Source organism: Alishewanella maricola (assembly GCF_016343785.1).
Lineage (GTDB): Bacteria > Pseudomonadota > Gammaproteobacteria > Enterobacterales > Alteromonadaceae > Alishewanella > Alishewanella maricola.
In genome coordinates this window covers 57,672-114,958 of record NZ_JAEINI020000001.1, presented here as the reverse complement: position 1 = coordinate 114,958, position 57,287 = coordinate 57,672, and the positions used below count along the sequence as shown (strand labels likewise).

Here is a 57,287-nt window from a genome sequence, read left to right as displayed (position 1 = left end):
TTCAGCGCTAAAAACGTACATCATCGCGCGCATTCGCACAGTTTGGCGCAGTTACAGCCCCAATTAACTCTCTTATTCAGCGCACTAGCCGACTGCGCTGGGCCAGAGCAAGCCGAGCCCGCGTGGCATGCCGCTTGGCAGCAACTGGCTTTGCCCAAGGTGCCGGCAAAACCCGTTACCGACTACCAAGCACTAACAGCTGCTTTACCTATGCTAATCAACGCTGCTCCCAAAGTTAAACAACAACTGTGGCAAGCCGTACTTGTTACTATCGCTGCTGATAAACATTTCAGTGACGCAGAACAAGCGATGACTAACTTATTGGCAATGCTCTTAGAAATGCCCGTCCCCTTAACAGCAGATTTTAGTTAGGTGTTGATTTTCAGACAGGGCTTTAGCACAAGCGCAGGCTAAGGTACAATGTGCGCTTTGTTGAATTGCCTGGAAGGTGCCATGTCTGATAATCGCTTATTCTTGTTGTACGATGCCTCGTTCGACGAAATGGATGCAGAAGGCTGCCCAGGATTTGGTTATGTTTTATTATTTTCTGCCGACGATGTAGAACAATTTCAACCGGGTGAAAACCCCGAGTGTGCTGCAGTGTCTATGCTATTTACGGATCATGCTGATGGCAGTATCAGCGGCGATTTATTAGGTTGGGCACATGTTGATGCCGCTATTTTTCAAGAATACCCGTTAGGTCAATTCTTAGTATTAATGGAACAAGCGGCTCAAGTAGCGATTAATGCTTATCGTCAGGTCGGTCAGGTACCCGATAAACTGGTTGCAGTGAATTTACCGGATGACGAATTATTGCAATTTGATGTGCAGTTTAATGATTTGCAACTCACAGAGCAGCAAACTGAACAACAACTGGCACAGCAATTGATGCTTGGTCGTCCTTACCTCGATTCATAACAGCAACATTAAACCGTTTTAACAAGCACGCGGAGTAGCGGCATGGTACAAGCAATCAATATGGGCTTAATTGAGCAAGCCTTACAAGGTTTCACCATTCCACCGCAGCCGCAAATTTTGCAGCATATTCAAAAACAACTTAGCAGTCAGGATCCTGATCTGAATCGTATTGCAGCCCTAATCGCACTGGATATCGGTACTGCGGGTTTTACTTTAAAAGTAGTCAACTCTGCCTTTTTTGGGCTGAAAAATAAAATCACCTCTATAGAGCAAGCCTGCCGCTACCTGGGCTTAAACCGTGTGATTATGTTGGCGCGCAGTGTGTTATTACGCTTTACTTTGGAAGAAGGGCGCCAAGATGCTTTTAATCAAAGGCTCTGGAATAACGCCTTGCACACTGCCAATATTGCCATGACACTCGCCAAACAATTGAATTTTAGCCAACAGGTCCAAGATGATTGCTATTCTCTGGGCCTGTTTCGCAATGCCGGCATGGCCTTAATTAGCCAACAGCGCAATGACTATGCCGCAATCATGCAGCAAGGCCTGCAACAGCAACAACATTATAGTGAAATTGAAGAGCCACGTTTTCACACCAGCCATGAAGTATTAGGTTATTTGATTGCCGAATCTTGGGGGCTGTCAGACATGTTGTGCAATGTAATTGCTTATCACCATAGCACGCCTCTAATCCTAGCAACTGAAAACCCAGCCGAACAGCAACGTTTTGCGCTGTTAAAGATTGCAGAGTATTTTAGTGGTGAAAGCCGACAATTGTTCTCTGTTCATCAAGATCCTGAGTGGCAAAGCCAGCAAAGCGCCATCCTCGATGTATTGGAGCTAGAGCCGCTGCAATTACCTGAACTGGCGGAACTGCTGCATCGCCAAGATTTACATACCATTTATAGCGTTTAAAATGGCGCATAAGAAATGTCATTTACCTGAAAAAATCTGCCCCGTCTGCCAACGCAGTTTTAGTTGGCGGAAAAAATGGCAGCAGCACTGGGACGAAGTGCGTTATTGCTCAGAGCGCTGCCGACGTCAACGAAACAACGATAAAGTAACCCCCTAATATGCGAATTATCTTGGCACCGATGGAAGGTGTTGTCGATCACTTGATGCGCGAAATGCTCACTGCCATTGGTGGTTATGATTTATGCGTTACCGAGTTTGTTCGTGTTGTCGATCAAAAACTGCCTGCCCGGGTCTTTACGCGGCTTTGCCCAGAATTATTACAAGGCGGTAAAACCCTTGCCGGCACACCTGTACGCGTTCAGTTGTTAGGCCAAGAGCCCGACTGGTTAGCCGAAAACGCCGTGCGTGCCGTCGAGTTAGGTTCGCCAGGTGTCGATTTAAACTTTGGTTGCCCTGCAAAAACCGTTAATAAAAGCCGTGGCGGTGCTGTTCTGCTGCGTGATACCGAGCAGTTGTATCGTATTGTCAAAGCCGTACGTGCTGCGGTACCGGCTGAATTTCCAGTGACAGCTAAAATTCGATTAGGTTATGAAGATACCCGTTTAGCCATTGCTAATGCCTGCGCCATCGCCGAGGCGGGTGCTAGTAGTTTAGCCATTCATGCTCGCACTAAATCAGATGGCTATCGCCCACCCGCTTATTGGCCTTGGATCGCGAAAATTAAACAACAGGTCGCTATCCCATTAGTCGCCAATGGTGAGATCTGGAATGCCGAACAGGCTTTGTTATGCCAAGAGCAAAGCCAATGCCAAGATATTATGCTCGGCCGTGGTGCCTTAGCGATGCCGAATTTAGCTCAACATATTCGACTAAAACAGCCACCATTACCCTGGCCTGAGGTACTCGCGCTATTAATGCGCTATTCGGAATTTGAGATGTCGGGCGAGAAAGGTAAGTATTACGCCAACCGCGTAAAACAGTGGTTTAGCTATTTAAAACTGCAATATCCACAAGCCAGTGAGTTGTTTCAGCAATTACGTGTGCTGACTCGAAGCGCCGATATTTTAGCGCTATTGCAACAGCAGCGAGAAATAACAGAGCGAGCCGAAGCTCGCTCTGTGTAATGCAGTTGGCTGTGTTTTTTAGTACACAGCAAAAGCCTTAAGACCAGTTTAAGATCACTTTGCCCGATTGGCCTGAGCACATAATCTCAAAGCCTTCTTGGTAGTTTTCCATCGGCATTTCATGAGTGATAATCGGGCTTAAATCTAAGCCTGATTGAATTAAGCTGGCCATTTTGTACCAGGTCTCAAACATCTCACGGCCATAAACGCCTTTAATCACTAAACCTTTAAAAATAACTTTATTCCAGTCAATCGCCATTGAGCTGGGTGGAATACCCAGCATGGCAATTTTACCGCCGTGGTTCATGGTATCAAGCATGCTGCTAAATGCAGACGGCACACCTGACATTTCTAAACCGACGTCAAAGCCTTCGGTCATGCCCAGTTCGCGCATCACATCTTTCAAGTTTTCTTTACTGACATCAACGGCACGGGTTGCGCCCATTTTTTTAGCGAGTTCTAAGCGATAAGGGTTTACATCGGTCACCACCACATGGCGTGCACCGACGTGCCGAGCTACGGCAGCCGCCATAATACCAATAGGACCAGCACCGGTGATTAGCACATCCTCACCCACTAAATCGAATGACAATGCGGTATGCACCGCATTACCGAACGGATCGAAGATTGCCGCGATGTTGTCTGGAATATTGTCGGCGAGTTTAAAGGCGTTATAAGCAGGGATCACTAAATACTCGGCAAAAGAGCCGGTACGGTTAACGCCCACACCTATGGTATTTCGGCATAAATGCACGCGACCAGCACGACAGTTACGACAATAACCGCAAGTGATATGGCCTTCGCCCGATACGCGATCGCCTATGCTAAAGCCACGAACTTCTGAGCCCATGCCTTCAATCACACCCACATACTCATGACCAACAACCATACCATGCGGAATGGTATTTTGCGCCCACTCATCCCATTTGAAGATATGCACATCGGTGCCGCAAATAGCGGTTTTCTTGATGCGAATTAACACATCGTTCGGGCCCACTTCTGGTTTTTCAACTTCCGTTTGCCAAATACCCGGTTCTGCTTTTAACTTTGCTAATGCTTTCATTACTACGCCCCGCCTTATGCGATCACGCCCATGTCTTTACCAATTCGGATAAAGGCCGAAATGGCTTTATCTAATTGCGCTTTTGTGTGTGCTGCTGAAATTTGTGTGCGGATCCGCGCTTGGCCTTTTGGCACCACGGGAAAGGAGAAACCCACCACATAGATCCCCTCTGCCAACATGCGTTTTGCCATTTCGGCGGCGACCTTGGCATCCCCTAACATCACCGGAATAATGGCATGATCTTTACCGGCCAGCGTAAAACCTGCCGCCGTCATTTGCTCACGGAAATAATTAGCGTTTTGCCATAGCTGCGCGCGCAATTCATCACCTTGCGCCAGCATGTCTAATACTTTAATTGACGCGGTAACAATAGAGGGCGCTAAAGAGTTCGAGAACAAATAAGGCCTTGAACGTTGCCGTAACCAATCAATAATGGCTTTTTTACCCGAGGTATAGCCACCTGAGGCGCCGCCTAAGGCCTTACCTAAAGTGCCGGTAATAATGTCGACACGATCCATTACTTCACAATATTCGTGAGTGCCGCGACCGTTTTTACCAACAAAACCGACCGCATGACTGTCATCTACCATGACCATGGCATTATATTTATCGGCCAGATCACACACTGACTTCAGATCGGCAATGACGCCATCCATCGAAAAGACACCATCAGTAGCAATGAGTTTAAAGCGCGCACCGTCGGCGTCGGCTTGTTTTAATTGCGCTTCTAATTCGGCCATATTGTTATTGGCATAACGATAGCGTTTCGCTTTACACAACCTCACGCCATCAATAATAGAAGCATGATTCAGTGCGTCAGAAATGATCGCATCTTCAGCACCTAAAATCGTTTCAAATAAACCTGCGTTAGCATCAAAGCAAGAAGAATACAAAATGGTATCTTCGGTACCAAGAAACTCGCTCACTTTGGCTTCCAAGGTTTTATGAATATCTTGCGTACCACAGATAAAGCGCACCGATGCCACACCAAAACCATGGCTTTGCAAACCGGCCGCGGCGGCAGCAATCAGATCAGGATGATTGGCCAACCCTAAATAGTTATTCGCACAGAAATTGAGTACCTGTTGCGAGCCAACCGTCACATCGGCTTGCTGTTGCGATGTGATGATACGTTCTGCTTTGTACAGACCTTCTGCTTTCACCTCTTCGAGTTGTTGTTCTAGATGGTGCAGAAAAGCGCCATTGCGCATAAAGCCTCCTCTGGCAATATTGGGCAGGAATTAAGCTGTTGAACTCGCTATTGTAAAGATTTAGTGCGGTGACTGCAGCGTTCAACGTGAAGCAGCTCGACGGCAGCGCCGCCAAGCTGTAAAGAAAAGCCTACAAATCGGCAGCAAATTCATCGCTACCGGCTAAATCGGTATAATGCTGCTGTAGCTTCCGAAAATCGGGTAATGCTTCTGCCGTGGCATAAGGCTTAAACAACAAGAGAACTTTTAGTACGCCGCGATATAAATTAGCCTTATTGACTGCCGCTAACGGTGCTTGGGTTTTTAAATAGCTGATCCAAAAACTCACCAGCAACTTGATATTATGCGCTACGTCGCGGATATCATTGGGCTCGATAGCAATCACCTTAGCGTCATTTAAGCCCTTAATCACCGCCATGACCCGTGCTAACACGTTTTGTTGTACGTGCAAGTAATCTTGCTGTAACGCAGGATCGCGCGCCAAAATATCCGGCAAATTGGCATAAAAAAACTGGAAACGCCACATTAACTCAAACACCGCATCAAGATAGTCGGTCAGTAAATCCAGTGCCTGTTCAGGCTGCGCAGGAGGTTTGATCCGTGTATCGAGTAATTTGGCATATTCGCGAAAGATCTGCCGCACAATATCTTCTTTATTTCTGAAGTGATAATACAAATTACCCGGGCTTATGCCCAAGTGTGCAGCGATATGGTTAGTGGTAACTTGACGTTCACCTACTTCGTTAAATAAAGCAATACTGGCCTGTAAAATGCGGTCTTTGGTTCTTAACTTCTTTTCCATTACGTCGTGCGAGCTTCTGTTAATCAGCAGTTATTTTGTTATAGTAACGCCAAACTGAATGTAATTACCAGCCACGCTTTTGCGTACGCTGGCCGAGGACCACCCATAGATGAAAATCCGCGCTATTTATCCTGGCACTTTTGACCCTCTGACCAATGGCCATGCTGATTTGGTTTTGCGTGCTGCCCGCCTCTTTGATAGCGTCGTCGTGGCAGTGGCGTCTAACCCAAGTAAACAACCGTTATTCACTTTAGAAGAGCGCGTAGAACTGGCTAGAGCGGCATTTAAAGATTGCTCTAATGTCAGTGTCATTGGCTTTTCCGGCTTGCTCGCCAAGTTTGGCCAAGAACAACAAGCGCAAGTATTGATCCGTGGTGTGCGTGCGGTCGCTGATTTTGAATACGAGTTTCAGTTAGCCAGTATGAATCGTTCGTTAAACCCGGAATTAGACAGCATCTTTATGACACCCTCTGAAAAAAATACCTTTATCTCATCCACCTTGGTCAAAGAAGTCTGTCGTCATGGCGGTGATGTTTCGAGCTTTGTCCCCGAGCATGTCAGAATTGCGCTGCAAGCACGTTTAGCCCAAGTAGCTGCAATAGCTAAGCCCATTGGCTGAATGACTTAAATACCGCTCAAAAAAAGGGGCTCAGTAAAACTGCGCCCCTTTTTATTGCACTGGCGGTTACTGCAACAGTAACCGCTTAGCTTTGGCATTATTCTGTTTTTGCAGCAGCGGCGGCATCACGTGCGGCTAACTTTTGCACTAATTTTTGCGTATGCTGAAGTGACATCAGGTGAGCATAAATCGCAGTTAAGTAACCTAACTTACGTAATTCAAGGAAGGTTTCATCGCTTAATTCATTCAACGCTTTATCATCAATCATGTTAATACCGTTGATATTACGCTTTTCTTCATTGATGGTAACAGTAAGCACTTGCTCTTTAATTAGGCCTAACTCTTGCATTTTTAGCGTGAAGTTATGAGTAATTTGGCTAAAATCAACAAAATCTGCCATTTGCTGTTTACGAGCAACTAAGTAGTCGCTTTCAGTGCCGTCTTCATTAAACAAGGCAAAACCTTCAGTGTCGTTCACACGCTCAGACGATTCGTCGATAGCCACGATTAAACGATCACTACCTGGCTGATCTTGTACTAGCACTAGAGGATAATTACGAGCAACACGAGGAACGTACATACCGTCCCACTTGCCATCTTTGATCACCAGGTTTTGCTGCGCTGATAAACCTAATAACACCACGGGTTGGAAATTTTCACCCGATTGATCTTTAACAAAAACGATAGGGAATTCAGCACCCGCAACCACAAACTCATGTACTACAACCGGTAACATATGCTCATTAGCAATGTGTTGAAAAAGATTTTGCGTATTGATCTTGGTTTTGGCGTGACCTTCTTTGTGTAACGCCACTACTTTATTTTCTGCCATATACTACTCTGCTCTCTAAATTTTAAATTAAGTATGTTGTGTTGGTTCGCTGCAGCATCTCACTCATTAACCTGGCTATGGAACGGTCGGCCCGCAGTAAGGCGGAACAAGCCAGACGTTATACAGACTGCTGCTTCGCTGCCTGAGCCATGTTATATCACAGCTTTCAAGCAGCGGTAAGCCTGATCACCAATTACTGTGTGAATTCGTAATAGGTCGGGGCATTTGGCCCCACGGGCATCCCTAATAAGAACACCCATGTATAAAATAACAGGACCCAACCCACAAAAAATACCATGGTGTAAGGCAGCATAGTGGCAATCAGCGTACCGATCCCCATGTTCTTTTTATAACGAGAGGCCACCGCCAAAATAAGCCCAAAATAGCTCATCATTGGCGTAATAAGGTTAGTGACTGAATCACCAATACGGTAAGCCGCCTGAATCACCTCTGGTGAGTAACCGACAATCATCAGCATCGGCACAAAAATGGGTGCGAAAATCGCCCACTGTGCAGAGGCAGAGCCCAAAGACAAATTGACAAAAGCACACATCGCGATAAAAAACACGAAGAGTTCTGGCCCGGTTAAACCAATATTTTGTAACAAGGTGGCGCCTTTTACCGCAAATATCGCCCCTAAATTTGACCAGCCAAAAAACGCGACAAACTGCGCCGCAAAAAACACCAGCACAATATAAAGACCCATCGAGCTCATGCTTTTAGCCATGGCATCAATCACATCACGATCGCTTTTCATGGTGCCAACAATGCGACCATAAACGTAACCCGGAATACCAAAAGTAATAAAGATAAAAACAACGATGCCTTTAAGAAACGGGGAGTTATCTACCAAGCCGGTTTCGGGATGCCGTAACACACCATTTTCTGGCACGATACTGAGCGCCAGCAAAATGCCTAAGAATAAAAACGTTAAACCCGCCGCTTTTAAACCGCGTTTTTCTTGAGGCGTCAGTGCATCGAGTTTTTGCTCACCCAAATCAACCGAGGCTTCATTCGGGTTGTATTTGCCCAGTTTTGGCTCAACGATTTTTTCTGTGACTAAAGCACCGAGCGCAGCAATTACAAAGGTACTGACAATCATAAACCACCAGTTAGCTTCGGGGCCAACGACATAGTTTGGATCAATTAAATTCGCCGCTGAAGTGGTAAAGCCTGCCAGTAAGGGGTCGACCGTACCAATAAATAAGTTGGCACTGTAACCGCCTGAAACACCAGCAAAAGCGGCAGCTAAACCGGCTAATGGATGACGGCCTAACGAGTAAAAAATTAAGGCAGCCATCGGAATGAGCACCACATAACCCAGCTCTGAGGCGGTATTAGAGATGATACCGGCAAACACAACCGTGACCGTGACCATGCGTTTTGATGCATTCATCACTAAGCCACGCATCGCCGCAGAAATTAAGCCGGAGTGCTCCGCCACACTGACACCCAGCAAGGCCACTAACACCACGCCTAAAGGCGCGAAACTGGTAAAGTTAGTGACTAAATTTGAAATAATCCGCTGTAAGCCATCAACCGTCATCAGGCTTACCACCTGAATGGTGCCGTCGGCTGCGCGGCCAGAGGTACCCTCAGGTCTTGGATCAATCGCACTAAAATCAAAGTAAGCGGCGATACCACTGCCAAAAACCACGGCAATAGCAAAACAAGCAAATAAAGTTACAGGGTGTGGGAGCAGATTACCTAAAAATTCTACAGTATCGAGAAATCGGGTAAACCAGCCACGTTTTTCCGCAACGCCGTTTGGCGTTTTGCTGGAATTCGTCATCAATCGGATCCTCTTGGTCAAAGGTGGCGCAATAAGACAGCGTTATTGCAAACCAGACGGTTTTTATTTTAATAAGCGCCAAGGTTGGTTTGCCTTACTGGCTGCTCAAGTACCGTTCTGGTGAATTGTAAAAGCGCTAAATCTATCACAGGAAATCAGTAGCGCAAAGCTGCAAACCTTTTACCGCTTTACTTTCATCGTTAAAAGCCACTCACTGGCGAACCTTTATTGTGGTCATTTCGCTGCAGATTGTCGCTTTGGTTAAGCCCAATAAAAAGCATTTTAATGCCCTAAACTGTATTGGTTAACCACACGCATGACACACATAGCACTAAAGTACCGTTGAAGTAAGACGCCAGCTTTCTTAGCATGTTAAGTATTATTTATAGGAGAGTTACTATGCGCGTAGTCGTTACTGGAGCCACCGGCGGCATTGGTTTTGCCGTTGCCGAAGCCTTTGCTAAAGCAGGTCATGCTGTGGTGTTGGCCGATTTAAATGCTGAATTACTGAAGAGCAAAACGGCAGAGCTCACCGCTGCCGGATATATCGCCGACGCCTTTGTATTAGATGTCACCAATGCCGAGCAAATTGCCGCATGTGCCGCACAATTTCCAGCAGATATTTTAATTAATAATGCAGGTATTCAGCATGTTGCTCGCTTAGAAGACTTTCCACCAGAGAAATGGGCATTATTATTGGATGTGATGCTAACCGGCCCCGCCATGTTAACGCGGGCCATGTTGCCGCATATGCAGCAACAAAACTTTGGTCGGGTGATCAACATTGGTTCTATCCATGCGTTAGTGGCATCGCCGTTTAAATCGGCCTATGTAGCAGCCAAGCATGGTTTACTGGGCTTTAGTAAAGTGATCGCACTGGAAAACGCAGATAAGAACTTTACCATCAACACCATTTGCCCAGCTTATGTTAAAACGCCATTGGTAGAAAAACAAATTAGTGCCCAAGCTAAAGAGCATAACTTAACCGAGCAGCAGGTCATTGAACAAATTATGCTAGCGCCGATGCCACAAAAGGCTTTTATTGATGTCAGTGAAATTGCTGAAACCGCCTTATTTTTGTGCCAACCGGCCGCCAAACACATTACGGCGCAAACCCTAGTATTGGATGGTGGCTGGACAGCACGCTAGCTGAACCCGTAAAACTCAGGCACAATCAGAGTATTATGTATTGACGAGCTCTGCCTCTGCAATGATTCAAAATGGTAGCGGTATCGGTTTAGCCACCCTTGCCGCCATATCACTGCTGTATTTGTTGGTGCTATATTGCGTTGGCCTGTTCGGCCGACGAATTACCGCACAGCATCCGCTTGCGCCCTGGGTGTTTAGTTTAGCCTTATCCATATATTGCACATCCTGGGCTTTTTATGGCGTTACGGCTCAAGCCGTGGTAAATGGCTGGTGGCTGCCCCCCACCTATATTGGCTCTTTTATCCTGTTTTGGTTTGGCTTTAAATTGCTCGCCCGCGTCGCTGTTGCCTGCCGGCGCTATCGCATCACCTCTATTGCAGACTTTATTGCCACCCGTTTTGGCCATTCGCGGCTGTTAGCGGTGATGATCACGTTAATTTTATTGATGACGGTGATCCCCTATATCACGCTGCAACTGCACGCCGTTGCGACCAGTATTAACACCCTCGTGAAAGTGGAAACCGGAGAGCATTGGTATACCGATACCGGGCTTTATGTGTGTTTATGGATGGCAGTGTTTGCGCTGCTGTTTGCCGGTAAAAACGCACGCGCCCACCAGCCGAACCCCGGTTTAATGACCGCCATTGCCTTTGAGTCGCTAGTTAAACTGTTTGCGTTGTTAGCCATTGCGATATTTGTTGCATGGGGCATCTTTGACGGCGTAGGTAACATCTTTGAATTAGCCGCCGACAGTAACGCTGTACAGCAAATTCAACGTCAGCGCTTGCCTACTTACACCTATTGGATCCATGTATTACTGGGTTTTGCGGCTACCCTTTGTTTGCCTTGGTTATTCCATGTCAGCTTTGTCGAAAACCAAAAGTTGAGCCATTTGCGCAACGCGCGCTGGGTTTTTCCGCTGTACTTATTATTAATGGGCGCCTTTAGCCTGCCCTTAGGTTTAGCCGGTATTATGTTACTGGGTGAAAACGCCAATCTCGATTTAGTGATTCTACAACTGCCGCTCGCGGCTAATCGCACCGATATCGCCTTGCTGGCATATATTGGCGGTTTCTCGGCGGCCACCAGTATGGTTGTGATCGCCACCGTTGTACTGGGGATTTTGATCACCAACGAATTGCTAGTGCCGTTATTGTTTCGTCGAAACAACCTAGCCAATGATCAACAAAAACTGATTAAAGTGGCGACTGTACGACGTTTAGCCATGATCGTGGTACTCACGCTCGGTTTTATTTACTACCGATTTATTGGCACTGGTACGGGGTTAGCACAGCTCGGCTTAATGGCATTTGCTTTAGTGGCACAGTTAGCACCCTCGCTAATTATGGGGCTGTTCTCACGTCAAATTAATCGACGAGGAGCCATAACAGGTTTGGGCAGTGGCGCCTTAATTTGGGCTTATGTATTGCTGTTCCCTGAACTCGTGCGAGCCGGCATTATCAGCAGTCAAATACCTTTAACCGGGCCTTTTGGCGTAAGTTGGTTAGCCCCACAACATTTATTTGGCTGGCAAGGCGATAGTATTACCCTGGGGGTATTACTCAGTTTAAGCGTTAACTGTTTAATGACCCTCCTGGTGAGCCAATTAACCAATACCGGTATTAGTGAGTGGCTACAAAGCGGCCGCTTTTTGCGCAGTAGCCGTGAAGCCCCAGCCAGACCATTACAGCAACTGACCATTCAAGAGTGTTACTTATTAGTTCGACGTTTCGCAGGAGAACGCGAAGCTCAGCGCCTGTTACAACGCAACACCAAAGACAACCAAAGCGAATTGCAGCGTTTAGCGCCGATTAATGTAATTCAAGCCACTGAGCGCAGCCTGGCAGCAGTATTAGGCGGCGCTTCGATGCGTTTAATTATGGATGCCAGTGGTCGACATGGCCGTTTGCCGATGGAAACCGTTGAACGCTTTGTCGACGAAGCCAGCCAAGTTTTTCGCTTTAATCAGAATTTATTGCTCTCCACTATTGATAACATCAGCCAAGGTATCGCCGTAGTCGATGCCGATCAACGCGTTATTGCCTGGAATCAGCGCTATATCGAGATGTTTGATTACCCACCGGCGATGGTCGAAGTAGGTCGCCCAGTTGCTGAGTTAATCCGTTTTAATATGCAACGCGGTTTAATTGATAGCGCCGATATTGAAAGCGAAGTGGCTAAACGCATTGGCTTTTTACGCCAAGGCAGTCAATATCGGGTGCAGCGCGAACAACAAGATGGTCGCGTGTTAGAGATACAAGGTAACCCCTTACCCGGCGGCGGCTTTGTTACTACCTATACCGACATCAGCTCTTTTATTGCCGTGCAGCAACAATTAGAGCAAAGTAATCAGCTACTTGAACAACGCGTAGCCGAGCGCACCAGCGCCTTACAACAGTTAAACGCCCAGCTACAACACACTCAGCAACAGCTTGAAATAAGCACCCAAGCTAAAACCCGTTTTTTTGCCGCAGCCGGTCACGACTTAATGCAGCCTTTTAATGCGGCAGCCTTGTTTGCGAGCTTGTTACGGCAAAAAGTGACGGAACCCGAATTAAAACAATTAAGTGAAAACTTGAGCCACTCCCTCAATTCCGCCGAGGAATTACTGACGGCTATCCTCGACTTAACCAAACTCGATTCAGGGGTGATTAAAGCCCGTCATCAACCGGTGAGTGTGCAAATATTGTTAGAAGATATTGCCCGTGATGCCACCATTTTAGCCGAGAAAAAGGGCTTACAATTTAAGCTGCATAGCACAAAACTAGTAGTGAATACTGATCGCAAACTGTTAAAACGTGTCCTACAGAATTTACTGGCGAATGCCATCCGTTATACCCCTGCAGGAAAAATTGTTTTAGGTGTGAAACGCCGCAGCGAGCAACTCCAAATTTGTGTATTGGATACCGGTGTTGGTATTGCGCTGGCTGATCAGCAACGTATTTTTGAAGAGTTTCAACAAGGTAGCCAACCCGATCAAAAAGGCTTAGGGTTAGGCTTAGCGATTTCTCACCGGATCAGCGCTATTTTAAATCACACCTTAACGGTGCAATCGGTGGAAGGCCGCGGCAGTTGCTTTAGCTTGTTATTACCTCGCGCCCACTTGGTACCGGCACCGCTTGAGAGCACTGCAACAATTAGCGATATTAGTGCCAGCTTTGCCGGGAAAAAAGTACTGCTACTTGATAACGAACCACAACTGCTGCATGCCGTCGCTGCGTTACTGCAAAGCTGGCAATGTGAAGTGCTCGCTTTACAACAGCCTGGTGATGTTCTAGCCGCACTACAACAAGGCTTTCAACCCGATCTCTGTTTATTTGACTATCACCTCGATAATGGTGCTACCGGTATCGACGTTGCGATTCAATTAACCAGTCACTTTGCCCTCAATGTTCCAGTGATCATTCACTCTGCTGATCATGATCAATTAATCCGAGAACAAGCACTAAGTAGCGGTTTCTATTTCTTGCTGAAACCTCTAAAACCCGTCGCATTAAAACGTTTATTTCAGCGTCTATTAAAATAGCGCCAGCTCTCTTCGTTTAAAACTTAAATAACATCCTTTTTATAATTACGCGGCATTAACAATAATGTTTTTATAAAAAATTATTCTGTTGATTTGCTTTACGACTTTCAAGCCATAAACTATCTTAAAAATCACTTTTAATTAACAATAAAATGACAAATGAGCCAGCAGCCTTTATTTAGACAAGCCGCACTGAAACAGCAAGCGCAGCGCTTAGAGGGAGAGGTGGTGATCGCCCAACCGCTCAGTAGCACTGTGCTGACAGTCAGTTTATTAGTGCTGGTTTGCGGTATTGTCATTTTTTTAGCTCAGGCTGACTTTAATCGTAAAGCCACCGTCAATGGTTATTTGCAGCCAGATATGGGTATCGCCAAGGTGCATGCCGCACGTGCAGGAGTGATCAGTGAACTTTATGTTGCAGATGGCGCTATGGTCAGCCAAGGTCAAGCGCTGATGTTATTGAATGTGCCGGATTATCTTGCTGAAGGCAGTAGCTTGGTCGGTAGCTTAAACCTGAGCTTGCAACAGCAACAACAATTACTGACCTCGCGGCGCGAACAACTCTTGCTGCACTTTCAACAACAGCAGCAAGAACTGCAAAGCCGCTTAGGCTATCAGCAGGCCTTACTCGCGGAACAACAGCAGCAAACCGCCCTGGTTGCCAATCGGCTGCAACTGCAACAACAACGCTTAGATAAGCTGAGCAGCTTGCAAGCAAAAGGCGCCATTAGCGAGCTGGATTGGCAAGTACAACAAGAAAACCTGCTGTTATTAAAACAACAAGTCACTGAACAGCAATTAACGCGGCAAAGTCAGCTCGCCGCACTGTCACAACTTGAGGGTCAGCTGCAGCGTTTACCTACGGAGCAACAGCAGCAACTCGCTTTATTAGAGGCAGAATTTTCACGGCTGCAGCAGCAACAATTAGAACTGCAAGCGCGCAATCAATTGCTGATCACCGCCCCAGTCAGCGGCCGAGTCACCAATTTAGTGGCTGAATTGGGCAAATACACCCATAGCCATTTACCTTTATTAACTATTTTACCCGAGCAAGCACAACTGCAAGCCATCTTGTTAGTACCCACCCGTGCTTTTGGGTTTGTTAGCCCAGGCCAACGCACTCGCTTACGCTTTGACGCCTTTCCTTATCAGCGTTTTGGTTTATATGAAGGCGAAGTATTAACGACCGGCGAGGCGATTTTGTTACCGAATGAAGTAGAAATGCCGATTGCTATTCAAGAGCCCGTCTACCGCGTCGCGGTAGCACTGGACTCGCAAGAGATCCGCGCTTACGGCAGCAGCGTCCCGCTGCAATCGGGCATGCTGCTAAGCGCAGATATCGTGCTTGAGCAACGCAGCTTATTAAGCTGGTTGCTAGAGCCGATTTTCAGCCTGAAAGGGCGTCTTTAACCTTAACTGTAATCGTCTCTAGGAGAGATATTATGCAAGAACTTACATTTGAGCAAGTTGAAGAAGTGAGTGGTGGATTTCAAGGTCTTACTGGGCCAGAAGATCTTTTTCATCAACTTACTAGCTTTTATATGATTGACAGCAGCATTGGCACAAATGGTGGACCTACCAATAAATGCAAATCTAGGTTAGGTGCATTATCATGTCTCGCAGAAACTGCAGGCCTTGCTGCATTGTTTAATGATATGGTGGATTTTGTTTCTACCAACGGTCCTGTGGCCTGGGATTCCTTTGTTGAATATGCCAACGAGAAAGCTCAACAGGTAAACGAGAATGGCGGTCCTCGTAAACGTCTTTAAGTCACAAAGTATAAAATCGGGGGAGGAAACTCTCCCCTCTTTAAGGAATTAATCGTGTTAATGTCAAAAATATACAATTACAGTACAATTTTTGGAGCACTCGCAGTAACAATTTTATTGTACTTTATAGCTTCAGTTATGTTTGGCATTAGCGAAAGAGAAAAACCAATACCACATGCTACACTGATGACTATTATCATTATTTCACTCTGCTTCTTTAGGAACTTTAGAAGGGAGCTAAAAAAATCAATACGTATAATTCCTGCAAATCAAGCTTTAGAACTAACTATTTGCCTTGTTTTTGTTTTTGCCTACCACATTATTGCTTCTGAAAGATCTCTGCTCGTCCATGGGGATGGAATTGAAATCAATGCACACATAGCTATTTTTATGGTTAGCTCGATTCTTATATCACCAATGGTAGAAGAAGTTCTGTTTAGGGAGGTTCTTTTTAGGAACCACATTGAAAACTCAAAATTTCAGATTTTTGGATTGGTACTTTTTTCAACTTTATTTGCGTTGCTCCATCCGTCAGAATCATTTTACTTGATTTTTCTCCTGTCATTAGTTCTTTATTCAGTCCGGCTAAGGACTAATAGTTTGGTAGCTTGTATTCTTATACATTCTACATGGAATTCATTGTTTATTTTTACATGGATATTTGGCGTATAAATGAAATCAACATTAGCGATTTTGGCTGATGGTTGCTTGAGCCGACTTTTATACCTGCAAGGTCGATTATAACGCTAACAAGAACAAACCTCTAAACACTAATAACGTTTCAGAGATAGAAAATTTTCAAAAGTTAAAATTTGAGCTGTTTGATGTATGAATGGTGTTTTCGACCAAAGCACATTTGTAATTCTTTCATCATTAACCGACTATTCTCAAGCACGTGAAGGATTTTGGGATTCTTTCTTAGTAGCTAGTTTTATAGACAACAATGCTGGTCGGTATAATAGGCAAACAGATGGCATTCTAGGCAGAAACTTCACCTCTATGGAAAAAAATTCATAATTGCCATTTCAGCATATTTAAGTGCGAAATTTGGTAACTCGTTTAGAGTTGAAGTTTTTTACATATAGGAACAATACTAGCGGAAACAGTACTGCTCTATGCGGATATCAACCAACAGTTCCGGATTACATGGTGCCATAAATTTTAAATCAACTTACGGATTAGGTAATTATTAATAATGGCCTAATCTATTAGAGGTGATGAAATGAAAAAAAATACAGTATCCGTTCCTAATGCAATAACAACAGTCGCTTTTTACTTTTTATTGAGCACACTTATTCCACAAATCTCATTTGGTACTTCGGCAACGGCATTAGCAATACTCACCGCTGTTTCTTATTTTTTGTATTCAGCCTTTGCAAAGAAAAAATAAGTGAAATTATTACACCAGTCCGAAGCCGCCGAGTGCGGCCTAGCCTGTATGGCGATGGTGGCCAATTATTATGGCCATCAGCTGGATTTAACCACTTTACGTAGCCGCTATAACGTGTCGCTAAAAGGCACCAATTTGCAGCAGTTGATGCTGCTGGCTAACCAGTTAAACATGTCTGGTCGGGCCTTAAAACTAGAGTTAGATGATTTAAAAAAGCTGCAAACGCCCTGCATACTGCATTGGGAAATGAATCACTTTGTAGTGCTTAAAAAAGTGCATCGTAATGGTATTACTATACTAGACCCGGCAATGGGCGAGCGACGCTTGTCCCTTAAAGATGTGGACAAGTCATTTACCGGCGTTGCGCTAGAGTTAACTCCCACTAGTGAGTTTGAAAAAGTGGATGAGCGGGTAAAGCTCGGCCTTACCGCATTCTGGAGCAATATACGCGGCGTAGTGCCAGCCCTAGTTAAGCTGTTTACTTTATCACTCATTTTGCAAATATTTGCCCTTGCTTCGCCATATTATACGCAACTGGTCGTTGATGAAGTATTGGTCAGCCATGATAAGCCTTTGTTATTAGTGCTGGCACTGGGTTTTGGGTTACTGATGCTCATTCAATTAGTCGTAGGAGTACTTCGCAGCTGGATTGTGCTACACCTTGGCACAATGATGAGTATGCAAATGGTGACTAACCTGTTCCGTCATTTGCTGCACTTGCCAGTGCCATTTTTTGAAAAACGGCATATGGGCGATATTACCTCGCGTTTTGGCTCGCTATCAGCCATTCAGTCGTTACTCACTACCAGTCTGGTGGAAGGGCTGTTAGACAGTATTATGGTGGTTATCGTCTTTGCCATGATGTATCTGTATAGCCCTCAGCTAAGTTTTGTTGTGGTCGTGGTAGTACTGCTATATGCCTTGGTGCGTTGGGCATTTTACTGGCCAATGCACAAGTTGACTGAAGAAAGCATTATTACCTCGGCTAAAGAACAAAGTGTTTTTATGGAGTCTATTCGTGGCATCCAAAGTTTAAAGTTGTTTGGCCAGGAAGTGCAAAGGCTTAACCTTTGGCAAAACCGCCATACTGAAACCATTAATGTCGGTTTCAGATTAGCTAAGTGGGGTATCAGTGCGGGTGTTGTTAATCAGTTGCTTTTTGGCATTGAGGGTATTTTGATCATTTACTTGGCGGCTAACTTAGTAATGGCTGGCGATATGACAGTTGGAATGATGTTTGCCTTTGTTGCATATAAAAGTCAATTTACAAGCAGGATGAGTAATTTAATTGGTATTATTGTACAGATTAAAATGACTAAACTGCATTTAGATCGCTTGGCCGATATAGCCCTTACAGAGAAAGAAGATGTAGGCGATAGTGGAGACAATAGAGAGCTGAAAGGTGAGCTGGATTTAGAAGGGGTCAGTTTCCGTTATGCCAACACTGAACCGTGGCTATTTGCTAACTTGAGCCTTAACGTGAAAGCCGGTGATAATATTGCGATTATTGGACCATCCGGTACCGGTAAAACTAGTCTAATGAAAATTATGCTTGGATTATTGCCGGCAACAGCGGGTAAAGTTCTGATCGATGGCATTGAAATAACACAGTTAGGCTTGCGTCATTACCGCAGTCAAATTGCTGCGGTCATGCAAGATGACCAATTGCTGTCTGGCACGCTGGCAGAAAATATCAGTTTCTTTGATGCAGAGTGTGATTTATCAAGGGTATCTGAAGCGGCAAAACTCGCGGGTATCGATCAAGATATAAATGCGATGCCGATGGGGTATAACAGTTTGGTGGGGGATATGGGCAGTTCCCTGTCGGGTGGCCAAAAACAACGCGTTTTGCTGGCCAGAGCACTGTATCGTAAACCGAAGATTTTGTTTATGGATGAGGCCACCAGCCATTTAGACGTACAATTAGAGCACTATGTTAATCAGGCTATTAAGCAACTTAATATGACGCGTATTATTATCGCGCACCGGCCAGAAACCATATTGAATGCCGCACAGATCTATTTATTACAAGATGGTCAGTTACTAGAGATTACCCAGCAATACAAAGCGCAGTTTCAGCTTGCGACTGAGCCTACCTAACAAAAACGTACTGATTAGTCATACTGTTCAGGTAGTTTTAACTTCTCAAATAAGATACCGGCCAAGGTACGATTATTGACATTAAGTTTGCGCAAAATCGCTGACACATGTTGCTTTATCGTGGTTTCTTGCACATTCATTTCATAGGCAATTTGCTTATTTAACAAACCATCGGCAATCATTTTTAACACCCGAAACTGCTGTGGGGTGAGTTGTTCTAGCCGCTGCGCAAAGTCATGATCAATTAAAGCACGGGCGTTTTTCACATCATCGGCTAACTCGGTGGGTAACCAGGTATCGCCATTGGATACGGCATTAATGGCTTCAGACAATAATTCTAGCGGTGCTGATTTAGGAATATAAGCAGCCGCACCGAGCGCCAATGCTTGCTTAATAATCACCGGATCTTCTTCTGCAGACACCATGATCACCGGCACATCAGGATATTCTGTACGAAGTGCGGTAAGGCCCGTGAAACCTTCGGAACCTGGCATTTTTAAGTCGAGAAAAATAAAGTGAGTATCAGGATGTTGACGGAGTAAGGGCCAAACTTGCTGCATGGTTTGTGCCTGCAACAACAAGGCATCTTTACCTAAAATCGCCGCGCAAGCTTGCGACAGTGCAACGCGGAACAAGGGGTGGTCATCAGCAATAATAGCAATCATAACAATACTTCAGGACAATTTTGCCCATAATGAACCGGGGCTTTCGCCCCGGCAAGGTTTTTCTAGATTAGAAACGATAGCCAACAGTCAAACTTACTGTCCGTGGGTCAATGTAATAACCAGTAATCGTCTGCTCACCCGCTAACAGCGCAAAGTTGTAACCGGCAATACGCGCTTGCTTATCACCTAAGTTTTTACCCTGTAGCGACACATCCCAGAAACCATCATTTGAGTACCAGTTTACGCCGGCATTAATCAAGGTATAGCCGCCGTAATCAAGTACTGAAGGTACTTCAAAAATTTGCGTCGCGCCGCGATACGCTAAGTTAGCATTAAACACTAAGCTACCAAAATCGGTTTCTACGGTGTAACGGCTCGCTAAAGTTGCAGTTAATTCTGGCGTATTAGCAAATCCCCAAACATTAGAGACATCCACCACCGCTTGCGATACTGGGTCAAAGAACTCTACTTTGTTAAACGACGCGTCAATGTAACCGACAATCGCGGTGATTTCCAAATCACGGGTTGCTGCAAATAAGGCTTCCACTTCAGCACCGTTAATATCGGCGCTGGCCGCGTTTAATACTTGCGAGGCAACGTTATTACCTACCGCACGTTGCACGGTAACTTGCATATCTTCATAAGAAGAATGGAAGACCGCCGCATTCATACGTAAACGCTGATCTAACCATTCACTTTTTATACCAAACTCATAGGTATCAACGGTTTCTTCTTGGTATGGGTCGGTGGCGTTAGGGTTAACAATTTCAACTGCACGCATATCAAAACCACCCGATTTAAAGCCATCGGTGTAGCTCACGTAATACATTAAATCATTACTGTACTGGTACTCTGCACCTACACGTGGTGAGAAATGGCTAAAACTTTCGCTACCGCTAAAATCGGTTTGTACTTGTAATAAGGTACCTGGCGCAGCAGCATCACGTGGGCCTTTGTAGCCTAAATACAATCTGCGGTCTAAGGTCGCATCTTTGTCATCTTTGGTGTAACGACCGCCCGCGGTTAACGATAGCTTGTCAGTTAACTCGTAAGTACCTTGAGCATAAGCGGCAATACTGTCGGTGTCTACACAACCGCCATTTTCGACAGTCACACCTGCACCAGCCACAATAACAGTACCGAAGGCACCGCAGGCTTCACCGGTGTAATAATATAAACCCGAGGCCATTTTAAACTTATCGCCACTAAATAATAACTGCAGCTCTTGAGAGGTTTGCTCATCTTCGTAAAACGCCGGTACATCTAAAGACTGTAATGGCGTAGAGTCAAAATCAATATTGGTATCGGTAACACCTTTGCGTCTGGCGGTCACCGATTTCACCGTCCAGTTATCGTTAAGATCCCACGTTAAGGTTAACGATTGACCTTCCGTATCCACTTTGTTGTCAGCGGGCATACTGGTATAGGAGTCGTACACGCTGTCAGTTAATGGCTGATTAGGAACCAATAAACTTGGCGTTAAACGAAAGCCGCCTTTTGAATTCGACTTATCGACTGTTTTATCGGCGCTGAAGCGCACGCTAAAATTGTCTGCGGCATTCCACTGCACACTCACACGGCCAGATTGCACATCTTTGTCGTAGTTATCAGCACCGGTATTTAAATAAGTACCAAAACCATCACGGTTAAAGCTGGCAATGGCGCCGCTGATAAATAAGTTATCCGTTAAACCGACCTGGCCCGATACTTTAAAATCTTGCTGATTATCAGTACCGATGGTACCGCGCACAGCAAAAGCCGTATCGCCGGTTAGTTCTTTAGTAACATATTTAACCGCACCACCAATGGTATTACGACCATATAAGGTACCCTGTGGACCACGCAGAACTTCAATACGTTCTACATCATAAACATCTAAGGCTGCACCTTGCGGGCGAGCCATATATACGTCATCAATATAAATACCTACGCCAGGCTCAAAACCCCATAACGGATCTTGCTGACCAATACCACGAATATAAGCCGTTAAAGTGCTATTAGTACCGCGTGATACTTGCAAAGTGGTGTTCGGTGAGTATTGCTGAACCGACGTAATATTATCGATACCACGCTGGGCTAATTCTTCTTCACCAAGTGACGTTACTGCCACGGGTACCGTTTGTAAGTTTTCTACTGTGCGTCGAGCAGTCACTTCAATTCGTTCTAATTTTACTTCATCGTCATTGCTATTGCTTTCTTGAGCGAAAGCAGGCGCCATTAAACAGCTGCTTACGGCTAATGCCAAGAGACTGGGTTGAAAGAAGCGCGGGTAGATCGTTGAAGCTTGCTCAATCTTATTATTCTTGGCCATGGGGCTCTCCTGTTGATTGCAGATGTTGCTGTCTATTTGAAATTATAGATTTGTAAGTTGTTGTCCATAGAGTAGCCCTGATCGCAGAAATATTAACCTGTACCTTAGTACTATGGTGAGGCAGAGCAGACTGTATCAGACTAAGAAAAAATAAAAACAAGGATTACTCCATGTTAAGTCTGTTCGGATTATTACTGGGTTTGGGTTTACTCATCGTGTTAACGATGCGCGGCTTCAACCTCTTCATCACCGCCCCACTCTGTGCGCTGTTGGTGGCGTTAACAAACGGTATCCCCTTTTGGCAGCTAAACGATAAGCTCGATTTTGTGCATGGTTATATGGCAGGCTTCTCTAGCTTTGTCGCCGCGTGGTTCCTGATGTTTTTACTCGGCTCCTTATTTGGTAAGTTGATGGAACACAGCGGTGCGGCAGATGCAGTCGCCTTGGCGATTGTCAAACGACTAGGCCATACCCGCGCTGTGTTAGCCATTGTGTTAGCGTGTGCCGTATTAACCTATGGTGGTGTCAGTTTATTTGTCGTGGCTTTTTCTGCTTACCCCATGGCGGTGAGCTTGTTTAAAGGGGCCAATTTACCACGGCGCTTTATTCCAGCCACACTAGCCTTGGGCTCTGTGACCTTTACCATGACGTCAGCAGGCTCTCCAGAAATTCAAAACTGGATCCCAATCCCATATCTTGGCACCACCCCTTACGCTGGGTGGCAAGTCAGCATCATAGTCGCGGTTTTCATGGCGGTTGGCGGCTATTTAGCGCTGATGTGGATGATCAAAAATGCACAAGCAAAGGGTGAGCAATTTGTCAGTCGCGCCAGCGATCCGACGGTTACCGATAAACCGTTACCGCATTGGCTAACGGGGTTAATTCCTTTATTAGTGGTGTTAGTGACCTCATTTTTATTACACGACAGTTTACAGCAAGCAGCCTTAATTATTGCCCTAACCGGTGGTGTCGTTAGTTTGTATTTATTAACCTTCCGTTTTATTCACAACCCTGGCGCGGCTACCAATGAAGGCGTGCTAGGTGCGTTACTCGCTATCGGTAATACCGCTGCCGTTGTCGGTTTTGGGGGTGTGGCTAAGCTAACGCCCGCGTTTAATCAAGTGGTTGAATATATGACGCATTTACCTGGCCCAGAGTTAATTGGTGCGGCGGTCGCGGTCAGTGCCATTGCAGGGTTAACCGGCTCGGCCTCGGGCGGTCAAGTTATTGCGTTACCTGAAATTGCGCCGACTTATTTAGATCGCGGTGTCGATGCCGAACAACTTCACCGTGTCGTGGCGATCTCATCCGGCGCACTCGACTCACTGCCGCATAATGGCTATGTCGTTACGACTATCCGTGCTATCTGTGGCGAGTCACATCAAAATGCTTACTGGCCGGTCGCCGTGGTTAGCGTATTGATGCCGGTACTTGGTGTGATATTAGCCATTACCTTGTTTCAATGGTTTTAAGGAAAACAGTTATGCGTTCTATTTATTCTTTGCTGCTAGCCAGCTTATTGCTGTTAAGTAGCTGCAGTTCAGCTGAGCCATTACTCGTTACTAAACAAGCGTTTAGCATTGATAACTTTAAAACCGATAATGGCCAAATTATTCATCCGGTAAAAGTAGGTTGGGAAGCCTATGGCAAGCTTAACGCTGATAAGTCTAATGTGATTCTTATTACACATTTTTTTTCTGGCACGTCGCATGCTGCCGGTAAATATCATGCGGATGACGCCGCACCGGGTTATTGGGATGCGATTATCGGCCCTGGCAAAGCCATTGATACTAATAAGTTTTATGTAATAAGCGTCGACACACTCGTCAATGCTAATGTGTATGATCCTAATGTGATTACCACGGGGCCTGCAACCATCAACCCTGCCACCGGCAAGCCCTGGGGATTAAGCTTTCCCGTTGTCACCGTCGGTGATTTTGTCGAAGTGCAGCGCCATTTATTAGATAGCCTCGGTATTAAAAAACTGCATGCGGTAATTGGTGCATCAATGGGCTCTTTTCAAGCGATTGAATGGGCGGTGCGCTACCCAGAGCGGGTTGAACGCTTATTACCGGTGATTGGCACAGCATACATTGATGCCTGGGCTGCGGTGCGCTTAGAGCGCTGGGCTTACCCTATTAAACACGATCCCGCTTGGAATAAGGGTGATTATTATGAACAAGGTCAGCCCCGTGCCGGTTTAGCCACTGCCGTGGCTTATATTACGCAAGACGCGCTTTATCCAAGCAGTTTTAATGCACGTTTTCCTGCTCCTGCTACAGATCGCGCGCCGCACAATGATATTTTGGCGCCTTTTTCAGCTTGGCAACAGTTGATGGAACAAGCCGCCACGCGTGCCAGTGTGCAAGATGCCAATCATATTCTTTACCTCATTCGAGCATCGCAGTTATTTCGCGCCGGCATGGGCGATAACTGGCAAGCGGCATTAGCCAAAGTGACGGCGAAAACGCTGTTTTTACCGGCGACGGGTGATCAATTATTACTAGCGGAGATGTCGAAACAAAGCGTTGCGGTAATGAATCAAGACAATGCTACTTATGCTGAAATTCCCGGGCAATTTGGTCATTTAGATGGCGTGCTGAATATTAGCGCTGTTGCTGACAAGATCGCGGCATTTTTACGTTAAGCCAACTTTTTCCCTGGAGGTGCGGCTAGTAAAGCGCGCCTTTTTTCTTTGCTCGCGCTCTGCTAAACTCAATTCAAATAACACTGTGTTTACAGGGATAAGCTTTCTTGTGAGTCACTTTTTCGGCAAAATCTCACACTACGTTTTTTTAATAAACAGCCTGCTTTTCTGTTCAAATCTTTCTGCAACCCCTTTAACTCATAACCCGATAATCTTCGCTAGCAGCGAATATCCGCCACATTATGGTACTGATCTTGTCAAGCAAGGTGTGGTTATTGAGATTGTGCGGCGCGCCTTTGCCAAACAACAACTCAATATTGACGTGGCATTTATGCCTTTTGCCCGCGCGATGCATGATACTAAACAGGGATTGTATTCTGGGGTGATTGCCATTTGGTATACCGAAGCGCGTACCGAGAAATGGCTGTATTCCGAACCGATTTATGCCAATCACATTGTTTTATTTAAACGCAAAGCGGATTTCAGAGTAAAACAAAATCTTGACACCCTGCTAGCAGGCAATGGCACTTTGGGGTTCGTTACTGGTTATCTGCAACAGCCGTTACTGCAGCAAAGTAACTTGAGTAAAGTCAGTGTGGCTTCTGAAGAGCAACTGTTTAAAATGCTGGCGATGCAACGCGTGGACTTCGTCCCCGCAGATTTGCAAAGTGGCTTATATTTTATCTCGCGATTACCTGTTGAATTACGGCAATCGGCAATAGATTGGCTGGAGCCAGCATTAGAAATCCACCCCATGCACCTCGCCTTTCCAAAACATCACCCTAATAGCGAATATTTAAAGCAGCAATTCGATCTGGGCTTGCAGGCCTTAAAAGACAGTGGCGAGTTTGCTGAATTACTGCATCAACTTTTGCCAGAGCCGAGCAAGTAACTCAGCCAGATATTTAAGTTAGCCTTGGAAACAGCACCAAGTGATCAAGATCAAGACGAATGCCAATATGCTCGCCAATCGCATGATTGTGATGACTTAGCGCTAAACAATAAACTTGCTCGTTGCCCGCTAACGCCAAGGTATACAGGATGTGCGAACCGCGAAAAGCTTTTTCCAACACAGTAGCTTGAATTGGGCTGTCATCATCATGCACAATGTCATCCGGCCGGATCAGGACATCAACTAAATCATCGGTCTGTACGTCCGTTAAATAACGTTGCCGAAAAACACCTAAACAGGTTTCAACTTGTTGCGCATCTAACATCTTGCCTGGCAACATCACGCCTCGTCCAACAAAGTCAGCCACAAACCGATTAACCGGTCGATGATACAACTCATAAGGGGTAGACCACTGTTGTAACTGGCCTTGTTGCATCACGCCAATCATATCTGCCATTGCAAAGGCTTCAAACTGATCGTGAGTGACTAATACCGCCGTGATATGTAATTGCTTTAAAATGATCCGAATATCCCGCGCTAACACTTCGCGAAACTCGGTATCTAAACTGGAGAAAGGCTCATCCAGTAATAACACCTTGGGCTCAGGAGCAAGGGCTCGTGCCAATGCAACCCGCTGTTGTTGACCACCGGATAATTGATGAATATACCGTTTGCCCAGATCGGGCAAACCCACTAGCTGTAATAAACGGCTGACTTTCTCTGCTTTTTGCGCTTTATTAAAATCCTTTAAGCCAAAGGCAATGTTATCGGCAACAGTTAAATGGGGAAATAACGCAAAATCTTGAAACACCATGCCCACTTTGCGTAATTCAGGCGCCAACTGAGTTGTGCTATTACTCACCTGTTGACCTTGCAAGCGGATCACACCCGAGGCCGGCGCTTCAAAACCGGCAATTGCGCGTAAAATAGTGGTTTTACCACAACCAGAAGGGCCCACTAAGCAGCCAATTTGGCCTTGGGCTAAAGTCAATGAAATGTCATTAATCACTTTATGAGGGCCATAAGCGACAGCCAGTTGCTCTAATGCCAACATTATTTGTTTCCTCGCATACGTTGCTCAGTGGAACGCGCTAAAATAATCACAGGTAACAGCCCCACCAATACAATAGCTAGCGCAGGTAAGGCCGCTTCGGCTAAGCGCTCATCAGAAGCTAATTCATGCGCTCTCACCGCTAAGGTATTAAAATTAAAAGGTCGTAATAACAGCGTTGCGGGCAATTCTTTGAGTACATCAACAAACACCAGCAACAACGCTGTTAACACGCTACTGCGTAACAACGGTACATGCACGCGCCGCAGCACTTGCCAAGGCCCTAAACCTAAAGACCGCGCGGCATTATCCATATTAGGCTTTATTCGCGCTAAACCGGCTTCAATACCATGTAATGACACTGCCAAAAAACGCACACTGTAAGCTAACAGCAGCGCAAAAATAGTACCGGAAAACAGTAAACCGGTGCGGACACCAAACCATTGCTCGGCAAGTAAATCGATCCGTTGATCAAACCATGCCAAGGGGATCATCACGCCAATGGCAATGACCGTGCCAGGAACCGCATAGCCCAGCGCGGCTAATTGTACCGGGAATCGCACTAAAGGATCGTCGCGTAAACGTCGCGCATAAGCAAACAATAACGCCAGCAGTACCGACAACAAAGCCGCCGCCGCGGCCAAAGAAAAACTATTCCAAACTAATTGCCAAAAAGCACTATCCAAGGTGCGCTGCCAATTGCCAAGCGCCCAACTGGCTAACTGCCATGCCGGTAACAGAAAACCCAATAATACCGGCAGAGTGCACAACAGCAGAAATAAACATTGCCGAGCAAAGCTTACTTGGCGTAATGCCGCAGCACTGTGTTTTTGACCTTGATGATAATAACGCACTTTGCGCCGTGACCATTTCTCTAACAACAATAAAAACAGCACAAAACTGGTTAACAGCGCGGCGAGTTGCGCGGCGGCTAACGCATTACCCATCCCAAACCAGGTTCGAAAAATCCCCGTGGTAAAAGTAGGTACGCCAAAATATTGCACGGTGCCATAGTCGGCAAAGGCTTCCATCATCGCTAATGCCATCCCGGTTAAAATCGCCGGGCGCGCCAAAGGTAACGCGACTTGCCAAAAATGCTGGCGCGGCGTTAAACCTAAGGTGCGGCTCGCCTCAGATAACGACGCCGACTGCTCAGAAAAAGCATTGCGTGCCAACATATAAACATAAGGATATAACACTAATGACAGCATCAATACCGCCCCACCCAACGAGCGGATTTCAGGAAACCAATAATCACCGTAAGACCAATCGAAAGTGTGACGTAATTGCTGCTGCACAGGGCCAGCAAAGTCAAGCATGCCGGTATAAGTGTAAGCAATAATATAAGCTGGAACAGCTAAGGGTAATAACAATAACCAGTCGAGATAACGTCGGCCAAGAAATTGATATTGGCTAATCAGCCATGCGGCGCCGGTGCCAATCGTTAAGGCACCTAAACCGGTTCCGCCAGCTAACAACAGGGAATTGAGAACATAATCAGGCAGAACGGTTTGGCGCAAATGCTGCCAAACCGCTGTTTGCCAAGAGAATAAACTGGCGAATACCATCATTACCGGCAGCGCCAACAACAAGGCGGGCAGTAATACTGCCCAGCGCCAACGATTAAACAGCGGTATTCTGAACAACGATGACGGCTCCTACTACGACGGGTAGTTTAACGCCAGCCAGCGCGGTCCATCACCCGGATCGCTTCGGCATTAAACTCGCCTAACTGTTCTAACGGTAACTCATCGGCTTTGAAGCGACCAAATTGCTCAAGCACTTTACTGATGTTAACGTCACTACGAACAGGGTATTCATTATTGACGTCAGCATACCAGTGCTGCGCTTCTGGCTCTACCATATATTCTAGCAATTTCAGCGCATTCGCTTTATTAGGAGCAAAAGCGGCTACACCCGCGCCTGAAATATTAATATGTACGCCATTATCTTGCTGATTAGGCCAGAAAATACGCATTTTTGCTGCCGCCTCTTGTTCAGCGGGATCAGTTAACATACCGGCTAAGTAGTAAGTATTGGCTAAAGCGATATCACATACACCCGCTGCTGCGGCTTTGATTTGATCACGATCGCCACCCTGTGGTGGACGTGCAAAATTGGCCACTAACCCTTTAGCCCACTGCTCGGCTACCGCAGCGCCATCATGTGCAATAATAGAAGCAACATGAGATTGGTTATAGATGTTATTTGAAGAACGCACGCAAATTTTACCTTTCCACTTCGGATCGGCGAGATCTTCCATAGTCGATAATTGTGCCGGATCTACCTTCCCCTCAACATACATAATGGGCCGAGCTCGAACGGTTAAGCCATACCAAACACCGGCAGTATCACGTAATGTGCTAGGAATAGCGCTCACTAATTTGTCTGAGGTAACACCTTGCAATACCCCCTGCTCTTTCGCTCGGGTTAAACGGCCGACATCGGTCGTCAGAAGTAAATCAGCTGGGCTATTGCGGCCTTCACTACGCATACGCGTAATCAATTCATCGGCATTACCCGTAATTAAATTAACCTTAATACCCGTTTGTACGGTAAAGGTATCCAGTAAAGGCTTGATCAGTTCTTCTTGCCGCGCAGAGTACACATTGACTTCATCGGCATAGGCCGCAGCAGTATGGAATAAACAAGAAGTAAGACCGGCAGCAACTAACAGGGTGACAGAATTGAATTTCATTACAGCTCCACGAGATGATGATCCTAAGGCGCACATCTAAACACAAATAATAACAATTCGCAATAAGAGTATGTTAGTTTAAAGCTAATTTCACCGCGAAAGCACTTAACTACAAGGCTAAAGCGCCCCAATAAAATAGCCCTGTCATGACAGGGGTATAACGAAGAATGCACCAATGAGTTTGCTCGCTTACCGAAACTAGCTCTTTTGCAGCCGATTATTGTGCTGCTGAAAATCAGGCACTGAACGCTGATAATCTTGCTGGTAAAGACTTGAATGTACGATAAAATCCGCTGTGGCGACATTACAAGCCACCGGAATATTCCATACTACCGCTAAACGAATTAACGCTTTAACATCAGGATCATGTGGCTGTGATGACAAGGGATCCCAAAAAAATATCAGCCAATCAATGTGTTGTTCCGCAATTAAAGCACCGATTTGTTGATCGCCACCCAGCGGACCACTCGCCATACATCGTACCGGTTGTTGTAACTTTTCACTGATCAGCTTTCCGGTGGTACCGGTTGCAATAAGTTGTTTATCGGCAAAAAAAGACTGATGTTTTTCGATCCATTCGAGTAATGCAGCTTTTTTACCGTCATGTGCTACCAATGCGATTGTTTTCATGATTATTCTCCAGTACTTAGCGTTTTAGCATACTCAGTTTAAGACAAACAGGCAAAAAAAAGCCCCGACAAGCGGGGCAAAACAACCAAGGTCCACGTATAACATCATTATTGGTCTGGTATTAACTGCAACACTGCTGCAAATTAATCACCACTAACCACTTCATCCAGGGAGACGAATTAATTCGCCTCAACAATTCGTTTCATTGCCGTCATATAACCGCGTAATTTCTTACCAACCACTTCTACCGGGTGTTGGCGAATGGCTTCATTTACAGCGATAAGTTTTAAGTTATCAACGCCATTTTGGCTGCTGTTTAAACCTTTACCAATCAGTTCACTGCTCATGGCGTTTACTTTATCGCGTAACAGAGGAATAGCAGCGTGCGCAAACAAGTAATTACCATATTCAGCGGTATCTGAAATGACCACGTTCATTTCGTATAAACGCTTGCGCGCAATGGTATTAGCGATCAGCGGCGTCTCATGTAAAGACTCGTAGTAAGCCGATTCAGCGATAATCCCCGCATCAACCATCGTCTCGAAAGCTAATTCTACGCCGGCTTTTACCATGGCAACCAGTAAGATGCCGCGGTCAAAAAACTCTTGTTCAGCGATTTTTTCATCCGACACGGGTGCTTGTTCAAAACCGCTGTCTAAGGTTTGTTCACGCCAAGTCAGTAAGTTTTTGTCATCATTATGCCAATCTGCCATCATGGTGCGTGAAAACTCACCGCTGATGATATCGTCCATATGTTTTTCAAATAATGGCCGTAAAGTCAGTTTTAACTCTTCTGCTAAATCAAAGGCTTTTAACTTCGCCGGATTGCTCAAACGGTCCATCATGTTGGTGATGCCGCCGTGTTTCAGCGCTTCGGTAATGGTTTCCCAGCCAAATTGAATTAATTTTGCTGCGTAGCCGCTTTCCATGCCATCTGCCACCATCTTGTCGAACGCTAAGATGGCACCTGTTTGTAACATGCCGCACAGGATGGTTTGTTCACCCATTAAGTCAGATTTAACTTCCGCAACGAATGACGATTCCAACACACCAGCACGATCTCCACCGGTAGCCGAAGCGTAAGCCTTAGCAATTTCTAAACCTTGGCCTTTAGGATCATTCTCTGGATGCACGGCAATTAAAGTAGGTACACCAAAGCCACGTTTGTACTCTTCCCGTACTTCAGTACCAGGGCACTTAGGCGCAACCATCACTACAGTGATATCCGGACGAATTTGCTTACCTTCTTCAACAATATTAAAGCCATGTGAATAAGCTAAGGTTGCACCTTGCTTCATCAGTGGCATTACCGCATCAACCACGCTGCTGTGCTGCTTGTCTGGTGTTAAGTTTAAAACTAAATCCGCTGCTGGAATTAATTCTTGATAAGTGCCTACTTTAAAGCCATTGCTGCTGGCTTTTTGAAACGAGGCGCGCTTTTCAGCAATCGCTTCAGCACGCAAAGCATAACTAATGTTTAAGCCAGAATCGCGCATGTTTAAGCCTTGGTTTAGGCCTTGCGCACCGCAACCTACGATAACAATGTTCCAGTCTTTAATTAAAGCGCATCCGTTAGCAAACTCGGCTTTGTCCATAAAACGACAACGGCCTAATTGACTTAATTGCTGACGTAAATTTAAGGTATTAAAGTAGTTACTCATAATGTTCTCGGAATTCTTAGTCTGTCTCAGCCACGCTGAGCAGTAGCAGTATGCTGCGGCCTTATTGCCCTGTACTGCTTTAATGAACTCAGTTTAACTACAGACTTATATTGCGTGAAGTGATATATTTTCAATTCTGTATTTCATTTGTTGCAACAGAGGCATTATGGACCTACGCAGTGCTCAGCTTTTTTTACATTTAGCATCTAGCCTAAACTTTGCTAAAACCAGCGAGCAAATGTTTGTTAGCCCTTCAACATTAACGCGCGTGATCCAACGTTTAGAGAATGAACTTGATACCTGTTTATTTGAACGAGACAAACGCTCAGTACGCTTAACGGCCGCCGGTGAGCGAGTGCAACGTTTTGTGCGCGTGTGGTTGGATGAATGGCATCAATTACAACTAGACTTGCAACTGGCGAGTGCAGAATTAAGCGGCACTATCCGGATTTTTTGTACAGTGACAGCCAGTTACAGTCACCTGCCTACTTTACTCGATAAGTTTCGCTTGCAATGCCCTAAAGCTGAAATCCAATTAACCACTGGCGATGCCGCCTCGGCCATAGAGCGGATCCGTGCAGATGAAGCTGATGTGGCAATAGCTGCTTATCCTGAGTCCTTTCCTGCTAATTTATTTTTTCAAAGTATTGCGAGTATCCCTGTTTACTTAATTGCACCGGTGATCCCTTGTAAAGTCAATGACTTGCTTAATCAACAACCTATTGCTTGGAACAGTGTGCCGATGATTTTGCCTGAACATGGCCCTGCCCGCAGTCGTTTTAACCAATGGTTACTGGATAAAGGCATCAGTCCGAATATTATTGCCAAGGTAGATGGACATGAAGCGATGGTATCGATGGTGGCACTAGGTAGTGGTATTACTATTGTGCCTGAGCCCGTATTTCAGCATAGCCCAGTACGGGATCGCGTAAGAATTTTAGAAACAAATTATGCTTACAAAGCATTGGATTTAGGGGTTTGTATGCTGCAGAAGCGACGGCTAGAGCCGTTAATTGCTGCATTTTGGCAGCTAGCACTGAAAAAGTGAGTGGCGATTTCAGGTGGTTTACCCACCTGAAATACCGTTTAACCGCTTATTACTTAATAACTTTAAGATGACTACCCCGACCAGGCTTTGGTGGTTCTGGGGTAGGTTCATCATCTAATGATTCTGGCAGGAAATCCTGCTCATCTTCATCGTCTTCTTCTAAGGTAAATACCGTACCGGCACCGTTTTCACGGGCATAAATCGCCAGTACCGCTTTTACCGGTACCGACAAAGCAAAGGGTTGCCCACCAAAGCGTGCATTAAAGGTGACAAAGTCATTACCCAGTTGCAAATTACCCACCGCTGACGGCAGTACATTTAAGACAATTTGACCATTTTGCACAAATTGTTGTGGCACACGCACATCTGGATAGTTGGCATCTACCACCAAATAAGGTGTGCATTTGTTATCAATTATCCAGTCGTAAAACGCCCGTAACAAATAAGGACGATTTGGTGTCATTTTTTGCATTACAGCTTAAGTCCCTTGCGGATCTCACGCTCTGCCTCAGTTAATGAAGCTTGGAAAGCGTCGCGTTCAAATATACGGGTCATGTAGGTTTTTAATTGCTTACTACCTGTGCCGTTTAATTCAATACCTAGTAAAGGTAAACGCCATAATAAGGCCGCCATGTAGCAATCGACTAAACCAAATTCTTCACTCATAAAAAACGGCGCTTCGCTAAATAAAGGCGCAATCGACAATAAGCCTTCTTTAAGTTCTTGTCTGGCAATAGCGGCATCTTCATGATCGTTTAATACCTTGTCAGCTAAGCTATACCAATCATTTTTAATGCGATACATCATCAGGCGAGCCTGACCCCGAGCGACCGGATAAACAGGCATCAATGGCGGGTGAGGAAAACGCTCATCCAAGTATTCCATAATGATGTCAGCTTGATAAAGCGCAAGTTCACGATCTAATAAAGTGGGCAGACTACCGTATGGATTCACTTCATACAGGTCTTCTGGCACGTTGTCTGGTGTTACCTGAAGGATATCAACAGTAACTCCTTTTTCTGCTAGCACGATACGGACCTGATGGCTGAACATATCGTCAACTGCTGAAAACAGTGTCATCACAGGGCGTTTATTGGCAATGATCGCCATGTATTCCTCCGGTTAATTTAGAAACAGCAAAGGGGCACTAAGGCCCCTGAGTACAGCTTAATGTATAACTGATAATTTATTCGACATCTTTCCAATATTCTTTTTTCAGGAAATACGCCAGAACAAAGAAAATCAGTAGGAATATCATAACTTTAATGCCTAAGGCATGTGATTCAAGCTTGCTAGGTTCGCCAGAATAGACCAAGTAGTTGACTAAATCACCTACCGCACGATCGTATTCTTCGGTACTTAATTCACCCGAGCCATCAGTACGAATACCAACATACACTTCTGTTGGTTGACCATCGACTAAACGTGTCTCATAAGCACGGTAAGGAACACCTTGTAACTCTTGTAGTACATGAGGCATACCCACTAATGGGAATACTTTATTATTCACACCAAATGGGCGGCTTTCATCAACGTAGAAAGTACGAAGATAAGTGTAAACCCAATCAGCACCACGCACTCGAGCCACGTTGGTTAAGTCAGGTGGCAATACACCAAAAGAAGTTTGCGCATAATCAGCCGGCATAGAGTTGGTAATATGATCACCTAACTTTTCACCGGTAAACATTAAATGTTCCATACCTAAATCTTCAGGGATCCCTAAATCTTTAAAGGTACGAGAATAACGCTGATACTGCATTTGATGGCAGCCTAAGCAGTAATTCTGGAACAACTTGGCACCATTTTGTAATGAAGCCTGATCACGCAGATCAACAGGTGCTTTATCAAGCGGAATGCTTGGCCCGGCAGCGATTGCCAGCGATGAAGCAAACAAGGCGACCGCAGAAAGTAACGTTCTCATCATTATGTTAACCTCACTGGCAATGGCTTAGTTTTCTCATTTTTACTGTATAACCACAGCAAGCCGAAGAAGGCAAAATAGGTGAATGAGAAAAATTGTGAAAATAAGGTGTAAGTTGGTGTTGCGGGTAATACACCCAACACACCTAAAGCAACAAAGCTGATACAGAACACCACTAGATTCCAGCGATGTAACTCACAACGGTAACGCACTGAACGTACGGTGCCACGGTCAATCCACGGTAATAATGCTAACGCGATAATCGCAGCAAACATCGCTACTGCCCCCAGCAATGGGTCAGGAATAGCCCGTAAAATGGCATAAAACGGTGTGAAGTACCAAACCGGTGCAATATGGTCAGGTGTCTTCATCGGGTTGGCCACTTCAAAATTTGGCTTCTCTAAGAAGTAACCACCGCCTTCTGGCGCAAAGAAAATAACAAAAGCAAAAATCAGTAAGAAACCGGCCACGCCCACTAAATCTTTTACCGTGTAGTATGGGTGGAACGGGATAGCATCAACGATAATCTTCTTACCACCACGAGTGAAATACTGGTGGAAGGTAAATTTCTTATCTGCTGCAGTTTGCTCAACGCTACCATCGTTGTCGCGTTTAATGTCGATACCATCTGGGTTGTTCGAACCCACTTCGTGTAAAGCCATGATGTGTAAAAACACTAAGATGACTAAAACTAAAGGTAAGGCGATAACATGTAAGGCGAAGAAACGGTTTAAGGTAGCACCTGAGATAACGTAGTCACCACGGATCCACAAGGTTAAATCATCACCGACAAACGGGATAACCCCGAAAATAGAGATAATAACTTGCGCACCCCAGTATGACATTTGACCCCATGGCAGCATATAACCCATGAAGGCTTCTGCCATCAGCACTAAGAAAATCAGCATACCGAAAATCCACAGTAATTCCCGTGGCTTCTGATAAGAACCGTACATCATGCCACGAAGCATGTGCAGATAAACCACCACAAAGAACGCTGAGGCGCCAGTAGAGTGCATATAACGTAACAACCAGCCGTATTCCACATCACGCATGATGTATTCAACAGAGGCGAAGGCACCTTCAGCAGAAGGTTCATAGTTCATCGTTAACCAAACACCTGTAAGGATCTGATTAACTAAGACTAAAATGGCAAGTGAACCAAAAAAGTACCAGAAGTTAAAATTCTTTGGCGCTGGATATTGCACTACGTGCAAATTCATCTTATCCATAAAGGGTAAGCGATATTCAATCCAGCTCATCATATTTTTAAACATTAGACAGTCCCCTCGTCTTCACCAATTAATATGGTGTTGTCGTCAACGTACATGTACGGAGGAATTACCAAGTTAGCGGGTGCAGGTACGCCTTGGAAAACACGACCGGCCATATCAAATTTAGAACCATGACATGGGCAGAAGAAACCTGAGCGAATGCCTTCAGTTTGTGCGGCAAAGTCATCTGGCAAGTAGGTAGGAGAACAGCCTAAGTGCGTACAAATACCGACAGCAACAAGGATCTCAGGCTTGATTGAACGATGACGATTCTGAGCGTAAGTAGGTTGTTGTTCCACCTCTGAACCCGGATCGCGTAAACGGTCTTCAGTTTCAGCTAGCTGGGCTAACATTTGTTCGGTACGTTTAACGATCCAAACAGGTTTGCCACGCCATTCAACACGAATCAGCTGACCAGGTTCGAGTTTGCTAATGTCTGCACTTACTGCAGCACCAGCTTGTTTCGCCCTCTCACTCGGATTCCAGGACGCAATAAAGGGCACAGCAACTCCTATGGCACCGACGCCCCCTACTACAGAGGTCGCAATGGTAAGGAAGCGGCGGCGACCATGATCTACAGGCGCATTGCTCATCCACTCATCTCCACATTAAACACTTAAACGATTAAAATTTAAGCGGCTGAAATTCAGCAATTATTATAATTACACAAATATGTTCGATCATAATGAAAAGCCTTGCTTTACACAAGGATTAAGGCGAACTGAATGGCTAATATCTTAGTCTTAGTCATGCTTTAACAGTAATCCTTAGCATACAGTTGTGCAGCAAAAGCAGTATAACAGGGGTAATTAACTTTATTTTTCGCGTTCGTTTAAATCTTAGCCAGTCTGGCTGCCAATAACTAAGATTACAGACATAAAAAAACCCGGTAAAAACCGGGCTTTTCGACATACCAGCGAATTAACGCTTTGAGTACTGTGGACGCTTACGTGCTTTACGCAGACCGACCTTCTTACGTTCAACTTTACGAGCATCACGCGTTACAAAGCCTGCTTTACGCAGTGCTGGACGCAGTGACTCGTCGAACTCCATCAGTGCACGGGTAATACCGTGACGGATAGCACCGGCTTGACCGCTGATACCACCACCTTTAACAGTGATGTATAAGTCGAATTTCTCGACCATATCAACCAGTTCTAACGGCTGTTTAACTACCATACAGGCAGTTTCACGGCCGAAGTACTCGGTCAGAGCACGCTGGTTGATAACGATGTTACCTGAACCAGCTTTTAAGAAGACGCGGGCCGTTGAGCTTTTACGACGACCAGTTCCGTAGTATTGATTCTGTGCCATGTTATGCTCCGATTAAATATCTAAAATTTGCGGTTGCTGAGCCGAATGTTGATGCTCTGCGCCAGCGTAAACTTTTAACTTACGGAACATAGCGCGACCTAATGGGCCTTTTGGCAACATGCCTTTGATAGCAGTTTCCAAAACCATTTCTGGTTTCTTAGCAATCAATTTCTCGAAACTGATTTCCTTGATACCACCTGGGAAACCTGTGTGCGAGTAATATGTTTTTGCCTTAGCTTTATTACCAGTTACCACGACTTTCTCAGCATTAACAACGATGATGTAATCACCGGTATCAACGTGTGGCGTATATTCTGGCTTATGCTTACCACGTAAACGCGATGCGATTTCAGTTGCGATACGACCTAAAGTTTTGCCGTTTGCATCAACAACGTACCAGTCGCGGGTTACGCTTTCTGGTTTTGCAGTAAAAGTTTTCATCTAAACCTATTCCAAAAATAACTTAAGTTACACCTGACACTGTGCAGGGCTGATGCAGCAATGTCGTTATCGCACCCCTTCGAATGCAAAAACCGCCGGGCTAACGGCAGTATGAGGCTGTAACGTCGGCCGGGCGCGGATTATATATTAAACAATCTTAAAAATCAGCATTCATTTGCAAAAAAATTAACGGTTCAGCACATTTAAGGTAAATGCTCACTGGCCAGATAATCGTGTGACTGCATTTCCTGCAAACGACTTAAGCAGCGCTTAAATTCAAAGCTAAGTAAACCGCCCTGATAAAGCTGTTCTAACGGCACTGTCGCAGAGATAATCAGCTTTACGTGCCGCTCATAAAACTCATCAACCAATGCTAAAAAGCGCCGAGCGACATCATCATTTTGTTGTCCCATCGCCGTTACACCCGACAACAATACCGTATGATACAACCGGCTTAACTCGATGTAATCGTATTGACTGCGCGCCGTTTCGCATAACTCATTAAAGCTAAACCACACGATACCATCGGCTTCGGCCCGCGTGGTTAATAAACGGTTGGCGACTTCAATTTTTACCGCTTGCTGACGAGGCTCAACCGATAACGCATGAAAATACTGCTGTAAATTAATGTCAGCTTGCTCATCTAGCGGATAATGATAAATCTCGGCCATTTCTAAAGTGCGTAGACGATAATCAATGCCACTGTCGACATTGACAATTTTAGTGTAGCGCTTGATAAGTTCAATTGCAGGTAAAAAGCGTTCTCGCTGCAAACCATTGCGATATAAACCGTCTGGCTCGATATTTGACGTGGCCACTAAGGTAATGCCGCGCGCAAACAAGGCTTGCATTAAGGTGCCTAGAATCATCGCATCGGTAATGTCCGAAACAAAGAATTCATCAAAGCAAATAATATCGGTTTCCGCTTTAAAACGATCTGCAACCTTTTCGAGCGGATCGCTCACCCCTTTTAATGACTTTAATTCATCATGCACTCGGTGCATAAAGCGGTGGAAATGCACACGCATTTTGCGTTGTGTCGGTAAACATTCAAAGAACGTATCGACCAAATAGGTCTTACCGCGGCCCACGCCTCCCCAGAAATACAAACCGAGTAAAGGGCTATCGCTCTGCGTTTTTCCGGTCAATTTTTGCCAAAAACTCTGTTTTGCCGACGGGCGACTGATAAAATCATCAAACAATCGCTGTAGTTGCTTAACCGCATTTTCTTGAGCAGCATCAAGATGAAAATCAGGGCGTAACAGATCTTGTTGATATTTTTCTAGTGGCGTCATGGTCTTTAACTTGAAAGTAGCGAAAAGAAACCTTAAATATGAGGCATAATAGTAACATGCCTTACCACCTTGTATAAGAAGTTAGGGTACACTAAGTAAAGTATTTCATCGTTAGGAGTAAGCATGGACTATACATCGGTTTTAATTGGGCTGGTTGTCGGTTTATTAATTGGTGCGGCCATTAGCCGGATCATTAGCCTGAAACAATTTGGCCAACACAAGCTGCAACAAGAATTAGACGAAAGCCGCAAACAACTGACACAGTATCGCAAAGATGTCTCAGAACATCTGGAGACAACCAATCAGTTAATGAGCCAGCTGCAGGATAATTATTCACGCATTGCGCGTCATGTGCAGCAATCGAAAATGCAACTGGTTGAGCAGCCGACCAGCCCAAGCGATGAAGTGAATTATTTTGCTGCGGATACCACATTACATATTAAACAATCGTTACATCAACTGAATGAGCGTCGCAGAGAACACTCAGAAATTGGTGAGCAACCGCGTGATTACTCTGGTCAAGCCAGCGGCTTGATTAAAGAGCGGCCAAGTAAAGGCGAATAGAAAACTTTTACCGTTAGTGCGCGACTGCTCAGAACTTTTTTGAGGTGCGATGCTCTTAGTGACACTGTCATATAAGGAGACATTACGCGATGAACCAGAAATTTTCTTTGCTTAGCGCTGCCGTGTTAGCAGCCATGTTGTTGGCTCCTGCATCCCCAGCACAAGCCAGCTTACCGTTTTTCGGAAAAGAAGAGCAGCAAATGCCTTCGCTGGCGCCGATGCTTGAACAAGCCACACCCGCTGTCGTCTATGTTTCTGTTGCGGGTAGCCGTGAAGTACGCCAGCGTATGCCTGAAGCTTTTCAATACTTTTTCGGCCAGCGCGGCCAAGGTGAAATGCGCCGTGAGCAACCCTTCCGTGGTTTGGGTTCAGGTGTCATTATTGATGCCAAAAAAGGCTATATCGTCACCAATAACCATGTTGTGCAAGATGCTTCTGAAATTCAAATTCGTTTAAAAGATGGCCGTACCTTTACCGCAAAAAAACTGGGTTCCGATCCAGAAAGCGACATCGCTTTATTGCAAATTGAAGCCGATAACCTGGTTGAGTTACCTCTAGCAGATTCTGACAAACTGCGGGTGGGTGATTATGCGATTGCCATTGGTAACCCCTTTGGTTTAGAACAAACCGTCACCTCCGGCATTATTAGCTCACTCAGCCGCAGTGGCTTAAATGAAGGCTTTGAAGATTTTATCCAAACTGATGCCGCCATTAACAGCGGTAACTCGGGTGGCGCTTTAGTGAACTTACGGGGCGAACTGATCGGCATTAACACGGCTATTTTAGGACCTAATGGCGGTAATGTCGGCATCGGCTTTGCTATCCCCGCCAATATGATGAAAAACTTGGTTGAGCAAATTGTTGAATTTGGTGAAATTCGCCGTGGTAGCTTGGGTATTCGCGGTAATGATGTTAATTCTGAGTTGACTAAAGCATTAAACCTGAATGTCAGTCGCGGCGCCTTTGTCGGCGAAGTGCTGCCAGACAGCGCCGCAGCGAAAAGTGGTTTGAAATCAGGTGATGTGATTGTCAGTATGAACGGCAATCGTATCCACAGCTTCAATGAATTACGTGCCAAGGTCGCCACGCTGGGTTCAGGCCGTGAAGCCATTTTAGGCGTACTGCGTGACGGTAAAGAGCGCGACATTAAAGTCGTACTGCAAGAGACCACCAGTGGCCAGGTTGCGGCGACACAATTGCACCCTATGCTACAAGGTGCAACCTTAAATAATGCTGACAAAGGCGTGGAAGTTAGTAGCGTGGAAGCGGAATCACCCGCGGCACAAATTGGCTTACGCCAAGGCGATATTATTACTGGGGTTAACCGTCAACGTGTGAACAACCTTGCCGAGTTACGTCGGTTATTAGAAAAACGCGATGGTGGCGTTGCCGCGCTGTATATCCAACGTGGTAATGATCAACTGTATATCTTGATCCGTTAAGCGCTTAATTTAGGCAGGTGGTAGCTGAACGCTACTGCCTGTGCTAAAAAAATGCTATGCTAAACTTATTCATCTTTAGGCAGAAGCGACATTGTGCGCAACCTTTTGTTATTTATTTTAAAAAGTAGCGCATACGGCTTAGCGCTCGCCTTTATTCTTATCCTGTTTTTCCCCAACATCGCTCGGGTTGACTTGTCTTTATGGCAAGCACCTCGTGCCGAGCAAAATACCGCGCCGGTTTCTTATAACCATGCGGTACGACGTGCTGCGCCAGCGGTGGTGAATGTCTATACACGCAGTCGAATTGTCGATCCCCGCTCATTACAACCTCGCACCATTGAACGGCAAGAGTTAGGTTCAGGTGTCATTATGTCGGCGCAAGGCTATATTCTGACTAATTATCATGTGGTGTATGGTGCCGATCACATTGAAGTGGCTTTGCAAGACGGTCGCTGGCTAGAAGCCGTGTTAATCGGTCAAGATGAAGTGTCTGATTTAGCCGTGCTTTATGTACAAGCCGACAATTTACCGGTGATCCCGCAAGATCCTAATATCGAACCACAAGTTGGCGATTTGGTACTAGCTATCGGTAACCCACTTAATTTAGGTCAAACCATCACGCAAGGTATTATCAGTGCTAATGGCAACCATGGCTTAAGCTCTCGAGGCTATCCTGACTTTATGCGAATGGATGCCGCCATTAATAAAGGCAATTCGGGCGGTGCACTGGTAAACAGTAATGGCACCTTGGTTGGCATTAATGCTGCCGCATTCCAAGTACAAAATCAGGATATCCAAGGTATTTTCTTCGCCGTGCCCTATCAACTCGCCCGTATTATTATGGAAAAGCTCATTAAACATGGCCGAGTTACACGCAGTTATTTGGGCGTTGCCGGTCAAGCTGTAATCAACGCTGCGGGTGATCCTTTATTTTCATCTGGCCAAGCGCTGTATGGTTTGCGCTTAAGTGAAGTCACCAGTAATGGCCCTGCGGCAATGGCTGGCTTACAAGCCAATGACATTATTTTGGAAATTGCCGGACAACACTTTCAAGATATGCGGCATGCGTTAAACTTTATCGCTGAAACGCCCCCCGATACCGAGTTACAAATCACCATCGACCGTAACGGTGAGCGTATGGTGATCCCAACTATCGTTAGGGAACAGCCGCGCCGATAAATTCGCACATAAGATGCATCAGCTGATTTAATCAGTTTTAAGCAATAAAAAAACCGCATTTCTGCGGTTTTTTTATTTATAAGCAAAGGCTTAACCGTTTACTCGCTCAATGTGCGCACCTAAGCCTTGTAGTTTATGTTCGATTTGCTCATAACCACGGTCGATATGGTAAATGCGATCCACCACTGTGGTGCCTTTAGCCACTAAACCCGCAATCACTAAGCTTGCCGAAGCGCGTAAGTCGGTTGCCATTACCTGAGCTGCAGTTAACGATGGGCTGTGCTGACAAACTGCTGTATTTCCTTCTAAGCGGATTTTCGCGCCCATACGTTGTAATTCAGGTACATGCATAAAGCGATTTTCGAAAATCGTTTCAGTGACGACGCCAACACCTTCAGCTACCACGTTTAACACCGTAAACTGGGCTTGCATATCTGTTGGAAAGCCTGGGTGAGGCACCGTTTTAACATCTACCGACGTTAACTTTCTTCCGGTCATGTTTAAACGGATCCAATCAGCACCCGTTGTCACTTCAGCACCGGCTTCACGTAATTTTTCTAGCACAACTTCTAGATCGCTTGGTGCAGCTTTTAAACAGGTAATATCGCCACCGGTTACCGCCGCTGCTACTAAAAAGGTGCCTGTCTCAATACGATCTGGCAGAACACGGTGCTCCCCCCCCTGTAACGCAGGCATGCCGTCAATCACTAAGGTGTCTGTACCAGCACCGCTAATTTTCGCACCTAGGGTATTGAGATAATTCGCTAAATCAACAATCTCTGGTTCACGAGCCGCGTTTTCAATGACCGTACGACCATCGGCTAAGGTCGCCGCCATCATCAAGTTCTCGGTGCCTGTCACACTGACCATATCCATCACTAAGTGCGCGCCTTTTAAGCGCTTAGCCTGCGCTTTTATGTAGCCGTTTTCAACCGTGATCTCTGCGCCCATTTTACGCAAACCGTCGATGTGTAAATTGACGGGTCTAGCACCGATAGCACAGCCACCGGGCAAAGAAACCTCGGCTTGACCAAAGCGAGCCAATAAAGGGCCTAGCGCTAAAATAGAGGCACGCATGGTTTTCACCAAGTCGTACGGAGCAAATTGATTACTAATTTGGCTGGCATCAACAATTACGACATCCGCATCACACTCAACCTTGGCGCCAAATAGCTGCAACAGCTTAAATGTCGTTTCGATATCTTTGAGTTTGGGTACATTGCGAATGGTGGTTGGTTGCTCAGCTAATAAGCTTGCAAACAGAATAGGCAGGGCGGCATTTTTTGCGCCCGATATCACGACTTCACCTTGTAGTGGCCCGTTGGCAGTAACTAAAAACTGTTGCATAGTGGATCTCAGAGCGGAGGGTTTAAAAGTTTTTCTCTGCGCCACTGCTGCGGCGTAAAGGCCTTAATACTTACTGCATGCATACTGCCATCAGCAATCGCTGCCATTAACGGGCTGTAGACAAGCTGCTGTTGTTTAACGCGGCTTAAGCCTTCAAAACAATCACCTACGGCAGTGACTGCGTAATGTGAGCCGTCAGCTTTAACATAAACTTCTGCTAATTGCAGATGTTCTTTTAACAGTTGCTCTATCTGAGCAATTTCCATAACTACACCTTAATTGGTTATAGGCAAAATGTCGGTCACCGCACTTACTTTAGCAAGTGAAAGTAGCTGTGCCGGCACCTTGATAATTTCAATTTTTATTTTCAACGTCTTGGCGCGTGCAATCTGCTGGATCAGCCAAGCCAACCCTGCCGAGTCTACATTGGTTAACGCCGAGAAATCAAAGATTACCTCACCCTGCAACTTATTTAACAACGTGAAGGGTGAATGCATCATTAACGTATCGCGATCGAGTTCGCCACTAAAAAACAGCGTTTGATCGGTTTGGCTGATTGCTAATGCCACCTGTTACTCCGAAGTGCTTGCACTATCATCGTTGGCTAACTTAACCGGCTCTTTAGATTTTTCTTTCAGCAACTCAGTCACACTGGCCAAACCTTGCTGTCTGATCAAGTTATTTAATTCAGCGCGTTTGCTATCGAGTAAAGAAATACCTTCGGCGATTAAATCGATCACCAACCACGTTTCCGCATTGCGTGGACGGCGTAATTTAAAATCAATAACGATGTCAGGTTTGCCAGGATCCATCACCCGAGTACGAATAGTGATAATACTTTGATTACCAATCACTTTAGATGGCTCAATCATCACTTTTTGTTCTTTGTAATAGGTTAAAGCTCCAGCGTAAGAACCAATCATATATTGTTCAAAGGCTTTCACAAAATCATCAAAGGCTTTTGGATCTTTACGAATATCAACGGTACGGCCAACGACGATCGCCGCAGCATAACGGCTATCAATATAAGGTAATAATTCTTCTTGCACTATCACCCGCAAATGTTCTAAATCTTGGTTAATGATCGGCTGATCTGTTTTCACCCGATTAAAGGTTTTGTCTGCAACCACTTCGATCATTTTGTAAGGATCGGTATAAGTTTCGGTAGCTAGCGCAGGTAAGACTAAACCTGCAGTTAATAGCAAAGACACACTCACCTTTTGCAATAAAGCTCTCATTAATTCCCCCGATTGAATAAAAACTGCCCAATTAACTCTTCGAGCACGATAGCTGAACGCGTGTCTTCAATGGTATCACCGTTACCTAACATCAATACGGTGTCATCGACAAACCCTGGTAACAAGCCAACATATTGTTCACCTAATAAGCCTGAGGTTAAAATCGCCACTGAACTCGTTTCAGGAAAGTTACTGTACTCAGCGTTAATTTCTAACTTAACCACTGGCGTGTAGCTGACGCGATCTAATTCAATTGAGCCAACACGGCCAACAATCACGCCACCCACCTTAATGGGTGAACGCACTTTTAAACCGCCAATATTGTCAAACTTGGCATACAAGGTGTAAGTTTGCGAAGCACCACCAAAACCGGTATCAGCTACTTTTAAGGCCAACATTAAAAAGGCCGCACAAGCCAAGACAATAAAGCCGCCAACTAAAATTTCAATTTTACGCGTGGTCATTTTTTATCCACCAAACATTAATGCAGTTAATATAAAATCAAAGCCTAAAACAGCCAATGATGCCGTGACTACCGTTTGAGTGGTGGCACGGCTAATACCTTCCGAGGTCGGGATGGCATCAAAACCTTTGTGTAATGCAATCCAGATCACCACGAGTGCAAACACTGCACTTTTTATTACACCATTTAACACATCCTGATACAGGTCAACGTTAGCTTGCATAGCAGACCAATAGCTACCTGCATCGACACCTAACCATTCTACACCAACCAAATGGCCACCTAATATGCCTACAGCATTAAATATCAATGCCAGTAATGGCATGGCAACCACCCCCGCCCAAAAGCGTGGAGCTATAATACGACGCAGCGGATCAACTGCCATCATTTCCATACCGGATAATTGCTCTGTCGCTTTCATTAAGCCAATTTCTGCGGTAAGCGCGCTACCGGCCCGACCCGCGAATAACAGCGCGGTGACTACCGGGCCTAACTCGCGCAGCAAACTTAGCGAGACTAACGGGCCTAACATGCCCTCTGCGCCAAACTTTACTAAAACGTTATAACCTTGCAGTGACAGCACCATGCCGATAAACAAGCCGGACACGAGGATAATCATCAACGACAACACGCCAATGACATACAATTGTTTGATAAACAACGGGAAGCCTTTACGGAAATCGGGCTTACCCACTATGGCACCAAATAACATGATACCTGCACGACCAAAACCACTGATGGTGCTGAGCGTTTGATGGCCTATTTTTTGTAATCTATTTGCGATCACTTGCCGAGCTCCATTAATTCATCTTCATAAGCTGCAGCTTTATAATGAAAGGGCACTGCCCCGTCTGCATCGCCATTCAAAAATTGCTGCACTAATGGCGATGGATCGGCACGTAATTGCTCTGGCGTACCTTGGCCAATCACGGTTTTATCTGCCACAACATAAACGTAATCGGCGATACTCATGACTTCTTTTACATCATGCGACACCACGATAGACGTTAAACCCAAGGCGTTATTCAGTTCGCGGATCAGCCGCACAATAACACCCATTGAAATAGGGTCTTGCCCCGCAAAAGGCTCATCGTACATGATTAACTCAGGATCTAAAGCGATTGCCCGAGCTAATGCAGCACGTCTTGCCATACCACCGGATAATTCCGCTGGCATCAAATCACGTGCACCGCGTAAACCTACGGCCTCCAGCTTCATTAATACAATTAATCGAATTAACGACTCTGATAAACGGGTGTGTTCACGAAGTGGAAAGGCCACGTTGTCAAAGACCGATAGTTCGGTAAATAGGGCACCGCTTTGAAACAGCATGCTCATCTTTTTACGGGCTTGATATAAAGCTGAACGTGACAATTTAGGGATATTTACGCCATCAAACAGAATATTGCCGCTGTCTGGGATCAATTGACCACCAATGAGTTTTAACAGCGTTGTTTTACCAATGCCGCTAGGCCCCATAATGGCGGTAACTTTTCCCCTGACAAACTGCATAGACATATCGCGGTAGATCACTCGTTCTCCGCGTGAAAAGCTCAGGTTTTGGATATCGACCAACACATCAGACAACGTTATTTCTCCAGTTCTCTTTGCAACCAGTCAGCTCTCGTTAAACGGGCAATCTTGCTAAGGGCGCGCATGTTATATACATTCATAACAGTTTACAATATGAGCAAAGTGGCAAAGTGTGCTTATTGTAAACGCTATGAGAGAGTAAGTCGTGGCAATAATTCGAAACGAACAGCAGGTATTTTCGAATAATGCTTGGCGTAGGTGTTTTTACCGAGGTTTTTTTGCATTTAGCAGCAAGAAACGGGAAAATACCCTTTTTAACTGTTAAGCAGACAACGGACACCATGATATCACCTTTGTTATTAGCCATTATCTTCGTTATCGTCGGACTCGTATTGCTGATTTGGAGTGCTGACCGTTTCGTATTCGGCGCATCATCTGTTGCCCGCAATAGCGGTGTTTCGCCCATGATTATCGGATTAACGATTGTTGCAATGGGTTCATCCGCGCCAGAAATGTTGGTCTCGGCAACAGCCGCAGCACAAGGACGACTCGACACCTCGGTTGGTAACGCTTTAGGTTCCAATATCACAAACATCTTAATGGTCATTGGTGTTATTGCCCTATTCAAACCGATTACGGTTGCCTCATTAACCTTGAAGCGCGAATTTCCGTTAATGCTGTTTTTCACCTTTGTTGGATACTATTTTTTATCAGACCATAACTTAACGCGGGCTGAAGGTATTATCTTGCTTATCGCTTTTTTCAGCTTTATCAGTTTGTTGGTGTACTGGGGTAAGCATGCCAGCCCAACCGATCCGCTTATCAGCGAAATTGAATCAGAAATTCCACCCCCAACCTCTACCCTAAAAGCAGTGTTTTGGGTTATCGCCGGCTTAGTGTTGTTATTAGCCAGCTCTCAGTTATTGGTTCAGGGTGCAGTCACCATTGCCCGTTATGCTGGAATGAGTGATTTAATCATCGGCTTAACAATTATTGCTATCGGCACCAGTTTGCCCGAACTCGCCGCAAGCGTCATAGGCGTAATAAAAGGCGAAGATGATCTGGCGCTGGGCAATATTATCGGCTCAAACATTTTTAACATTTTAGCCGTGTTAGGCTTAGGCGCAGTGATTGGGCCTTCAACACTCGATATTAATGCCGGTACGCGGGATAGCTACGTGATGATCGCGGCGGCATTTGCACTGTTATTAATGTCAATACGTATCGGCAAGCAACAACGTATCAATCGATTAGAAGGTGGCTTGCTTTTAAGCGGCTTTATTGGCTACCAATATTTGTTATTTACTCATTTGGCGTAAACTTGGTTATGACCACAAAGACTTTCCGTGAACAGGCTTTAGCGGTATTACGCATCGAAGCCGAAGCCGTTCGACAACTCGAACAATATCTTAATGATGATTTTGAGCGCGCTTGTCAGCTGGTACTCGATAATAAAGGTAAAGTTATCGTCAGCGGTATTGGTAAATCTGGCCACATTGCCAACAAAATAGCGGCAACCCTCGCCTCTACTGGCTCTCCGGCTTTTTTTGTGCATCCAGGCGAAGCGAGCCATGGTGATTTGGGCATGTTGTCAAAAGACGATATCGTTATCGCCATCTCCAATTCTGGTGAAACAGCCGAATTACTGACCATAGTGCCAATTATCAAACGCATGGGTATTCCACTGATCGCCATGACCGGGAAAGCGGATTCTACGTTAGCGCGCTTGGCCGATATTCACTTATGTGTAGCTGTACCTCAAGAAGCTTGCCCACTTGGCCTAGCGCCCACCGCCAGCACCACGGCGACACTGGCGATGGGTGATGCCTTGGCTGTCGCGGTGTTAGATATTAGAGGCTTTTCAGCCGATGATTTTGCGTTATCACATCCCGGTGGCAGCCTTGGTCGCAAGTTATTGTTGCGCTTAGAAGATTTAATGCATAAAGAAAATTTAGTGCCTATCGTACCGCAAGAGGCCAGCATTAAAGATGCCTTATTAGAGATTTCACGCAAAGGGCTCGGCATGACCACCGTAGTCGATGCACAAGGCCGTTTGGCTGGGCTTTTTACAGACGGTGATTTACGACGTATTCTTGATCAACGTATTGATATTCACAGTACCTCAATTGCCAAGGTGATGACGGTCAATTGCATTACGGTTAAAGCAGAAATGCTTGCCGCAGAAGCGTTGAATATTATGCAGCAACGAAAAATTAATGGCCTGATCATTGTTAACGAGCAGCGCGAGCCAATCGGCGCCATGAATATGCACGACTTACTGCGAGCAGGAGTAATGTAACATGGACTTATATCGCCAGTTGTACCAAGCTATCAGTGATACTAACGCCAGCCGCGCGGCTGATATTAAATTACTTATCTGTGATGTCGATGGCGTATTTTCGGATGGGCGCATTTACTTAGGTAATCAAGGTGAAGAGCTAAAAGCCTTTCATACCCGGGATGGCTATGGCATTAAAGCACTGCGCCAAGCGGGCATAGAAGTAGCCGTGATCACAGGGCGACAATCGGCCATTGTGGAGCAGCGTATGAAATCGCTAACGGTGCCCTATATTTATCAAGGGCAAGAAAATAAAACAGCTGCATTTCAAGCGCTGCTCGCTGAACTGCAATTAGATGCCAGCCAAGTCGCTTACATCGGTGATGATTTGGCCGATTGGCAAGTCATGCAACATTGTGGCTTAGCCGTCGCGGTAAAAGATGCACATCCTTATTTGCAAAAGCACGCCCATTTAGCCACGTCATTACCTGGCGGCTTTGGTGCAGTGCGCGAATTATGCGATCTGTTACTGATTGCGCAACAGCGATTTTTACAATTTGATGGCAGCAGCTCATGAGAAAGTTTTTTGTGCTCATCGTCATGTTACTCGTGATAGTCGCGGGCTACCTGTGGTTGAATCCCAGCGTTGAGCAAGTGGATCTGCAAGTGGATCGAGAATTTCAACCGGATTACATTGCTGAAAATGTTACCTTGCGCATCTACGACAATGAGGGCTATATTGCCGATCACGTGCAGGCGCTGAAATTAGAGCATTTTGAACAGCTCGGCTTTACGCAGTTTGATCAACCGCGCTATACCCTGTTTAATAAAGCACATCAGCCTGCTTGGGAAATCAGTAGCTTACAAGGTGTCTGGTTTCCTGAAGATAAGATTATTTTGGAAAACCAAGTGGTTTTGCAAAACAAACAAACCCTAGGTTTAGTAGAACGCGTTGAAACGGCCTCATTACAACTGATGTTGCCTGAAAAAAGTATTCATACGCATGAAATCGTTCAGATCACCGGCGCCGGTTTTTTCATTAAAGGGCAAGGTATGCATGTCGATTTAACAAAAGAAACCATGCAATTGCAAAAGCATTTAGAGACGGTATATTTCAATGAAAATTAATAGCTTAATGATTGTTTTGGCCTTTTTTTCTGCCGTTAGTTTGGCCGCCGAACCGGATCATAAACAGCCCATCTCGGTCGATGCAGATAAAACCTTAGCCTCATTAATTGACAGCATTGCCAGTTATGCCGATAACGTTGTCGTACGTCAGGGGTCCATGTTGATCAAAGCAGACAAACTTGAAGTCGACGCCAGTGCTGGTAAAGGTAAAGAGGTGTTTATTACAACAGGCTCACCGGCGACCTATTCACAAACACTGCAAGGTGATCGTCCTGTAACCGCTCAAGCGAATGAGATCCGATTTGACCGTGCCAGCCGAATTTTAACGTTATCGGGTAATGCCGAAGTGATGCAAAGCGGTAGCTTAGTACGCGGTGCCGTGATCCGTTACAACATTGAATTACAACAATTAAGTGCTGAAGGTGAGCAAAATCGTCGCGTTACCACGATTTTCACCCCAGAAAACAAGGACAATCCATGAAGTTAGTGGTCTCGCACCTCGCCAAAAGCTATAAAAGCCGGCAGGTAGTGAAAGATGTCAGCTTAGAGGTCAATGCAGGGCAAATCGTCGGTTTATTGGGCCCTAACGGTGCAGGTAAAACGACAACCTTTTACATGATTGTTGGCTTAGTTCCCTCGGATAAAGGCACCATTACCCTCAACGAGCAAGATATTACTTTTGCTCCGATCCACCAACGTGCCCGCGCCGGCATTGGTTATTTACCGCAAGAAAGCTCGATTTTTCGTAAATTGACTGTGCATGAAAACTTATTGGCCATTTTGCAAACCCGCAAAGATTTAAGCACGCAACGCCGCGCTGAAATTGCCGATGATTTATTAGAAGAATTTCATATCGGCCATATCCGCAACAGTTTAGGGATGGCGTTATCTGGTGGCGAGCGTCGTCGGGTTGAGATCGCGCGAGCATTAGCCGCTGATCCCGCTTTTATTTTATTAGACGAACCGTTCGCTGGCGTTGACCCGATTTCAGTACTTGATATCAAAAAAATCATTCAACACCTCGCCCAACGTGGCATTGGTGTTCTCATTACTGACCATAATGTGCGTGAAACGTTAGATGTTTGTGAAATCGCTTATATTGTCAGTCATGGCGAACTGATTGCAGCCGGTTCTCCGCAAGATGTTCTAGCAAATCAGCAGGTGCGTGATGTATACCTAGGTGAGCAATTCAGGCTATAGTAAAGAAGATAGAACGCAACTGCGCATTCAGGAGAGAATTACAGGTACATGAAGCCCTCTTTGCAACTCCGCCTAGGACAACAGCTTACCATGACGCCACAACTGCAACAGGCGATACGCCTATTACAGTTGTCCACCATTGAGCTACAGCAAGAAATACAGGAAGCGTTAGACGCGAACCCGTTACTCGAAGGCGATGATGATTTCGAACGTCAGCCAGATGAGGTTGATCACAGTCTTGGCAATATCAATCGCGATACCCTTGACGATCCACGCAACAAAAACTCAGAGCAAAAAGACGCAGCCGATCGCGATACCAGCGATGATCTGAATCAACAAAACATCCAAGAAGATTTACCGCTAGATAATAACTGGGATGATTTAGTCAGTGCCGCCCCTGTTAGCAGTGGCAACATGCCTGATGACGATATGGTGTATCAGGGTGAAACCAGCGATACCCTGCAAGATTATTTACGTTGGCAAATGCAACTCACGCCCTTTTCTGAAATCGACCGGGCTATTGCTGAGATCATTATTGAAGCCATCGATGACAATGGTTTTTTAAGTATCAGCTGCGAAGAGATACTCGACTCACTGCAATCTAACGAGGTCGAGGCCGACGAAGTTGAAGCCGTGATTAAACGCATTCAATTATTTGATCCGGTCGGGGTTGGCGCGCGCTCGGTGCAAGAGTGTTTACTGGTGCAGTTACGGCAGTTTGAGCCAACTACCCCCTATTTAAATGATGCAAAACTCATTATTAGCAACTATACCGAATTTTTAGCGAATAGAGACTTTCGTTCTTTGATGCGCGTGACTAAACTCAAAGAAGAAGAGTTAAAGGAAGTCATGCAGTTGATCCACAGTTTAAATCCACGGCCTGGTGCTGATGTGATTAAACAAGAGCAGCAATATGTTATTCCTGATGTCACGGTGACAAAAGTAAAAGGTCGCTGGCAAGTCGAATTAAACGCTGACGCTATGCCCAAAATACGAATCAATCAGCAATATGCGGCGATGAGCAAAACCGCTAAAAATACCGCTGATACGCAATTTATTCGTTCGCACTTGCAAGAAGCTAAATGGTTTTTAAAGAGCTTAGAAAGCCGAAACGATACTTTACTCAAAGTAGCCAATTGCATTGTGCAGCAACAACAAGCCTTTTTTGAGCATGGTGAAGAAGCCATGAAACCGATGGTATTGAATGATGTTGCAGAAATGGTCGGTATGCATGAGTCGACTATCTCACGCGTCACCACTCATAAATATATGCATACACCACGTGGAATTTTTGAACTTAAGTTCTTTTTCTCCAGTCATGTTAGTACAGAGAGTGGTGGTGAATGTTCTTCCACTGCCATTCGTGCTTTTATTAAAAAATTGGTGGCGGCAGAAAATCCGGCAAAACCGCTAAGTGACAGTAAAATGGCGGAGATTTTGTTAGAACAAGGGATAAACGTGGCTAGGCGAACTATCGCTAAATACCGCGAATCGTTGTTTATTCCGCCGTCAAATCAACGAAAGACCCTGCTGTAAGTGTCTTAACTAAAAGGAAGAGTCTATGCAAATCAATTTAACAGGCCGTCACGTCGAAATTACCGAAGCCTTAAAAGATTATGTCGAGAATAAATTTGCTAAGCTAGAGCGTCATTTCGAGAACATTAATAATGTACATGTCATCTTAAACGTGGAAAAATTACAACAGATTGCCGAAGCTAAAATCCATCTCACCGGTGGCGAAGTGTTTGCGGTGTCTGAGAACGAAAACATGTATGCTGCGATTGACCAGTTAATAGACAAACTCGATCGGCAGGTCATTAAACACAAAGAAAAACTGTCACGACACTAAGACATTATTATGAATTTAAACGCAATGTTAGCGGAGAACTGCACGAAAAGTGCAGTTCTATTTAACAGTAAAAAACGTATCCTCGAATATATCGCCGAACTGGCTCACCAGCAGCTTCCCGAACTATCTGAATACACCATTCTTGAAGCCTTAATGACCCGTGAAAAACTCGGTTCAACCGGCATCGGTGGCGGTATCGCCATTCCTCACGGCAAACTTGACTGCGTAACTCAACCGATTTTGGTGTTTGTGGTCAGTAAAGACCCTATCGCGTTTGATGCGATAGATAACCAAGCCGTCGATATTTTTTGCGCTATTTTAATACCCACTGAGCAATGCCAAACGCACCTAAGTACGTTATCCGGTATTGCCAAATTGTTGAGTCAGAAAGACTTAACCAAAAAAATCCGCCATGTCGAGTCAGATGAACAACTGTATCAGCTACTACTCGACTATAGCCAAAAAACAGGTGAGTCATGAAACTACTCGTCGTCAGTGGTCGCTCAGGCTCTGGCAAATCGGTTGCTCTGAGAGTCATGGAAGATCTCGGCTATTACTGCGTCGATAATCTCCCGGTTAATCTATTACCGACCCTAGCTACTGCAGTAATGGGCCAATACGAACGCGTTGCCGTGAGTATTGATGTACGTAACCTACCCAGTGATCCCGATGAGTTATCAGACATTTTGTCATATCTGCCGCGCAAGCTGGAACTGACGATTTTATATTTGGATGCGGATCACACCACGCTAATTAAACGCTTTAGCGAAACGCGTCGCTTACATCCGTTATCCCATCAAGCGATGTCGCTCGATGAAGCCATTTCACGTGAACAACAGTTATTAGATCCTATCTCTAGCCGCGCCGATTTATATATCGATACCACTGAGCTGAATGTGCATCAACTGGCCGAGCAATTACGTGAGCGGATCTTAGGCCAAAAGACCGGCCGTTTAGTGATACTCTTTGAGTCCTTTGGTTTTAAATATGGTATTCCAAAGGATGCCGATTTTGTGTTCGATGCGCGGTTTTTACCCAACCCACATTGGGAGCCGGATCTGAAACCGCTCACAGGTTTAGATCAACCAGTTAAAGATTACCTCGCCTCACAAGACGTGGTTGCAAAATATACGTGGCAGATCAATACCTTTATCGCCAGCTGGTTACCTCATCTCGAACGTAACAATCGCAGCTACTTAACGATAGCGATTGGTTGCACCGGTGGCCAGCATCGTTCAGTGTATATCGCACAAAGCCTAGCCGAAACCTACCGCAGCCAACGCGAAGATGTACAAATTCGCCATCGGGAATTAGTCAGACATCATGGCCGATAAGTTAGCTGCAACAGTCACGATTATTAATGCCCTAGGCCTACACGCACGTGCCGCCACCAAGCTAGTGCAGTTAAGCCAGCAATTTGATGCCAAAGTAGAATTAGTGCAAGAAGATGGTAAAACAGCAGATGCCGGCAGCGTACTGGCCCTGCTGATGATGGCCAGTAGTAAAGGTAAAACCCTTACAGTGACCACCGAAGGCCCTGACGCTGCTGAAGCATTAGACGCGATTACTTTATTAATTAATACCGGTTTTGGGGAATAGCGTAAAGCTTGTGCTTTACGCTATTGTTAGGTTTTTTAGGGTAAATTCGACTTAATATGCGAGCGGCTGCTGTTTTGTAATTGCCCTCGCTTGAGTTCTTGCTCACCTGTAGTCCGCGCAATCGCCTCAGTCTGATGATGCAGGGCAGCTTTAATGAGCATATGTGCACTGATTGGCGCGGTGATCAATAAGAAGATAGTAATCAACAATTCATGCACGCTGATCTCACCGGGTGCCGCACTAAAAAATAGCATCGAACCTAACAAAATACCGCCCATACCCAAGGTGGTCGCCTTTGTTGGCCCATGTAAGCGCATAAAAAAATCGGGCATCCGCGTTAAACCAATCGAACCAATTAACACAAAGCTGCCTCCGAGTAATAAAAAGAAGGCAATTACCCATTCCATCCAATTTTGCATAGTCTCTCCTATTCGATGATATCGCCACGTAATAAAAACTTACACACGGCCACCGTGCTGACAAAACCTAACATGGCAATTAATAACGCGGCTTCAAAATACAATGAGGTGCCCATCAGCAGGCCATATAAGATGATCAGGGCAATGCTATTGATATACATGGTATCGAGCGCTAGGATGCGATCTGGCAAGCTTGGGCCACGTACTAAACGCCATAGGTTAAGTATCAAAGCCAAACTGATCATACCAAAGACTAAAAAGATAACATTCTCTAACATTGAAAGATCTCCTTTAGCGGGGCTTCATAGCGCGATTTGATTGAAGCAATCAGCTCTGCTTCATCTTCCAAATTCAGTACATGAATTAACAACCAACGCTGTTTTACTTCTTCACCTTCTGCCAGCATTTCTTTAGTCGGGTAAATGTCCGCGCTTACCGTGCCTGGGGTCATTGACACGGTACTGGCCAAAATGGTGATGGGCAGTTCATGCTGTAAATCCAGCGGCACACGCACAAAAGCGGGTTTTAACCGTTTTGTCGGCCCTAAAATTAATATCGCGACCTGCGCATTTGCAGTAACAATATCCATCAAAACCATAAGAATATAACGTAGCGCCAAAATGGGGCGTTCAATCAACGGCTGAGGATCTCGGAACTTGGCACTGATCCAAGGGATTAATAACGCCAACACGAAACCAAAAAACAGATGCACTGGCGCGACACTTTGATTGAGAAGTAACCATACTAAAAACAACAACACGCTGCGATACGGTGTTGGCAACCAGCTGTAACGAGGTTGTAATCTCATTGAGCACCTCCAGACACGCTAGATTCAAGTAAAATCGTGGAAATCGTTTGTGACACGTCTTCAAGCTGCACCGCTGCCGCCACACTTAACTCGGTGAAAGGCCCGGCAAACACCACCAACATGGGGCTAGCTAACAGCAACAATGACACGGCAAAAACCTGCAGCGGTAAGGCTTTATCCCCACCCGACTCTGAACCGGTAACGCGCCAAAACAAAATACTGCCAGCTCGTGATAAGCCAATTAACACCATCAGGCTACTCAGCAGCACCACTGACCATAACAGGACTTGCTGTAATGGCGTAACAGCCGATTGCAGGATCATCAGCTTTCCGATAAAGCCCGATAACGGCGGTAAGCCCGCTACCGTTACCGCAGCAGCAAAGAACAGGCTACCCAGCAATACCGGTTGAGCTACACGGCGCCCAGACACTAAGCGATCACCGGCTTTACCACGTTGATTAGCAATCATGTCGGCCAATAAAAATAAGGCACCGGTCACTAAGGTGGAATGTACGGTATAATAAAGCACGGCAGCGTTGGCAGCGGTGTTTTGCATTGCCACTAAACACACTAAAGTACCCACTGATACGATAACCAAATTGGCCACCACCTTGCGAAAATCCAAGCTTCCCATCACCCCTATGGCTCCCAGCACAATGGTTGCTAAGCCAAAGGGCCATAACCAATTCATACCTAAACCCGCTAAAGGCCCAGCAGACTCACCAAAAATCGTGGTGTACACGCGAAGCAAAGCATAGACGCCGATCTTTGTCATCACCGCAAATAATGCGGCTACTGGAGGAGACGCTGCAGCGTAGGTGTCAGGTAACCAAAATTGTAATGGCAAAACGGCAGCTTTAAGCGAGAAAACGATCAACAGCAATAAGCCACCGGCTTTGACTAACAACACATCTTCAGGTGGTAAGGTTGAGACTTTTAAGGCCATGTCGGCAATATTAAGGGTACCTAAAGCACCGTATAAAATAGCCAGCGAAAACAAGAACACCGCCGAACCGGCCAGGTTCAATACCACATAATGCACAGCCGCTTTAGTTTTGTTTTTACCACCCGCGTGGATTAACAAGCCATAAGAGGCAATCAGCAACACTTCGAAAAACACGAACAAGTTAAACAAGTCGCCGGTTAAAAAAGCGCCATTAATTCCCATAATTTGGAAGTGA

General features: G+C 45.5%; 62 protein-coding genes (2 of these 62 cut by a window edge). 31 read left to right on the top strand and 31 right to left on the bottom strand.

Going from position 1 to position 57,287, the window contains the following annotated elements:
- From JAO78_RS00575 to dusC, 5 genes are all read left to right on the top strand, one after another.
- Positions 1–372 carry the end of a M48 family metallopeptidase gene (locus tag JAO78_RS00575; protein WP_226749407.1) on the top strand. Its footprint begins 1,437 nt before the window's first position, so 372 of the gene's 1,809 nt are visible here — the last part of the coding sequence; its start codon lies off the left edge, out of view; it ends in the stop codon at positions 370–372.
- An 81-nt stretch (positions 373–453) separates the two neighbouring features.
- Positions 454–918 carry a hypothetical protein gene (locus JAO78_RS00570; protein ID WP_226749406.1) on the top strand — a complete coding sequence of 155 codons (465 nt, stop codon included), beginning with the start codon at positions 454–456 and terminating at the stop codon, positions 916–918.
- A gap of 42 nt (positions 919–960) precedes the next feature.
- Entirely contained in the window at positions 961–1,833 is an 873-nt protein-coding gene (locus tag JAO78_RS00565; RefSeq protein ID WP_226749405.1) for an HDOD domain-containing protein, read from the top strand.
- Position 1,834: 1 nt separating this feature from the next.
- A complete protein-coding gene (locus JAO78_RS00560; RefSeq protein WP_226749404.1) occupies positions 1,835–1,990 on the top strand; it encodes a DUF2256 domain-containing protein in 156 nt (51 codons plus the stop codon).
- A gap of 1 nt (position 1,991) precedes the next feature.
- Positions 1,992–2,957: a tRNA dihydrouridine(16) synthase DusC gene (gene dusC / locus JAO78_RS00555; protein WP_226749403.1), complete on the top strand. Its 966-nt coding sequence runs from the start codon at positions 1,992–1,994 to the stop codon at positions 2,955–2,957.
- Between the two features lie 37 nt (positions 2,958–2,994).
- On the opposite strand, the gene tdh is transcribed toward dusC, so the two are convergent.
- The 3 genes from tdh to JAO78_RS00540 all read right to left on the bottom strand — a co-directional run bounded on the left by tdh (position 2,995) and on the right by JAO78_RS00540 (position 6,033).
- A complete protein-coding gene (tdh, locus tag JAO78_RS00550) occupies positions 2,995–4,020 on the bottom strand; it encodes an L-threonine 3-dehydrogenase (protein WP_226749402.1) in 1,026 nt (341 codons plus the stop codon).
- 14 nt (positions 4,021–4,034) lie between these two features.
- Positions 4,035–5,231 (bottom strand): glycine C-acetyltransferase, encoded by a 1,197-nt coding sequence (locus tag JAO78_RS00545; RefSeq protein WP_226749401.1) that lies wholly within the window; start codon positions 5,229–5,231, stop codon positions 4,035–4,037.
- A gap of 130 nt (positions 5,232–5,361) precedes the next feature.
- On the bottom strand, positions 5,362–6,033 hold the full coding sequence (locus JAO78_RS00540; RefSeq protein WP_226749400.1) for a TetR/AcrR family transcriptional regulator: 672 nt from the start codon (positions 6,031–6,033) through the stop codon (positions 5,362–5,364).
- Between the two features lie 109 nt (positions 6,034–6,142).
- Here JAO78_RS00540 and coaD point away from each other — a divergent pair, with 109 nt between their 5' ends.
- Positions 6,143–6,652, top strand: coding sequence for a pantetheine-phosphate adenylyltransferase (coaD, locus tag JAO78_RS00535; RefSeq protein WP_226749399.1), 510 nt, complete (start codon positions 6,143–6,145; stop codon positions 6,650–6,652).
- A 97-nt stretch (positions 6,653–6,749) separates the two neighbouring features.
- Here the strand turns inward: coaD and JAO78_RS00530 are convergent, their stop codons facing one another.
- Both JAO78_RS00530 and JAO78_RS00525 read right to left on the bottom strand, forming a co-directional pair.
- Positions 6,750–7,484, bottom strand: a complete 735-nt coding sequence (locus JAO78_RS00530; protein WP_226749398.1) for a SapC family protein — start codon at positions 7,482–7,484, stop codon at positions 6,750–6,752.
- 193 nt (positions 7,485–7,677) lie between these two features.
- Complete coding sequence (locus tag JAO78_RS00525; protein WP_226749397.1) at positions 7,678–9,276, bottom strand: AbgT family transporter; 1,599 nt, start codon at positions 9,274–9,276, stop codon at positions 7,678–7,680.
- 399 nt (positions 9,277–9,675) lie between these two features.
- Between JAO78_RS00525 and JAO78_RS00520 the strand changes: the two genes are divergently transcribed.
- From JAO78_RS00520 to JAO78_RS16815, 7 genes are all read left to right on the top strand, one after another.
- Positions 9,676–10,425, top strand: coding sequence for a 3-hydroxybutyrate dehydrogenase (locus JAO78_RS00520; protein WP_226749396.1), 750 nt, complete (start codon positions 9,676–9,678; stop codon positions 10,423–10,425).
- A 61-nt stretch (positions 10,426–10,486) separates the two neighbouring features.
- Entirely contained in the window at positions 10,487–13,951 is a 3,465-nt protein-coding gene (locus JAO78_RS00515) for a hybrid sensor histidine kinase/response regulator (RefSeq protein WP_226749395.1), read from the top strand.
- Between the two features lie 159 nt (positions 13,952–14,110).
- Positions 14,111–15,361: an HlyD family secretion protein gene (locus JAO78_RS00510; protein ID WP_226749394.1), complete on the top strand. Its 1,251-nt coding sequence runs from the start codon at positions 14,111–14,113 to the stop codon at positions 15,359–15,361.
- A gap of 32 nt (positions 15,362–15,393) precedes the next feature.
- A complete protein-coding gene (locus tag JAO78_RS00505; RefSeq protein WP_226749393.1) occupies positions 15,394–15,720 on the top strand; it encodes a hypothetical protein in 327 nt (108 codons plus the stop codon).
- Between the two features lie 60 nt (positions 15,721–15,780).
- Positions 15,781–16,392: a CPBP family intramembrane glutamic endopeptidase gene (locus JAO78_RS16820; RefSeq protein ID WP_369413457.1), complete on the top strand. Its 612-nt coding sequence runs from the start codon at positions 15,781–15,783 to the stop codon at positions 16,390–16,392.
- Between the two features lie 550 nt (positions 16,393–16,942).
- Positions 16,943–17,110 (top strand): hypothetical protein, encoded by a 168-nt coding sequence (locus JAO78_RS00495; protein WP_226749392.1) that lies wholly within the window; start codon positions 16,943–16,945, stop codon positions 17,108–17,110.
- Complete coding sequence (locus JAO78_RS16815; RefSeq protein ID WP_226749391.1) at positions 17,111–19,210, top strand: peptidase domain-containing ABC transporter; 2,100 nt, start codon at positions 17,111–17,113, stop codon at positions 19,208–19,210.
- A 14-nt stretch (positions 19,211–19,224) separates the two neighbouring features.
- On the opposite strand, the gene JAO78_RS00485 is transcribed toward JAO78_RS16815, so the two are convergent.
- Both JAO78_RS00485 and JAO78_RS00480 read right to left on the bottom strand, forming a co-directional pair.
- Entirely contained in the window at positions 19,225–19,875 is a 651-nt protein-coding gene (locus JAO78_RS00485; protein ID WP_226749390.1) for a response regulator transcription factor, read from the bottom strand.
- A gap of 67 nt (positions 19,876–19,942) precedes the next feature.
- The gene (locus JAO78_RS00480; RefSeq protein WP_226749389.1) at positions 19,943–22,186 is read right to left on the bottom strand and encodes a TonB-dependent receptor; all 2,244 of its coding nucleotides are present in this window, start codon (positions 22,184–22,186) and stop codon (positions 19,943–19,945) included.
- A gap of 170 nt (positions 22,187–22,356) precedes the next feature.
- Between JAO78_RS00480 and JAO78_RS00475 the strand changes: the two genes are divergently transcribed.
- The 3 genes from JAO78_RS00475 to JAO78_RS00465 are packed head-to-tail and all read left to right on the top strand — an operon-like array spanning position 22,357 to position 25,725.
- Positions 22,357–23,658 (top strand): GntP family permease, encoded by a 1,302-nt coding sequence (locus JAO78_RS00475; protein ID WP_226749388.1) that lies wholly within the window; start codon positions 22,357–22,359, stop codon positions 23,656–23,658.
- 11 nt (positions 23,659–23,669) lie between these two features.
- Positions 23,670–24,833, top strand: a complete 1,164-nt coding sequence (locus tag JAO78_RS00470; RefSeq protein WP_226749387.1) for an E22 family MetX-like putative esterase — start codon at positions 23,670–23,672, stop codon at positions 24,831–24,833.
- 19 nt (positions 24,834–24,852) lie between these two features.
- Complete coding sequence (locus tag JAO78_RS00465; protein ID WP_369413455.1) at positions 24,853–25,725, top strand: substrate-binding periplasmic protein; 873 nt, start codon at positions 24,853–24,855, stop codon at positions 25,723–25,725.
- A gap of 13 nt (positions 25,726–25,738) precedes the next feature.
- On the opposite strand, the gene JAO78_RS00460 is transcribed toward JAO78_RS00465, so the two are convergent.
- The 5 genes from JAO78_RS00460 to ilvC form a co-directional block, all read right to left on the bottom strand.
- Complete coding sequence (locus tag JAO78_RS00460; protein WP_226749385.1) at positions 25,739–26,779, bottom strand: ABC transporter ATP-binding protein; 1,041 nt, start codon at positions 26,777–26,779, stop codon at positions 25,739–25,741.
- A complete protein-coding gene (locus tag JAO78_RS00455; RefSeq protein ID WP_439647496.1) occupies positions 26,779–28,347 on the bottom strand; it encodes an ABC transporter permease in 1,569 nt (522 codons plus the stop codon). The genes JAO78_RS00460 and JAO78_RS00455 overlap by 1 nt, the downstream gene beginning before the upstream one ends.
- Before the next feature lie 104 nt (positions 28,348–28,451).
- The gene (locus JAO78_RS00450; protein WP_226749383.1) at positions 28,452–29,474 is read right to left on the bottom strand and encodes a Fe(3+) ABC transporter substrate-binding protein; all 1,023 of its coding nucleotides are present in this window, start codon (positions 29,472–29,474) and stop codon (positions 28,452–28,454) included.
- A gap of 198 nt (positions 29,475–29,672) precedes the next feature.
- Positions 29,673–30,104, bottom strand: a complete 432-nt coding sequence (locus JAO78_RS00445; RefSeq protein WP_226749382.1) for a methylglyoxal synthase — start codon at positions 30,102–30,104, stop codon at positions 29,673–29,675.
- Between the two features lie 179 nt (positions 30,105–30,283).
- Complete coding sequence (gene ilvC, locus JAO78_RS00440) at positions 30,284–31,765, bottom strand: ketol-acid reductoisomerase (protein ID WP_226749381.1); 1,482 nt, start codon at positions 31,763–31,765, stop codon at positions 30,284–30,286.
- Positions 31,766–31,931: 166 nt separating this feature from the next.
- Here ilvC and ilvY point away from each other — a divergent pair, with 166 nt between their 5' ends.
- A complete protein-coding gene (gene ilvY / locus JAO78_RS00435) occupies positions 31,932–32,813 on the top strand; it encodes an HTH-type transcriptional activator IlvY (protein ID WP_226749380.1) in 882 nt (293 codons plus the stop codon).
- Positions 32,814–32,862: 49 nt separating this feature from the next.
- On the opposite strand, the gene JAO78_RS00430 is transcribed toward ilvY, so the two are convergent.
- From JAO78_RS00430 to zapE, 8 genes are all read right to left on the bottom strand, one after another.
- On the bottom strand, positions 32,863–33,276 hold the full coding sequence (locus tag JAO78_RS00430) for a ClpXP protease specificity-enhancing factor (protein ID WP_226749950.1): 414 nt from the start codon (positions 33,274–33,276) through the stop codon (positions 32,863–32,865).
- Between the two features lie 8 nt (positions 33,277–33,284).
- Complete coding sequence (sspA, locus tag JAO78_RS00425; protein ID WP_226749379.1) at positions 33,285–33,923, bottom strand: stringent starvation protein SspA; 639 nt, start codon at positions 33,921–33,923, stop codon at positions 33,285–33,287.
- Between the two features lie 76 nt (positions 33,924–33,999).
- Positions 34,000–34,734: a cytochrome c1 gene (locus JAO78_RS00420; RefSeq protein ID WP_226749949.1), complete on the bottom strand. Its 735-nt coding sequence runs from the start codon at positions 34,732–34,734 to the stop codon at positions 34,000–34,002.
- A 2-nt stretch (positions 34,735–34,736) separates the two neighbouring features.
- Positions 34,737–36,011, bottom strand: a complete 1,275-nt coding sequence (locus tag JAO78_RS00415; RefSeq protein ID WP_226749378.1) for a cytochrome b — start codon at positions 36,009–36,011, stop codon at positions 34,737–34,739.
- Positions 36,011–36,601 carry a ubiquinol-cytochrome c reductase iron-sulfur subunit gene (gene petA, locus JAO78_RS00410; protein WP_226749377.1) on the bottom strand — a complete coding sequence of 197 codons (591 nt, stop codon included), beginning with the start codon at positions 36,599–36,601 and terminating at the stop codon, positions 36,011–36,013. Before petA ends, JAO78_RS00415 begins: the two co-directional genes overlap by 1 nt.
- Positions 36,602–36,929: 328 nt before the next feature.
- On the bottom strand, positions 36,930–37,322 hold the full coding sequence (gene rpsI / locus JAO78_RS00405) for a 30S ribosomal protein S9 (RefSeq protein ID WP_019675270.1): 393 nt from the start codon (positions 37,320–37,322) through the stop codon (positions 36,930–36,932).
- A gap of 12 nt (positions 37,323–37,334) precedes the next feature.
- Positions 37,335–37,763: a 50S ribosomal protein L13 gene (gene rplM, locus JAO78_RS00400; RefSeq protein WP_226749376.1), complete on the bottom strand. Its 429-nt coding sequence runs from the start codon at positions 37,761–37,763 to the stop codon at positions 37,335–37,337.
- A 203-nt stretch (positions 37,764–37,966) separates the two neighbouring features.
- Complete coding sequence (gene zapE / locus JAO78_RS00395; protein WP_226749375.1) at positions 37,967–39,058, bottom strand: cell division protein ZapE; 1,092 nt, start codon at positions 39,056–39,058, stop codon at positions 37,967–37,969.
- A gap of 123 nt (positions 39,059–39,181) precedes the next feature.
- Here zapE and JAO78_RS00390 point away from each other — a divergent pair, with 123 nt between their 5' ends.
- The 3 genes from JAO78_RS00390 (at position 39,182) to JAO78_RS00380 (ending at position 42,243) form a co-directional block, all read left to right on the top strand.
- On the top strand, positions 39,182–39,622 hold the full coding sequence (locus tag JAO78_RS00390) for a Z-ring associated ZapG family protein (RefSeq protein WP_226749374.1): 441 nt from the start codon (positions 39,182–39,184) through the stop codon (positions 39,620–39,622).
- A gap of 89 nt (positions 39,623–39,711) precedes the next feature.
- A complete protein-coding gene (locus JAO78_RS00385; RefSeq protein ID WP_226749373.1) occupies positions 39,712–41,064 on the top strand; it encodes a Do family serine endopeptidase in 1,353 nt (450 codons plus the stop codon).
- A gap of 93 nt (positions 41,065–41,157) precedes the next feature.
- Positions 41,158–42,243, top strand: coding sequence for a trypsin-like peptidase domain-containing protein (locus tag JAO78_RS00380; protein ID WP_226749372.1), 1,086 nt, complete (start codon positions 41,158–41,160; stop codon positions 42,241–42,243).
- Between the two features lie 90 nt (positions 42,244–42,333).
- On the opposite strand, the gene murA is transcribed toward JAO78_RS00380, so the two are convergent.
- Genes murA through mlaF form a run of 7 tightly spaced genes read right to left on the bottom strand, consistent with a single transcriptional unit; the run spans position 42,334 to position 46,878 of the window.
- On the bottom strand, positions 42,334–43,590 hold the full coding sequence (gene murA / locus JAO78_RS00375) for a UDP-N-acetylglucosamine 1-carboxyvinyltransferase (protein WP_226749371.1): 1,257 nt from the start codon (positions 43,588–43,590) through the stop codon (positions 42,334–42,336).
- 8 nt (positions 43,591–43,598) lie between these two features.
- Positions 43,599–43,856 carry a BolA family protein gene (locus JAO78_RS00370; protein WP_226749370.1) on the bottom strand — a complete coding sequence of 86 codons (258 nt, stop codon included), beginning with the start codon at positions 43,854–43,856 and terminating at the stop codon, positions 43,599–43,601.
- A 9-nt stretch (positions 43,857–43,865) separates the two neighbouring features.
- On the bottom strand, positions 43,866–44,159 hold the full coding sequence (locus JAO78_RS00365) for an STAS domain-containing protein (RefSeq protein ID WP_226749369.1): 294 nt from the start codon (positions 44,157–44,159) through the stop codon (positions 43,866–43,868).
- A gap of 3 nt (positions 44,160–44,162) precedes the next feature.
- Positions 44,163–44,828, bottom strand: a complete 666-nt coding sequence (locus JAO78_RS00360) for an ABC transporter substrate-binding protein (protein ID WP_226749368.1) — start codon at positions 44,826–44,828, stop codon at positions 44,163–44,165.
- Positions 44,828–45,292: an outer membrane lipid asymmetry maintenance protein MlaD gene (gene mlaD / locus JAO78_RS00355; protein ID WP_226749367.1), complete on the bottom strand. Its 465-nt coding sequence runs from the start codon at positions 45,290–45,292 to the stop codon at positions 44,828–44,830. Before mlaD ends, JAO78_RS00360 begins: the two co-directional genes overlap by 1 nt.
- Before the next feature lie 3 nt (positions 45,293–45,295).
- Complete coding sequence (gene mlaE / locus JAO78_RS00350; RefSeq protein ID WP_226749366.1) at positions 45,296–46,078, bottom strand: lipid asymmetry maintenance ABC transporter permease subunit MlaE; 783 nt, start codon at positions 46,076–46,078, stop codon at positions 45,296–45,298.
- Positions 46,075–46,878: a phospholipid ABC transporter ATP-binding protein MlaF gene (gene mlaF, locus JAO78_RS00345; protein ID WP_226749365.1), complete on the bottom strand. Its 804-nt coding sequence runs from the start codon at positions 46,876–46,878 to the stop codon at positions 46,075–46,077. Before mlaF ends, mlaE begins: the two co-directional genes overlap by 4 nt.
- Positions 46,879–47,177: 299 nt before the next feature.
- Between mlaF and JAO78_RS00340 the strand changes: the two genes are divergently transcribed.
- From JAO78_RS00340 to JAO78_RS00290, 11 genes are read left to right on the top strand one after another with little or no spacing between them, the layout of a single operon-like run.
- The gene (locus JAO78_RS00340) at positions 47,178–48,143 is read left to right on the top strand and encodes a calcium/sodium antiporter (protein WP_500786066.1); all 966 of its coding nucleotides are present in this window, start codon (positions 47,178–47,180) and stop codon (positions 48,141–48,143) included.
- An 8-nt stretch (positions 48,144–48,151) separates the two neighbouring features.
- Positions 48,152–49,123, top strand: coding sequence for a KpsF/GutQ family sugar-phosphate isomerase (locus JAO78_RS00335; protein WP_226749363.1), 972 nt, complete (start codon positions 48,152–48,154; stop codon positions 49,121–49,123).
- Position 49,124: 1 nt separating this feature from the next.
- Positions 49,125–49,679: a 3-deoxy-manno-octulosonate-8-phosphatase KdsC gene (gene kdsC / locus JAO78_RS00330; RefSeq protein WP_226749362.1), complete on the top strand. Its 555-nt coding sequence runs from the start codon at positions 49,125–49,127 to the stop codon at positions 49,677–49,679.
- Positions 49,676–50,230, top strand: a complete 555-nt coding sequence (gene lptC / locus JAO78_RS00325) for an LPS export ABC transporter periplasmic protein LptC (protein ID WP_226749361.1) — start codon at positions 49,676–49,678, stop codon at positions 50,228–50,230. Before kdsC ends, lptC begins: the two co-directional genes overlap by 4 nt.
- Complete coding sequence (lptA, locus tag JAO78_RS00320; protein WP_226749360.1) at positions 50,220–50,711, top strand: lipopolysaccharide transport periplasmic protein LptA; 492 nt, start codon at positions 50,220–50,222, stop codon at positions 50,709–50,711. The genes lptC and lptA overlap by 11 nt, the downstream gene beginning before the upstream one ends.
- Positions 50,708–51,430: an LPS export ABC transporter ATP-binding protein gene (gene lptB / locus JAO78_RS00315; RefSeq protein WP_226749359.1), complete on the top strand. Its 723-nt coding sequence runs from the start codon at positions 50,708–50,710 to the stop codon at positions 51,428–51,430. Before lptA ends, lptB begins: the two co-directional genes overlap by 4 nt.
- 48 nt (positions 51,431–51,478) lie before the next feature.
- Positions 51,479–52,966: an RNA polymerase factor sigma-54 gene (locus tag JAO78_RS00310; RefSeq protein ID WP_226749358.1), complete on the top strand. Its 1,488-nt coding sequence runs from the start codon at positions 51,479–51,481 to the stop codon at positions 52,964–52,966.
- Between the two features lie 25 nt (positions 52,967–52,991).
- Positions 52,992–53,279, top strand: coding sequence for a ribosome hibernation promoting factor (gene hpf, locus JAO78_RS00305; RefSeq protein ID WP_226749357.1), 288 nt, complete (start codon positions 52,992–52,994; stop codon positions 53,277–53,279).
- Positions 53,280–53,285: 6 nt separating this feature from the next.
- Positions 53,286–53,759, top strand: a complete 474-nt coding sequence (gene ptsN / locus JAO78_RS00300; RefSeq protein ID WP_226749948.1) for a PTS IIA-like nitrogen regulatory protein PtsN — start codon at positions 53,286–53,288, stop codon at positions 53,757–53,759.
- Positions 53,756–54,613, top strand: coding sequence for an RNase adapter RapZ (rapZ, locus tag JAO78_RS00295; RefSeq protein ID WP_226749356.1), 858 nt, complete (start codon positions 53,756–53,758; stop codon positions 54,611–54,613). Before ptsN ends, rapZ begins: the two co-directional genes overlap by 4 nt.
- Complete coding sequence (locus JAO78_RS00290; RefSeq protein WP_226749355.1) at positions 54,603–54,878, top strand: HPr family phosphocarrier protein; 276 nt, start codon at positions 54,603–54,605, stop codon at positions 54,876–54,878. Before rapZ ends, JAO78_RS00290 begins: the two co-directional genes overlap by 11 nt.
- A 35-nt stretch (positions 54,879–54,913) precedes the next feature.
- Here the strand turns inward: JAO78_RS00290 and JAO78_RS00285 are convergent, their stop codons facing one another.
- The 4 genes in view from JAO78_RS00285 to JAO78_RS00270 are tightly spaced (at most 8 nt apart) and all read right to left on the bottom strand, a layout consistent with a single transcriptional unit that may run on beyond the window.
- Positions 54,914–55,297 (bottom strand): Na+/H+ antiporter subunit G, encoded by a 384-nt coding sequence (locus tag JAO78_RS00285; protein ID WP_226749354.1) that lies wholly within the window; start codon positions 55,295–55,297, stop codon positions 54,914–54,916.
- A gap of 8 nt (positions 55,298–55,305) precedes the next feature.
- Positions 55,306–55,575, bottom strand: coding sequence for a K+/H+ antiporter subunit F (locus JAO78_RS00280; protein WP_226749353.1), 270 nt, complete (start codon positions 55,573–55,575; stop codon positions 55,306–55,308).
- Positions 55,569–56,105, bottom strand: coding sequence for a Na+/H+ antiporter subunit E (locus JAO78_RS00275; RefSeq protein WP_226749352.1), 537 nt, complete (start codon positions 56,103–56,105; stop codon positions 55,569–55,571). The genes JAO78_RS00280 and JAO78_RS00275 overlap by 7 nt, the downstream gene beginning before the upstream one ends.
- Positions 56,102–57,287: the 3' portion of a monovalent cation/H+ antiporter subunit D gene (locus JAO78_RS00270; protein ID WP_226749351.1), read on the bottom strand. It continues 338 nt past the right edge of the window; only the last 1,186 of its 1,524 coding nucleotides appear in the window; the start codon falls outside the window, past its right edge; the stop codon is at positions 56,102–56,104. The genes JAO78_RS00275 and JAO78_RS00270 overlap by 4 nt, the downstream gene beginning before the upstream one ends.

Bases quoted from the DNA above. Each gene is read 5' to 3' on its own strand.
- JAO78_RS00570 (WP_226749406.1), top strand. From the start codon at position 454: ATGTCTGATAATCGCTTATTCTTGTTGTACGATGCCTCGTTCGACGAA.
- JAO78_RS00565 (WP_226749405.1), top strand. From the start codon at position 961: ATGGTACAAGCAATCAATATGGGCTTAATTGAGCAAGCCTTACAAGGT.
- JAO78_RS00560 (WP_226749404.1), top strand. From the start codon at position 1,835: ATGGCGCATAAGAAATGTCATTTACCTGAAAAAATCTGCCCCGTCTGC.
- dusC (WP_226749403.1), top strand. From the start codon at position 1,992: ATGCGAATTATCTTGGCACCGATGGAAGGTGTTGTCGATCACTTGATG.
- tdh (WP_226749402.1), bottom strand. From the start codon at position 4,020: ATGAAAGCATTAGCAAAGTTAAAAGCAGAACCGGGTATTTGGCAAACG.
- JAO78_RS00545 (WP_226749401.1), bottom strand. From the start codon at position 5,231: ATGCGCAATGGCGCTTTTCTGCACCATCTAGAACAACAACTCGAAGAG.
- JAO78_RS00540 (WP_226749400.1), bottom strand. From the start codon at position 6,033: ATGGAAAAGAAGTTAAGAACCAAAGACCGCATTTTACAGGCCAGTATT.
- coaD (WP_226749399.1), top strand. From the start codon at position 6,143: ATGAAAATCCGCGCTATTTATCCTGGCACTTTTGACCCTCTGACCAAT.
- JAO78_RS00530 (WP_226749398.1), bottom strand. From the start codon at position 7,484: ATGGCAGAAAATAAAGTAGTGGCGTTACACAAAGAAGGTCACGCCAAA.
- JAO78_RS00525 (WP_226749397.1), bottom strand. From the start codon at position 9,276: ATGACGAATTCCAGCAAAACGCCAAACGGCGTTGCGGAAAAACGTGGC.
- JAO78_RS00520 (WP_226749396.1), top strand. From the start codon at position 9,676: ATGCGCGTAGTCGTTACTGGAGCCACCGGCGGCATTGGTTTTGCCGTT.
- JAO78_RS00515 (WP_226749395.1), top strand. From the start codon at position 10,487: ATGATTCAAAATGGTAGCGGTATCGGTTTAGCCACCCTTGCCGCCATA.
- JAO78_RS00510 (WP_226749394.1), top strand. From the start codon at position 14,111: ATGAGCCAGCAGCCTTTATTTAGACAAGCCGCACTGAAACAGCAAGCG.
- JAO78_RS00505 (WP_226749393.1), top strand. From the start codon at position 15,394: ATGCAAGAACTTACATTTGAGCAAGTTGAAGAAGTGAGTGGTGGATTT.
- JAO78_RS16820 (WP_369413457.1), top strand. From the start codon at position 15,781: ATGTCAAAAATATACAATTACAGTACAATTTTTGGAGCACTCGCAGTA.
- JAO78_RS00495 (WP_226749392.1), top strand. From the start codon at position 16,943: ATGAAAAAAAATACAGTATCCGTTCCTAATGCAATAACAACAGTCGCT.
- JAO78_RS00485 (WP_226749390.1), bottom strand. From the start codon at position 19,875: ATGATTGCTATTATTGCTGATGACCACCCCTTGTTCCGCGTTGCACTG.
- JAO78_RS00480 (WP_226749389.1), bottom strand. From the start codon at position 22,186: ATGGCCAAGAATAATAAGATTGAGCAAGCTTCAACGATCTACCCGCGC.
- JAO78_RS00475 (WP_226749388.1), top strand. From the start codon at position 22,357: ATGTTAAGTCTGTTCGGATTATTACTGGGTTTGGGTTTACTCATCGTG.
- JAO78_RS00470 (WP_226749387.1), top strand. From the start codon at position 23,670: ATGCGTTCTATTTATTCTTTGCTGCTAGCCAGCTTATTGCTGTTAAGT.
- JAO78_RS00460 (WP_226749385.1), bottom strand. From the start codon at position 26,779: ATGTTGGCATTAGAGCAACTGGCTGTCGCTTATGGCCCTCATAAAGTG.
- JAO78_RS00455 (WP_439647496.1), bottom strand. From the start codon at position 28,347: ATGATGGTATTCGCCAGTTTATTCTCTTGGCAAACAGCGGTTTGGCAG.
- JAO78_RS00450 (WP_226749383.1), bottom strand. From the start codon at position 29,474: ATGAAATTCAATTCTGTCACCCTGTTAGTTGCTGCCGGTCTTACTTCT.
- JAO78_RS00445 (WP_226749382.1), bottom strand. From the start codon at position 30,104: ATGAAAACAATCGCATTGGTAGCACATGACGGTAAAAAAGCTGCATTA.
- ilvC (WP_226749381.1), bottom strand. From the start codon at position 31,765: ATGAGTAACTACTTTAATACCTTAAATTTACGTCAGCAATTAAGTCAA.
- ilvY (WP_226749380.1), top strand. From the start codon at position 31,932: ATGGACCTACGCAGTGCTCAGCTTTTTTTACATTTAGCATCTAGCCTA.
- JAO78_RS00430 (WP_226749950.1), bottom strand. From the start codon at position 33,276: ATGACACCAAATCGTCCTTATTTGTTACGGGCGTTTTACGACTGGATA.
- sspA (WP_226749379.1), bottom strand. From the start codon at position 33,923: ATGGCGATCATTGCCAATAAACGCCCTGTGATGACACTGTTTTCAGCA.
- JAO78_RS00420 (WP_226749949.1), bottom strand. From the start codon at position 34,734: ATGAGAACGTTACTTTCTGCGGTCGCCTTGTTTGCTTCATCGCTGGCA.
- JAO78_RS00415 (WP_226749378.1), bottom strand. From the start codon at position 36,011: ATGTTTAAAAATATGATGAGCTGGATTGAATATCGCTTACCCTTTATG.
- petA (WP_226749377.1), bottom strand. From the start codon at position 36,601: ATGAGCAATGCGCCTGTAGATCATGGTCGCCGCCGCTTCCTTACCATT.
- rpsI (WP_019675270.1), bottom strand. From the start codon at position 37,322: ATGGCACAGAATCAATACTACGGAACTGGTCGTCGTAAAAGCTCAACG.
- rplM (WP_226749376.1), bottom strand. From the start codon at position 37,763: ATGAAAACTTTTACTGCAAAACCAGAAAGCGTAACCCGCGACTGGTAC.
- zapE (WP_226749375.1), bottom strand. From the start codon at position 39,058: ATGACGCCACTAGAAAAATATCAACAAGATCTGTTACGCCCTGATTTT.
- JAO78_RS00390 (WP_226749374.1), top strand. From the start codon at position 39,182: ATGGACTATACATCGGTTTTAATTGGGCTGGTTGTCGGTTTATTAATT.
- JAO78_RS00385 (WP_226749373.1), top strand. From the start codon at position 39,712: ATGAACCAGAAATTTTCTTTGCTTAGCGCTGCCGTGTTAGCAGCCATG.
- murA (WP_226749371.1), bottom strand. From the start codon at position 43,590: ATGCAACAGTTTTTAGTTACTGCCAACGGGCCACTACAAGGTGAAGTC.
- JAO78_RS00370 (WP_226749370.1), bottom strand. From the start codon at position 43,856: ATGGAAATTGCTCAGATAGAGCAACTGTTAAAAGAACATCTGCAATTA.
- JAO78_RS00360 (WP_226749368.1), bottom strand. From the start codon at position 44,828: ATGAGAGCTTTATTGCAAAAGGTGAGTGTGTCTTTGCTATTAACTGCA.
- mlaD (WP_226749367.1), bottom strand. From the start codon at position 45,292: ATGACCACGCGTAAAATTGAAATTTTAGTTGGCGGCTTTATTGTCTTG.
- JAO78_RS00335 (WP_226749363.1), top strand. From the start codon at position 48,152: ATGACCACAAAGACTTTCCGTGAACAGGCTTTAGCGGTATTACGCATC.
- kdsC (WP_226749362.1), top strand. From the start codon at position 49,125: ATGGACTTATATCGCCAGTTGTACCAAGCTATCAGTGATACTAACGCC.
- lptC (WP_226749361.1), top strand. From the start codon at position 49,676: ATGAGAAAGTTTTTTGTGCTCATCGTCATGTTACTCGTGATAGTCGCG.
- lptA (WP_226749360.1), top strand. From the start codon at position 50,220: ATGAAAATTAATAGCTTAATGATTGTTTTGGCCTTTTTTTCTGCCGTT.
- lptB (WP_226749359.1), top strand. From the start codon at position 50,708: ATGAAGTTAGTGGTCTCGCACCTCGCCAAAAGCTATAAAAGCCGGCAG.
- JAO78_RS00310 (WP_226749358.1), top strand. From the start codon at position 51,479: ATGAAGCCCTCTTTGCAACTCCGCCTAGGACAACAGCTTACCATGACG.
- hpf (WP_226749357.1), top strand. From the start codon at position 52,992: ATGCAAATCAATTTAACAGGCCGTCACGTCGAAATTACCGAAGCCTTA.
- rapZ (WP_226749356.1), top strand. From the start codon at position 53,756: ATGAAACTACTCGTCGTCAGTGGTCGCTCAGGCTCTGGCAAATCGGTT.
- JAO78_RS00290 (WP_226749355.1), top strand. From the start codon at position 54,603: ATGGCCGATAAGTTAGCTGCAACAGTCACGATTATTAATGCCCTAGGC.
- JAO78_RS00285 (WP_226749354.1), bottom strand. From the start codon at position 55,297: ATGCAAAATTGGATGGAATGGGTAATTGCCTTCTTTTTATTACTCGGA.
- JAO78_RS00280 (WP_226749353.1), bottom strand. From the start codon at position 55,575: ATGTTAGAGAATGTTATCTTTTTAGTCTTTGGTATGATCAGTTTGGCT.
- JAO78_RS00275 (WP_226749352.1), bottom strand. From the start codon at position 56,105: ATGAGATTACAACCTCGTTACAGCTGGTTGCCAACACCGTATCGCAGC.